This window comes from Komagataeibacter rhaeticus (assembly GCF_003207855.1).
In the GTDB taxonomy this organism is placed as follows: Bacteria; Pseudomonadota; Alphaproteobacteria; order Acetobacterales; family Acetobacteraceae; genus Komagataeibacter; species Komagataeibacter rhaeticus.
Window position 1 is genome coordinate 1 of sequence record NZ_NKTZ01000007.1, and the last position, 56,830, is coordinate 56,830.

General features: G+C 64.8%; 56 protein-coding genes (1 of these 56 cut by a window edge). 25 read left to right on the top strand and 31 right to left on the bottom strand.

Annotation, left to right across the window (positions count from 1 at the left end; genetic code table 11):
- The 5 genes from CFR78_RS16430 to spt all read left to right on the top strand — a co-directional run.
- Positions 1-203 (top strand): hypothetical protein (locus CFR78_RS16430; protein WP_220032402.1); only part of this gene is annotated, 203 nt, incomplete at its 5' end.
- Positions 204-522: 319 nt separating this feature from the next.
- Positions 523-1,656 (top strand): hypothetical protein, encoded by a 1,134-nt coding sequence (locus CFR78_RS08825; protein ID WP_034932502.1) that lies wholly within the window; start codon positions 523-525, stop codon positions 1,654-1,656.
- Between the two features lie 53 nt (positions 1,657-1,709).
- Positions 1,710-3,449 carry a fatty acyl-AMP ligase gene (locus CFR78_RS08830; protein WP_181417515.1) on the top strand — a complete coding sequence of 580 codons (1,740 nt, stop codon included), beginning with the start codon at positions 1,710-1,712 and terminating at the stop codon, positions 3,447-3,449.
- Between the two features lie 186 nt (positions 3,450-3,635).
- Positions 3,636-3,887 carry an acyl carrier protein gene (locus CFR78_RS08835; protein ID WP_007400085.1) on the top strand — a complete coding sequence of 84 codons (252 nt, stop codon included), beginning with the start codon at positions 3,636-3,638 and terminating at the stop codon, positions 3,885-3,887.
- 6 nt (positions 3,888-3,893) lie between these two features.
- On the top strand, positions 3,894-5,096 hold the full coding sequence (gene spt / locus CFR78_RS08840) for a serine palmitoyltransferase (protein ID WP_007400084.1): 1,203 nt from the start codon (positions 3,894-3,896) through the stop codon (positions 5,094-5,096).
- Here spt and CFR78_RS08845 read toward each other — a convergent pair.
- Both CFR78_RS08845 and CFR78_RS08850 read right to left on the bottom strand, forming a co-directional pair.
- The gene (locus CFR78_RS08845) at positions 5,080-6,054 is read right to left on the bottom strand and encodes a protein-tyrosine phosphatase family protein (RefSeq protein ID WP_007400083.1); all 975 of its coding nucleotides are present in this window, start codon (positions 6,052-6,054) and stop codon (positions 5,080-5,082) included. The two genes, spt and CFR78_RS08845, sit on opposite strands and share 17 nt — an antisense overlap.
- Positions 6,055-6,061: 7 nt before the next feature.
- The gene (locus CFR78_RS08850; protein WP_007400082.1) at positions 6,062-7,042 is read right to left on the bottom strand and encodes a diacylglycerol/lipid kinase family protein; all 981 of its coding nucleotides are present in this window, start codon (positions 7,040-7,042) and stop codon (positions 6,062-6,064) included.
- Between the two features lie 159 nt (positions 7,043-7,201).
- Here CFR78_RS08850 and CFR78_RS08855 point away from each other — a divergent pair, with 159 nt between their 5' ends.
- The 8 genes from CFR78_RS08855 (at position 7,202) to CFR78_RS08890 (ending at position 14,290) form a co-directional block, all read left to right on the top strand.
- Positions 7,202-8,119 (top strand): metallophosphoesterase family protein, encoded by a 918-nt coding sequence (locus CFR78_RS08855; RefSeq protein WP_034932498.1) that lies wholly within the window; start codon positions 7,202-7,204, stop codon positions 8,117-8,119.
- 50 nt (positions 8,120-8,169) lie between these two features.
- The gene (locus CFR78_RS08860; protein ID WP_050800799.1) at positions 8,170-9,348 is read left to right on the top strand and encodes an LptF/LptG family permease; all 1,179 of its coding nucleotides are present in this window, start codon (positions 8,170-8,172) and stop codon (positions 9,346-9,348) included.
- Positions 9,345-10,454 (top strand): LptF/LptG family permease, encoded by a 1,110-nt coding sequence (locus tag CFR78_RS08865; protein ID WP_034932497.1) that lies wholly within the window; start codon positions 9,345-9,347, stop codon positions 10,452-10,454. Before CFR78_RS08860 ends, CFR78_RS08865 begins: the two co-directional genes overlap by 4 nt.
- Positions 10,451-11,233, top strand: coding sequence for a sterol desaturase family protein (locus CFR78_RS08870; RefSeq protein ID WP_007400078.1), 783 nt, complete (start codon positions 10,451-10,453; stop codon positions 11,231-11,233). Before CFR78_RS08865 ends, CFR78_RS08870 begins: the two co-directional genes overlap by 4 nt.
- Before the next feature lie 2 nt (positions 11,234-11,235).
- Complete coding sequence (locus CFR78_RS08875) at positions 11,236-12,003, top strand: nucleotidyltransferase family protein (RefSeq protein WP_084149775.1); 768 nt, start codon at positions 11,236-11,238, stop codon at positions 12,001-12,003.
- A gap of 19 nt (positions 12,004-12,022) precedes the next feature.
- A complete protein-coding gene (locus CFR78_RS08880) occupies positions 12,023-12,526 on the top strand; it encodes an MmcB family DNA repair protein (protein WP_034932492.1) in 504 nt (167 codons plus the stop codon).
- A gap of 27 nt (positions 12,527-12,553) precedes the next feature.
- Positions 12,554-13,342 carry an inositol monophosphatase family protein gene (locus CFR78_RS08885; RefSeq protein WP_034932490.1) on the top strand — a complete coding sequence of 263 codons (789 nt, stop codon included), beginning with the start codon at positions 12,554-12,556 and terminating at the stop codon, positions 13,340-13,342.
- Positions 13,343-13,522: 180 nt separating this feature from the next.
- Complete coding sequence (locus CFR78_RS08890) at positions 13,523-14,290, top strand: lipid-binding SYLF domain-containing protein (RefSeq protein WP_051672152.1); 768 nt, start codon at positions 13,523-13,525, stop codon at positions 14,288-14,290.
- 25 nt (positions 14,291-14,315) lie between these two features.
- Here the strand turns inward: CFR78_RS08890 and mltG are convergent, their stop codons facing one another.
- The 10 genes from mltG to CFR78_RS08940 all read right to left on the bottom strand — a co-directional run bounded on the left by mltG (position 14,316) and on the right by CFR78_RS08940 (position 23,235).
- A complete protein-coding gene (gene mltG / locus CFR78_RS08895) occupies positions 14,316-15,320 on the bottom strand; it encodes an endolytic transglycosylase MltG (RefSeq protein WP_034932486.1) in 1,005 nt (334 codons plus the stop codon).
- Between the two features lie 57 nt (positions 15,321-15,377).
- Entirely contained in the window at positions 15,378-16,661 is a 1,284-nt protein-coding gene (gene fabF / locus CFR78_RS08900) for a beta-ketoacyl-ACP synthase II (protein ID WP_084149773.1), read from the bottom strand.
- Positions 16,662-16,733: 72 nt separating this feature from the next.
- Positions 16,734-16,973, bottom strand: coding sequence for an acyl carrier protein (locus CFR78_RS08905; protein ID WP_003618476.1), 240 nt, complete (start codon positions 16,971-16,973; stop codon positions 16,734-16,736).
- Positions 16,974-17,231: 258 nt separating this feature from the next.
- Complete coding sequence (gene fabG, locus CFR78_RS08910; protein ID WP_034932522.1) at positions 17,232-17,987, bottom strand: 3-oxoacyl-[acyl-carrier-protein] reductase; 756 nt, start codon at positions 17,985-17,987, stop codon at positions 17,232-17,234.
- A 64-nt stretch (positions 17,988-18,051) separates the two neighbouring features.
- A complete protein-coding gene (fabD, locus tag CFR78_RS08915) occupies positions 18,052-19,038 on the bottom strand; it encodes an ACP S-malonyltransferase (protein ID WP_181417516.1) in 987 nt (328 codons plus the stop codon).
- Positions 19,039-19,094: 56 nt separating this feature from the next.
- Positions 19,095-19,610: a YdcF family protein gene (locus CFR78_RS08920; RefSeq protein WP_034932521.1), complete on the bottom strand. Its 516-nt coding sequence runs from the start codon at positions 19,608-19,610 to the stop codon at positions 19,095-19,097.
- 23 nt (positions 19,611-19,633) lie between these two features.
- Positions 19,634-20,908, bottom strand: a complete 1,275-nt coding sequence (locus tag CFR78_RS08925) for a class I SAM-dependent methyltransferase (RefSeq protein ID WP_034932480.1) — start codon at positions 20,906-20,908, stop codon at positions 19,634-19,636.
- 9 nt (positions 20,909-20,917) lie between these two features.
- A complete protein-coding gene (locus tag CFR78_RS08930) occupies positions 20,918-21,676 on the bottom strand; it encodes a glycine betaine ABC transporter substrate-binding protein (protein WP_034932478.1) in 759 nt (252 codons plus the stop codon).
- 35 nt (positions 21,677-21,711) lie between these two features.
- A complete protein-coding gene (locus tag CFR78_RS08935) occupies positions 21,712-22,329 on the bottom strand; it encodes a Dabb family protein (RefSeq protein WP_034932520.1) in 618 nt (205 codons plus the stop codon).
- 81 nt (positions 22,330-22,410) lie between these two features.
- Positions 22,411-23,235 carry an acyl-ACP desaturase gene (locus CFR78_RS08940; protein WP_034932518.1) on the bottom strand — a complete coding sequence of 275 codons (825 nt, stop codon included), beginning with the start codon at positions 23,233-23,235 and terminating at the stop codon, positions 22,411-22,413.
- 185 nt (positions 23,236-23,420) lie between these two features.
- On the opposite strand from CFR78_RS08940, the gene sucC reads away from it, so the two are divergent.
- The 7 genes from sucC to CFR78_RS08975 all read left to right on the top strand — a co-directional run bounded on the left by sucC (position 23,421) and on the right by CFR78_RS08975 (position 30,121).
- Positions 23,421-24,620 (top strand): ADP-forming succinate--CoA ligase subunit beta, encoded by a 1,200-nt coding sequence (gene sucC, locus CFR78_RS08945; RefSeq protein ID WP_034932477.1) that lies wholly within the window; start codon positions 23,421-23,423, stop codon positions 24,618-24,620.
- 4 nt (positions 24,621-24,624) lie between these two features.
- The gene (gene sucD, locus CFR78_RS08950) at positions 24,625-25,497 is read left to right on the top strand and encodes a succinate--CoA ligase subunit alpha (RefSeq protein ID WP_007400062.1); all 873 of its coding nucleotides are present in this window, start codon (positions 24,625-24,627) and stop codon (positions 25,495-25,497) included.
- Positions 25,498-25,623: 126 nt separating this feature from the next.
- Entirely contained in the window at positions 25,624-26,640 is a 1,017-nt protein-coding gene (gene bioB / locus CFR78_RS08955) for a biotin synthase BioB (protein ID WP_034932475.1), read from the top strand.
- A gap of 85 nt (positions 26,641-26,725) precedes the next feature.
- Positions 26,726-27,361: a 7-carboxy-7-deazaguanine synthase gene (gene queE, locus CFR78_RS08960; protein WP_034932474.1), complete on the top strand. Its 636-nt coding sequence runs from the start codon at positions 26,726-26,728 to the stop codon at positions 27,359-27,361.
- A gap of 1 nt (position 27,362) precedes the next feature.
- Entirely contained in the window at positions 27,363-28,100 is a 738-nt protein-coding gene (gene queC, locus CFR78_RS08965) for a 7-cyano-7-deazaguanine synthase QueC (protein ID WP_034932472.1), read from the top strand.
- The gene (locus tag CFR78_RS08970; protein ID WP_034932471.1) at positions 28,093-28,629 is read left to right on the top strand and encodes a 6-pyruvoyl trahydropterin synthase family protein; all 537 of its coding nucleotides are present in this window, start codon (positions 28,093-28,095) and stop codon (positions 28,627-28,629) included. Before queC ends, CFR78_RS08970 begins: the two co-directional genes overlap by 8 nt.
- A 31-nt stretch (positions 28,630-28,660) precedes the next feature.
- Positions 28,661-30,121: a SulP family inorganic anion transporter gene (locus CFR78_RS08975; RefSeq protein ID WP_034932469.1), complete on the top strand. Its 1,461-nt coding sequence runs from the start codon at positions 28,661-28,663 to the stop codon at positions 30,119-30,121.
- A 189-nt stretch (positions 30,122-30,310) separates the two neighbouring features.
- Here CFR78_RS08975 and CFR78_RS08980 read toward each other — a convergent pair whose 3' ends face one another.
- From CFR78_RS08980 to CFR78_RS09020, 9 genes are all read right to left on the bottom strand, one after another.
- Positions 30,311-31,195 carry a hypothetical protein gene (locus CFR78_RS08980; protein WP_034932468.1) on the bottom strand — a complete coding sequence of 295 codons (885 nt, stop codon included), beginning with the start codon at positions 31,193-31,195 and terminating at the stop codon, positions 30,311-30,313.
- Positions 31,192-32,142 (bottom strand): MlaD family protein, encoded by a 951-nt coding sequence (locus tag CFR78_RS08985; RefSeq protein ID WP_007400054.1) that lies wholly within the window; start codon positions 32,140-32,142, stop codon positions 31,192-31,194. The genes CFR78_RS08980 and CFR78_RS08985 overlap by 4 nt, the downstream gene beginning before the upstream one ends.
- Entirely contained in the window at positions 32,142-32,837 is a 696-nt protein-coding gene (locus tag CFR78_RS08990) for a hypothetical protein (protein ID WP_007400053.1), read from the bottom strand. The genes CFR78_RS08985 and CFR78_RS08990 overlap by 1 nt, the downstream gene beginning before the upstream one ends.
- Before the next feature lie 2 nt (positions 32,838-32,839).
- Positions 32,840-33,742, bottom strand: a complete 903-nt coding sequence (locus tag CFR78_RS08995; protein WP_034932466.1) for an MlaE family ABC transporter permease — start codon at positions 33,740-33,742, stop codon at positions 32,840-32,842.
- Positions 33,739-36,108, bottom strand: coding sequence for an adenylate/guanylate cyclase domain-containing protein (locus CFR78_RS09000; protein WP_258366031.1), 2,370 nt, complete (start codon positions 36,106-36,108; stop codon positions 33,739-33,741). Before CFR78_RS09000 ends, CFR78_RS08995 begins: the two co-directional genes overlap by 4 nt.
- 70 nt (positions 36,109-36,178) lie before the next feature.
- Positions 36,179-36,859, bottom strand: a complete 681-nt coding sequence (gene dnaQ, locus CFR78_RS09005; protein ID WP_007400050.1) for a DNA polymerase III subunit epsilon — start codon at positions 36,857-36,859, stop codon at positions 36,179-36,181.
- The gene (coaE, locus tag CFR78_RS09010; protein ID WP_034932463.1) at positions 36,856-37,485 is read right to left on the bottom strand and encodes a dephospho-CoA kinase; all 630 of its coding nucleotides are present in this window, start codon (positions 37,483-37,485) and stop codon (positions 36,856-36,858) included. Before coaE ends, dnaQ begins: the two co-directional genes overlap by 4 nt.
- A 2-nt stretch (positions 37,486-37,487) precedes the next feature.
- Positions 37,488-38,390, bottom strand: a complete 903-nt coding sequence (locus CFR78_RS09015) for a shikimate dehydrogenase (protein WP_371440465.1) — start codon at positions 38,388-38,390, stop codon at positions 37,488-37,490.
- Positions 38,369-39,241 (bottom strand): N-formylglutamate amidohydrolase, encoded by an 873-nt coding sequence (locus tag CFR78_RS09020; RefSeq protein ID WP_051672150.1) that lies wholly within the window; start codon positions 39,239-39,241, stop codon positions 38,369-38,371. Before CFR78_RS09020 ends, CFR78_RS09015 begins: the two co-directional genes overlap by 22 nt.
- A 231-nt stretch (positions 39,242-39,472) precedes the next feature.
- Here CFR78_RS09020 and argH point away from each other — a divergent pair, with 231 nt between their 5' ends.
- Complete coding sequence (gene argH, locus CFR78_RS09025; protein ID WP_034932461.1) at positions 39,473-40,900, top strand: argininosuccinate lyase; 1,428 nt, start codon at positions 39,473-39,475, stop codon at positions 40,898-40,900.
- Positions 40,897-41,070, top strand: coding sequence for a hypothetical protein (locus CFR78_RS16245; RefSeq protein WP_167331805.1), 174 nt, complete (start codon positions 40,897-40,899; stop codon positions 41,068-41,070). The genes argH and CFR78_RS16245 overlap by 4 nt, the downstream gene beginning before the upstream one ends.
- A gap of 118 nt (positions 41,071-41,188) precedes the next feature.
- Here CFR78_RS16245 and CFR78_RS09030 read toward each other — a convergent pair whose 3' ends face one another.
- Positions 41,189-41,587 (bottom strand): cytidine deaminase, encoded by a 399-nt coding sequence (locus CFR78_RS09030; protein ID WP_034932459.1) that lies wholly within the window; start codon positions 41,585-41,587, stop codon positions 41,189-41,191.
- Between the two features lie 78 nt (positions 41,588-41,665).
- On the opposite strand from CFR78_RS09030, the gene lysA reads away from it, so the two are divergent.
- Both lysA and CFR78_RS09040 read left to right on the top strand, forming a co-directional pair.
- The gene (gene lysA / locus CFR78_RS09035; RefSeq protein ID WP_034932513.1) at positions 41,666-43,036 is read left to right on the top strand and encodes a diaminopimelate decarboxylase; all 1,371 of its coding nucleotides are present in this window, start codon (positions 41,666-41,668) and stop codon (positions 43,034-43,036) included.
- Positions 43,033-45,756, top strand: a complete 2,724-nt coding sequence (locus CFR78_RS09040; protein ID WP_034932457.1) for a DUF4175 domain-containing protein — start codon at positions 43,033-43,035, stop codon at positions 45,754-45,756. Before lysA ends, CFR78_RS09040 begins: the two co-directional genes overlap by 4 nt.
- Before the next feature lie 37 nt (positions 45,757-45,793).
- Here CFR78_RS09040 and CFR78_RS16250 read toward each other — a convergent pair whose 3' ends face one another.
- The 8 genes from CFR78_RS16250 to glmU form a co-directional block, all read right to left on the bottom strand.
- Positions 45,794-45,964 carry a hypothetical protein gene (locus CFR78_RS16250; protein WP_156953902.1) on the bottom strand — a complete coding sequence of 57 codons (171 nt, stop codon included), beginning with the start codon at positions 45,962-45,964 and terminating at the stop codon, positions 45,794-45,796.
- Between the two features lie 23 nt (positions 45,965-45,987).
- On the bottom strand, positions 45,988-48,612 hold the full coding sequence (locus CFR78_RS09050) for a cation:proton antiporter (protein ID WP_007400040.1): 2,625 nt from the start codon (positions 48,610-48,612) through the stop codon (positions 45,988-45,990).
- A 225-nt stretch (positions 48,613-48,837) separates the two neighbouring features.
- On the bottom strand, positions 48,838-49,458 hold the full coding sequence (locus CFR78_RS09055) for a thiamine phosphate synthase (RefSeq protein ID WP_007400039.1): 621 nt from the start codon (positions 49,456-49,458) through the stop codon (positions 48,838-48,840).
- Entirely contained in the window at positions 49,455-50,225 is a 771-nt protein-coding gene (locus CFR78_RS09060) for a thiazole synthase (protein WP_007400038.1), read from the bottom strand. The genes CFR78_RS09055 and CFR78_RS09060 overlap by 4 nt, the downstream gene beginning before the upstream one ends.
- 4 nt (positions 50,226-50,229) lie before the next feature.
- Positions 50,230-50,430: a sulfur carrier protein ThiS gene (thiS, locus tag CFR78_RS09065; protein WP_034932454.1), complete on the bottom strand. Its 201-nt coding sequence runs from the start codon at positions 50,428-50,430 to the stop codon at positions 50,230-50,232.
- Between the two features lie 28 nt (positions 50,431-50,458).
- Positions 50,459-51,451: an FAD-dependent oxidoreductase gene (locus tag CFR78_RS09070; protein ID WP_034932453.1), complete on the bottom strand. Its 993-nt coding sequence runs from the start codon at positions 51,449-51,451 to the stop codon at positions 50,459-50,461.
- A gap of 65 nt (positions 51,452-51,516) precedes the next feature.
- Positions 51,517-53,340 (bottom strand): glutamine--fructose-6-phosphate transaminase (isomerizing), encoded by a 1,824-nt coding sequence (glmS, locus tag CFR78_RS09075; RefSeq protein WP_007400035.1) that lies wholly within the window; start codon positions 53,338-53,340, stop codon positions 51,517-51,519.
- Positions 53,340-54,707: a bifunctional UDP-N-acetylglucosamine diphosphorylase/glucosamine-1-phosphate N-acetyltransferase GlmU gene (glmU, locus tag CFR78_RS09080; protein ID WP_034932451.1), complete on the bottom strand. Its 1,368-nt coding sequence runs from the start codon at positions 54,705-54,707 to the stop codon at positions 53,340-53,342. Before glmU ends, glmS begins: the two co-directional genes overlap by 1 nt.
- A gap of 115 nt (positions 54,708-54,822) precedes the next feature.
- Here glmU and gph point away from each other — a divergent pair, with 115 nt between their 5' ends.
- Entirely contained in the window at positions 54,823-55,503 is a 681-nt protein-coding gene (gene gph / locus CFR78_RS09085; RefSeq protein WP_034932450.1) for a phosphoglycolate phosphatase, read from the top strand.
- 6 nt (positions 55,504-55,509) lie between these two features.
- Here gph and gyrB read toward each other — a convergent pair whose 3' ends face one another.
- Positions 55,510-56,830, bottom strand: partial view of a DNA topoisomerase (ATP-hydrolyzing) subunit B gene (gyrB, locus tag CFR78_RS09090; protein WP_408884603.1) — the 3' portion only. Its footprint extends 1,148 nt past the window's final position; the window shows 1,321 of its 2,469 coding nt (coding positions 1,149-2,469); its start codon lies beyond the right edge, outside the window — the gene reads right to left on this strand; it ends in the stop codon at positions 55,510-55,512.

The following is a 56,830-nucleotide window of genomic DNA, read 5'->3' on the forward strand; positions in this document are numbered from 1 at the left end:
CACCCAGTCCAGGCCGCCAATCATCACCCCCTAAAGAGCAACAACCGCGCCGCCAGCATATCCCTTCCAGATACTCTCTCTATTCTCTTGTCAAAGACCCGCCGGAGCAGCAGCGCCGTCCGGTGAAGGGGCTTTTACGGATATTGGCCCACCCTGTCAACGCTACCCCCAAAACACAGGAAAACAACGGAAATCCGCCATAAACCCCACTTAACATTCACAATGCGAACCAAAAAAACGAAGAAAAAAAGATATTTATGTGAAAAAAGGAGGGGCAGGCCCCTCCCTGTCTCCTGTCGCTGGTTTCCCTGCCCTGCTTCGGCCGCAAATGGATGCCGGGATGGCAATCCATCCGGGGCGCGGATCAGGGTCTGCATGCGCTGGGCAGCCTATATGAAATGTCGGCCGCCCCGCATGACCGATATGATATGTTACTCTTGGTTAGTTCATCTCATGAAATCATTCGGGCTAAACTGTTGCGGCTGTCTTCCTTTTAAGGTTTGCGTCAGGTTTATTATCTAAGTGTCACATATCCTGTTCCCCTATCTTGCCCAGCCACATCAGGAATTCCACTCGCTTCCCATCGCGCTGGAAATGGCCCGGCTTGATCCAGACGTCACGATCCATATTGCCAGCCTGACAGCCGAGCGCGATTCCCGCATCCGCAATCTGTCCAGACTCTATCCTGATGCGCGGGTTGTCTTTGATATCCTGAAGATGCCGGACTGGCTCCGCCGACATGTCCAGCGCCATGGCCCGACCCCGCTGGGCAAGATAGCGGTGCTTTTTCTGAACAGAAATTATTTCAACAGATTTCAGGCAATCGTGGTGCCGGAACGTACATCCCTCCTGCTCCGCAAGATGGGCGTACATCATCCCCGGCTGATCTGGACCCGGCATGGCGCGGGCGACAGGGCCATAGGCTTTGCGCATGATGCGGCGAAATTCGATTACATCCTGATGGCAGGCCACAAGGTGGAAGCCCGCCTGCTTGAAAGCGGCGCCCTGCGGCCAGGGCACTATACATCAGGAGTCTACGCCAAATTCGACATGGTGCGCCGCCTGCATGCCAGGAATGCTCCCCTGTTCCCCAACGGGCGGCCGACCATACTCTATAACCCGCATTTCAGCCTGGGCCTGTCGTCATGGCCACGATTTGGCATGGATATCCTGCGGTATTTCGCCCGACAGACAAAATACAATCTGGTGTTCGCCCCCCATTACCGACTGTTCGACACAAACCGTGCCAGAGCCATGAAAATGCTGGCCCCCTTTACCGACCAGCCTCACATGATTATTGATCCGGGCAGCGACAGAAGTGTCGATATGACCTATACCATGGGTTCAGACCTGTATCTGGGCGACGTAAGCAGCCAGGTCAGTGAATTCCTGATAAAACCAAGACCCTGCCTGTTCCTGAACGCCCATCATACCCGGTGGCGGGACGATCCCAATTACCAGAGCTGGACCCTGGGGGACGTGCTGGACAGCGTGGATGACCTGGGCCCTGCCCTTGACAGTGCTTTCCTGTCGCATGCAAATTTCCTTGATCGACAAAAAGAGTATATATGGGAGACCTTCGGGTTTGCGGCGCCACAGGATACGGCAGCCAAGGGCGCGAAATCGATCATTGACTTTTTGAGGGTAATTGGTTGAACACCGCCCATTCGCCGTTTCAAGTTACGTCTGTGGAAGTCACATTACCGGAAATGATAAGCCTCCCGACCCCCTCCGATTCTGGTCTGCCGCGTCGTTACGGCAATTTCCCGACGTTCCCGGCTGCGCTGGATTATGCCGCACAGGGCAAGAGCGGTTTCAACATCTACTCTGGCAAGGGTGTACTGCTTGAGGCACTGCCCTACAGCACCCTGCGCGAGCAGGCGATCGAGACCGGCAGGCGCCTGCTCTCCCTGGGGCTTGAGCCGGGTGAGCGCGTGGCCATCGTGGCCGAAAGCGATGGCGATTTTGCACGCATCTTCTTTGGCTGCCAGTACGCTGGGCTTGTGCCCGCCCCGCTGCCGCTGCCCGTGGCCTTTGGTGGGCGTGAGGGTTATGTCGCCACATTGCGGGGCATGATCGAGGGTGCTGCCGCTTCCGCCGTGGTCATTGCCGAGATCATTGCCGGCTGGACAGATGAAATCACGAATGGCCTTGACCTGAAGTTCTCCGGCACGCCCGCCCGGCTGCTGGAAATGCCCATTACCGTCGAGACCCTGCCAGCCGTCCGGCCAGATGACCTGTCCTACCTGCAGTTCTCATCGGGCAGCACGCGCTTCCCCATGGGCATTGCGGTCACGCAGCGTTCGGGCGTGGCGAATGCCCATGCCATCGCCCTGAACGGGCTGAAGGTACGGGAAACAGGAGACCGCTGTGTTTCCTGGCTGCCGCTTTACCATGACATGGGACTCGTGGGATTCTTCCTGACCCCCATGACCTGTCAGCTCAGCGTGGACATGCTGCCCACGCGTGAGTTCGCGCGCCGCCCCCATGTGTGGCTGGACCTGATCAGCCGCAACCGCGGTACGATTTCATACAGCCCGTCCTTCGGTTACGAGCTGTGCGCCCGACGTGCCACATCGATCGAACTGGATCTCTCGACATGGCGCGTCGCGGGTATCGGCGGGGACATGATCCGCTACCATATCCTGGAAGATTTCGCGCAGCGCTTCGCATCCGCCGGTTTTGACAGCCGGGCGTTCACCGCCAGCTACGGCATGGCGGAAGCAACGCTGGCCATAAGCTTCGCGCCACTGGGGTCGGGCATCCGTACGGATACGATCGACCTGCGTGCCCTTGAGACACGCGGTGAGGCCGTACCATCCAACGACCCGGCACGCGCGCTGCGCACCTTTGTCATCTGCGGTGCGGTCCTGCCCCAGCACGAGCTGGAAGTCCGTGACAGCGAAGGCCGCGTGCTGTCGGACCGCAAGGTCGGCACCGTATTCGTACGCGGGCCCAGCCTCATGCAGGGCTATTTCCGCCGCCCGCAGGAAACCGCGCGCGTGGTGGACGCGGAAGGCTGGCTCAACACCGGTGACCTGGGCTACATGCTGGATGGGCAGGTTGTCGTGACCGGGCGCGCCAAGGACCTGATCATCATCAATGGCCGCAACATCTGGCCGCAGGATCTGGAATGGTCGGCCGAGACGGAAATCAGTACCCTGCGCAGCCGCGACGTGGCTGTATTCTCGGTCGATGAAAATGAAGGCGAAAAGATCGTGGCCCTGGTGCAGTGCCGCGCCTCCTCCCCCGAAGCCCGCGAAACGCTGAAAACCGAGACGGCCAACCTGTTCCGTCGCCAGCATGGGGTGGATGTGTCCATCATCCTGGTACCGCCCCACACCCTGCCCCAGACATCATCGGGCAAGCTGACGCGGGCACGGGCAAAGGCAATGCTGCTGGCGGGCGCTTTCCAGCCACTGGAAGCCTCGTCCGTATCGGTCGTCTGACGTCAGGGGGCGCCATGCCTCCGGTGTCCGCGCAAAGCGGGACTGGTCAAAAACCAGTTTTTCGCCCATAAGACTTCCGATCAGGGGGCGAATACAGTCCCCACCCCCGGTTTATGGATCGTGGGCAGGTCATTCATGCTGTTCCCCTGCCCGTGTGCAGGCTGGACGTGCCATAAGGATGTAGGAATGAGTGAAACGGTAGCGAGCGTCTCCGCGCTGATCGTGAAGACGCTGCTGGCGAACCCAAAGGTTCCCCGTGATATCAATGGCAGCAGCAAGATCGTTGAAGATCTGGCCTTTGATTCACTGGCCGTCATGAATTTTGTCATGGAAATCGAGGATACCCTCGATGTGTCCGTGCCGCTTGACCGGCTGGCTGATATCCGCACCATCGATGATCTGGCGGCCTGCATCGTCTCCCTCAAGCAGGCGTCCTGACGCATCATGTCAATTTTCTCGAAATATGAAGGGCTGGCATCAGCCCTGGCCGCTGTCACCGCCGGCGGTGGCCGCAACCCCTTCAACGTGGTTATCGAAAAACCCATTTCGTCGACGGTCGGGCTGATCGAAGGGCGCGAGACCCTGCTGTTCGGGACCAACAACTATCTGGGTCTCAGCCAGTCACCTGCCGCGATCGACGCTGCGGTAAAGGCCGCCCGGGCATATGGGGTGGGCACCACGGGTTCGCGCATTGCCAACGGCACGCAGGGACTCCACCGCCAGCTGGAGGAACGTCTGTGCGCGTTCTTCAGGCGTCAGCACTGCATGGTGTTCTCCACCGGCTACCAGGCCAATCTGGGTACGATCTCGGCACTGGCGGGCAAGGATGATTACCTGCTGCTGGATGCGGACAGCCATGCCAGCATCTATGATGGCAGCCGCCTTGGCCATGCGCAGGTGATCCGCTTCCGCCACAATGATGCCGATGACCTGCACAAGCGCCTGCGCCGCCTGGATGGCACGCCGGGTGCGAAGCTGGTTGTTGTTGAAGGCATCTATTCCATGATGGGTGACGTGGTGCCCATGGCGGAATTCGCGGCCGTCAAGCGTGAGACCGGCGCATGGCTGCTGGCTGACGAAGCCCATTCCGTGGGCGTGATGGGCGAACATGGCCGGGGCGTGGCGGAAGCCGATGGCGTGGAAGCGGATGTGGACTTTGTTGTCGGCACCTTCTCCAAAAGCCTTGGCACGGTGGGGGGATACTGCGTGTCCAACCATGCGGGACTGGACCTGATCCGCCTGTGCTCGCGCCCCTACATGTTCACCGCGTCCCTTCCGCCGGAAGTGATTGCCGCGACCATGGCCGCGCTGGATGAGCTGGAAAACCGGCCGGAACTGCGGGTCCGCCTTATGGACAACGCCCGCAGGCTGCATGCGGGGCTTCAGGCCGCCGGCCTGCGCACGGGCCCGCAGGCCAGCCCTGTCGTGTCCGTCATTCTGGACGAAGTCCCGACGGCGGTCGCCTTCTGGAACCGGCTGCTTGACCTGGGGGTTTACGTCAATCTCAGCCTGCCACCCGCAACGCCTGACCAGCACCCGCTCCTGCGGACATCGGTCATGGCGACGCATACGCCGGAGCAGATTGACCGGGCAGTGGAAATTTTTGCCACGGTGGCAGGCGAGATGGGGATCAACCGCGCCGCCTGAAAAAACCGGCCTGCCGTAGCTTCCACAACAGATACGGCAGGCAGATCAGTGGGTGCCGTTCGGAAAACGGGCCAAGCGGCAGAACGATGCCGGAATGGCGCTGTATTTTCCATGCGATGTAGCGCGCGCCCCCTTCAAACGTGAAGGCCCCCTTGGCCAGCCTGCCGATGTTCAGCACACGCCCCAGCCGCCCGCGCAGCCACCAGCCTTCGCGCATCCTGCGGCGCAGGCCCGGCGTAAGGCGGGGGGCAAGCACATCCCCGCTGCGTTCAAAGGGCAGGCCGTCGGCCAGCCATATATCCGGCAGCAGGGTCCTGTAACGCTGCTCATGCCCCTCCAGCAGGGTCCGGGGCCTGCGCCCGTTCTCCACCCGCAGCTCCGCGGCATAGGTATGGCTGAACAGGGCCAGCCAGAAATCATCCGCCGTGCCTGACGCAGGCCCCAGCGCCGCCGCCCAGCGTCCCGCCTGCGCCACCGCGCGCACGATGCAGGCCAGGATGGCATCCGCCGCCTCCGGCCCGCGCACCCATACCAGACGTACCGGCTGACAGAAACGCGCCCACACCGTGGTATCCAGCGATGCCCGCCCCGTCATGCGCCGGAACTGCGCTATGGACAGGATGGCAACCTTGGCGCGGATGATGCGCCCGTCCACGGGAATTTCATGATATTCGACATTGGGGGGCAGCAGCCGGTTGGCCTCGCGTGCCAGGGGGCGCGATCCCCAGTCTTCCAGCCGCTCAACGATGACATAAAAGTCCAGGATACCGTCAGGGTCCGATGCACGCAGGATCGAACCGTAAAAGATCACGCCCAGGGGCTGCGCCCCGCCGACAAGCTGCGCCACGAACGCCGTAACAGACGGAGCAACCGGCTGGACCAGTTCACCGGCCAGCAGGTGCGCGATCCGGCCAGCGGCAGCCAGGCGGCCTGTCGGTGCGGGCTGGGGCATGGTCATCGCTCCTTCAGGCATGGATGAAATCTATGGGGGCGGTGGCGGACAGGATGATGCGCCCGGCCGCACCGGGGGAAAAGACCTCTCCGTCCAGCACGAAGTCGGAATGCAGCAGCATTTCGATCCGGTCCTCGCAGCCGCTGCTGTAATCGGGGCTATGGCGCAGCCATGCGGGCTGCCGTCCACGCAGCAGCGCCCATGCCGCAGCCGCCAGCCGGACCGGATGGCCTGCCACATGCAGGAAATTGATGGCATCGTCACGCATGCCGCGCCCCGTCCAGAACGGCCATATGCGATAGGGCAGCCGCTGGAGGGTGGTGGACAGGAACAGGAAGCAGTTGCCATCCAGCCGTGCCGTCTGCCCGGGCAGGACCGTCATGGGGTCCCCCTGCATCCATTCCTGCCGGGAACGGCGCGTGAGCAGGCGCGCAACGGATGACAGGAAGGAGACGATCACCGCCATCTCATGGGAATAGTTGTTCAGGATTGCGGGCTGGTGGGCCAGTTCTATGCCGCGCGTGAAGGCCGCCGCCCCGTGAAACATGCCCACGACCGGGGGCCGGCCATCGCTATCGGGCCATTGCACCACCAGCCCGCAGCGCCTGCGCACGTTGCGCCGCAGCCGGTCGGACAGGGCAAGCTGCTGCAGCCGTTCCAGTGCCGGGGTGCCACGCAGGCCAAAGCCCACATCCCCCGCAATCAGGTTGGTATTGCCCGAAGGCAGGACGGCAATGGCCGGCAGGCGGTCAGGGGCGTAATGGCGATGCACGGCGCTCAGCACATCGCTTACCGTTCCGTCCCCGCCATCTATGACAATACAGTCCATGGCGCATGCGGCCAGTTCGGCAACATGGGCATCCAGACGGGAACGATCAGCCGGATCGATGAAACTGCTTCCCAGCAGTGCCCGGGCCGTCTGGGCATAGGTACTCGTGTCGCCCATATTCCGCCGGCTGCGCGGGTTGTAAACAAGCGCAAAACGTCCGGTCACTGATTATCCCATCCCTGTCTGAAATTTGACTTACAGGCCATAAGCAACCATCTGCCTTCTATTGCAAGGCACGAAAAGATGGTGTCCCCCCTGTGGTGGTCTGGCACAACACGGACCCGTGCCCGGCCCGGCGGGCATGATGCAAGGAAAGAGGCGAGCTTGAACCCGATCACCATCGCACATCTGTCAGACCCCCATCTGCCAACGGAAATGGCGCCGCCCCGCCTTGCAGACCGCCTTAACAAACGCATATTCAGCCATATTTCATGGCGGCGGCATCGCCGTTTCATCCATCGCCCCGAAATCCTGGCGCGGGTCATGGCCGATATGGCCGCCACGCCTGTCGACATGATTGCCGTAACCGGGGACCTGACCAACATGGGCCTGCCGGGGGAATGCCGCAACGCCCTGCGCTGGCTGGAACGCATGCCCGCCCCCTGCACAGTCATACCCGGCAATCATGACACCCTTGTGCATGCCGACTGGCAGCAAACCGTGGGCCTGTGGCAGCCGTGGATGGGGGCGCTGCCCTTTCCCTTCGTGCGGCGGGTCGGGTCAGTTGCGCTGATCGGGGTCAGTTCGGCCGTGCCGACGCCGTGGTTCAGGGCGACCGGCACCCTGGGGGTGCGGCAGGCGGCACGGCTGCGCACCCTGCTGCACGAGACCGGGCGGCAGGGGCTGTGCCGCATCGTCATGATCCATCACCCGCCGGTCGCCGGGCTGGCCGTTGCCCGCAAGGCCCTCCGCGACCCGGATAATTTCGCTGCCTGTATTGCGCACGAAGGGGCGGAGATGGTACTGCATGGCCATATTCATACCTCAAGCATATCGTCCCTCCCCGGACCTCAGGGGGCCGTGCCGGTTCTGGGGATTGCCTCGGCTTCCGCCCGCTCGGCGGATCCCCTGCGCGCGGCAGGGTGGAATCGCATCACGGTCCACAGGGGAGACACGGGTTACGCACTGGGTGTCACACGGCGCTGCTTCCCCGACGGGGGGCAGGCTGTTACCAGCCAGGAAACTGTCTTCACGCCCCTTTCGCCTTCCCGTTCCTTTCCGGGTATAAGCATATCTTCATGAACCGCATGTCGTTCCATTCCCGGATATTGGAGAAGCTGGCGCCAACCACCATGGACCGGTATCTGCTGCGCCAGGTCGTGCCACCGTTCTCGATCGCGCTGGGCGTTGTCATGGCGGCGCTGCTTCTGGAACGCCTTCTGGTACTGTTCAACCTGCTGGCTGCCAATGGCAGCTCGATGAAAACCTTCTTCGCGCTGCTGAGCGACCTGATCCCGCATTATCTGGGCCTGGCCCTGCCCGCCGCGATGTGCGTCAGCGTGTTTTCCGTCATCCGGCGGATGAGCGCCAATCATGAAATCGATGCGCTGATGGCAAGCGGGGTTTCGATTTTCCGCATCTGCCAGCCCTTTGTACTGACAGGGGCGATATTCGGCTTCCTGGCTTTCTCGCTTTACGGCTTCATACAGCCCTATGCGCGCTATGATTACCGTTCGGCCTTCTACTTCGCCAGCCATGCGGGCTGGACGCCGCACCTGCAATCCAAGATGTTCGCCCTGTCGGATGATATCGTCCTGACAGCGGAAAACGTCGACCATGCCGGCTCGCGGATGTGGAATGTCTTCATCCGTGACGGGACGGACAAGGCGCATGTCCGCTTTATTTCCGCGCAGAAGGGCTATCTCTTCAATCCGGCGGATGGGTCGAACATACGCCTTGACCTGGTTGATGGCACCGTCATCACCGACAGCCAGGACAAGCCACCCACCATCACCAGCTTCAGCCGGACCACGCGCATGATCTCGACCAAGGGCAAGCTGGATACCGAAGCCTACCGCAAGCGGGGTGAGACCGAACGCGAACTGACCGTGCCGGAACTGTATTACGGCATAAGATACGGCAACCCCACCATCAGCCATTCGTACATGATCGCGGAGCTGAATTTCCGTCTGGCCCGCACGGCGGCCATTCCCTTCATTCCCATCCTGGCCTGTGCCCTGGCGGGTGTACGCAAACGGCAGAAGAACAATCCGGGCCTGGCCATTGCCGCCATCACGCTGGTCGGCTTCGACCATACGCTGCAGATGGGCATGAGCTTCGTCGCCAACATGCATATGTCACCGCTGCTGGTGATCTGGCTGCCCACCCTGGTTTTCAGCCTGATCTGCGTGGGCGTGCTGATCCGTCAGGCAGGCGGCCTGCGCATCCTGCTTGAACAGGGGCCAGCCCTGCCCCCCCGGCAGCTTTCCGCCGATGGCCTGCCGCGCCGCATGATGGAACACCAGGCATGAAGCACCGGCTGCGCCTGGCCAGCGGTACGGTCCTGCTGGGCTACCTGTCACGCGAGATGATGGGCAAGGTATTCGCCACCGCCGTCATCGTGGTCTCGCTCATGGAAATCCTGTCCCTGCTGGAACAGGTGACGGAGATCATGCACCGTCATCTGGGCCTGACGGGGGTGCTGTATTACGCGGTCATGCGGCTGCCGCTGCTGTTCTGCAATGCCATGCCGATCGCCGTGCTGATCGGCGCCCTGCTGGCGCTGGTGCAGATGACCACGTCAAACGAGATCGCGATCATGCGGGCGGCGGGCCTGTCCACACCGGGGCTGATCAAGCTGTTCCTGCCCACAACCATCGCGCTAGGCATATTGTGCGGGCTTGTGAATGACCAGGTCACCCCGCGTACCGAACAGGCCCTGGCCCAGTGGTGGAATGTCACCACGCCCGGCGCCATTGCCGAGGCGCACAACTACTGGGTCCGTTCGGGCAATGACCTGATCAGCATCCATTTCCTGGGCAGTGGCGCCAGTGTCCTCGGGGACGTGACGGTCTACCACCGCGACCGCCAGAGCCTGCTGCAGAAGGTGACCACGCTGGACACGGCGCGCTATGTGCATGGCCACTGGTATGGCACGCCCACACGCGTGCTCAGCGTCATCAGTCCCACCCGCATCGACCTGCTGGATGTGCCGCCCGGACAGAGCATCCGGCTTGACTGGCCCGATACGCTGACCCCGGGCTACATCACCCAGCTGACCATAAGTTTCACCCAGTCCATCAGCACGATGCTGGACGAGGAGGCCGGCCGGCTGCCTTCCAGCCAGTCCCCTTCGTTCTTCCTGACGGAAATACTGGGACGCATCATGTTACCCTTAACCTTCACGGTAATGCTGTTACTGGCGGTGCCGGTGGTCTATATCCCCCCGCGGGCTGGCATCCGCAGCTGGCTGCCGGTATGGTGCCTGGGCGCCGGCCTGCTGTTTGTCGTATTCCAGGGGCTGCTGCGCGCGCTGGGAAATGCGGGAACGCTGCCCTCGCTTATGGCGATATTCGTCGGGATTCTTATTTTCATCCTTGGCGTCATCACCGTGCTACTGAGGATTGAAGAGCGATGATTACCAAGACACTGAAAAACAGTTCAATCCGCACGGGCCGGAGCTTCGACCTGGGCAAGATGAACCTGTCACAGCTCTGGATTGCCTACCTCACCTATCCCACCATCCTGCTCTATTTTGCCCTGGTTGCGTGCAGCTTTACCGTCATGGCGTATACCTGGACCACCCTCGCGCCGGTTGCGGTCAGCATCGGGGCGGTCATGCTGGTCTACCCGCTGGTCTGGTACGCCATCCACCGCTTCATCCTGCACGGGCGCTTCCTCTATCGCATGAAATGGAGCGCATCGCTGTGGAAACGCATCCATTTCGACCATCATCAGGACCCGCACCTGCTGGATGTGCTGTTCGGCTCGCCGCTCAACACCATTCCCACCATCGCCATCGTGACCATTCCCATCGGCTATGCCATTGGTGGCATGCCCGCGGCGGCGGCGGCCTTTGGCGCCGGGCTGACCATTACCTGCATCTATGAATTCTTTCACTGCATCCAGCACCTCAACTACAAGCCACGCATGAGCTGGATCCAGCGCATGAAGCAGCGCCACGTCCTGCATCACTTCCACAACGAGAACGGCAATTACGGCATCACCAGCTTCGTGGCCGACCGTCTGTTCCGCAGCTATTACCGTGACGCACGCGGCTGCCCGCGCAGCCCCACGGTGTTCAACCTTGGCTACGACGTCAAGGAAGCCCAGCAGTACCCCTGGGTGATGGAAGAGACCGGCGCCCCCCCGCGTGACCGGCCCGATGGCGCCAACCCCACACGCAACGCGGCATGAGCATGGGGCTTAATGTCCTTATCCTTGCCGGAAGCCGGGCCGGACGGGTTGACCCGATGGCACAGGCTGCCGGCCTTTCGCACAAGGCGCTGCTGCCGGTCTGCGGCACCCCCATGATCAGCCGGGTCGTCACCGCACTGAAATCGGTCGAGACAATTGGCCGGATCGCCATCTGTATCGAACAGCCGGACGTGCTGGATGGCGTCGTGCCCGATGACGTGACCTTCATCCCGCCCGCCGCCGGACCCAGCGCCAGCGTCATGAACGCGCTTGACACGCTGGGCACGCCGCTTCTGGTCACCACGGCGGACCATGCCCTGCTCCAGCCGGGCTGGGTGCGCAGCTTCGTGCAGGCGGCACAGGAAAGCGGGTGTGACGTCGCCGCCGCAATCGCCATGGAACAGTCGATCCTGCGCGATGTGCCAGGCACGAAACGTACCATGATCCGGCTGGCCGATGGCGCGTTTTCGGGCTGCAACATGTTCCTGTTCCGCACGCCTGCCGCGGCCGGGGTGATCCGGCTGTGGCAGAAGCTGGAGGCGGATCGCAAGCATCCATTGAAAATGGCGCGCATTCTGGGGCCGGGCATCCTGCTGCGCTTCGTATTCCGGTGCCTGACACGCGCGGATGTCTGCCGCCGCATCGGCCGGCTTTCCCACGCGCGCGTGGCCCTGATCCCGCTGGCTGATGGCCGGGCCGCGGTGGATGTGGACAAGCCGGCCGATCTGGAACTGGTCACCCATCTGCTTTCCACGGCATCCGCCACCTGAACCGGCCCGGCATTACCCGATGTCAGGCCCCCTGCCTGCCCCCCATATCCAGACGGCGATACGCATGGGCGCAAGCCAGATGTGCAGGCTGCATGGCTGGGCGGTCCTGCATGAATTCGGCCTGCCTGACCGCAGGCGCGCCGATATCATGGCCCTGACGCCGCAGGGCCATCTGGTATGTATCGAAATCAAGTCGGGCCTGCCCGATTTCCGGGCCGACCATAAATGGCCCGATTACCTGCCGTGGTGTGACCAGCTCTATTTCGCGGTCAACCAGGATTTTCCCCACACGGTCCTGCCCGACACCGCCGGCCTGATCGTTGCCGCCACCGGCAGGGGCGCCGATGACAGGCCGACCTGCGTGGATTGCGCACTCATCCGCCCCGCGCCCCATACCCCACTGGCCCCGGCACGCAGGCGCAGCCTGACCCTGCGGTTTGCCATGCAGGCCGCCGAACGGCTGGGCCGGACAGAGATGCCGCAACTGGACCAGACACTCAGAACGGCATTACGTGTGGAATAGCATTTCCATCCCATGAAAGGTGACCCGATGACCCAAGCCATCCTGACCCGCTTTGAAGCCGCGCGCTCCGTCGTGCGTGATGCCGCCGCCCTGGCGATGAAGATGCGACCCGCCCCCGGCGGCCCGCAGGGCACCCAGAAAAGCGCGCAGGACTGGCTGACGGAAGCCGATGGCGCGGTCGAGGCGTTCATATCGGAGCGAATCGGCACGCTGTTCCCCGAAGACGGATTTCAGGGCGAGGAAGAAGGACGCACCCGCACCGGTGCCCTGCGCTGGGTGGTGGACCCCATTGATGGTACGTCAAACTATGCCCGAGGCCGCAACCGCTGGTGTGTCTCGCTCGGCCTGATGGAGGGCGATACCCCGGTTGCCGGTATTATCGAGGCCCCGGCCCTGGGCGAGACCTATACGGCGGTGCGGGGCCATGGCGCCTTCCTCAACGGCCAGCGCATCATGGCCTCCCCCGTGACGGATACGGCGTCCTCCCTGATCGAGATGGGGTGGAGCAACCGCGTGCCGCCCGGCGTGTTCCAGCAGAAGATTGATGCGATCCTGAACCTTGGCGCCATGCCGCGCTCGGGCGGTTCGGGGGCCATCGCGCTGGCCGAGGTCGCCTGCGGGCGACAGGATGGCTATCTGGAAATCCGCATCAACCTGTGGGACGTGGCGGCCGCCCTCGTGCTGCTGGAAGAAGCGGGGGCCTGCGTTTCCCCCTTCCTGCGCGATGGTGGCCTGACCGATGGCATCAGCATCCTTGCCGCTGCTCCCGGCATTGCCGATGCGTTTTCCCGCGCTGTCGGGGTTTCCCTTAAATAACGGCAATATATGGCGGCGGGCCGCCTGGCGGGCTTGCCTTGCGGGCCATGATTCGGCCATGAAAACAGACCACTCCATGGCACGGGCCGTTTTGGTGGATCTGCCGTTACGAATCGGAAGGGGAGCACGGTTTTGCGCACATCTCATTTCATCAGGACATCACTTGCCACCCTAACCCTGATGATGCCGCTCCACGGTGCCCTTGCGGCCAGCATGGAGGAAGAACAGAGCCTGGTCGACCGTGCCACCCTGACCGTGCGGGACATGTTTTCCACCGCCACGGCGAACAGCAAGGTCACCCGCTATCTGGCGCAGTCGCGCGGCGTGATTGTCTGCCCCTCTGTCTTTCGCATGTCCATTGCCTTTGGCGGCGGCGGCGGCGGCTGTGTGTTCCTGACACGTGATGCCCATGGCTCATGGTCGGACCCGGCGTTCTACCGCATGTCCTCGGCCAATTTCGGGCTACAGCTTGGCATGCAGGATGTGGAGGTCATGCTGTTCGTCATGACGGACCAGGGCGTGCAGTCCCTGCTGGACAGCCAGTTCAAGCTGAGTGCGGATGTCGGCACATCCTTTGCCTCATCCGGCTCGGGGCTGGAAAGCGGCACGGCGGGTGAGCACAACACCAGCATCAAGGGCGTGCAGAAATCCAAGGGACTGTTTGCCGGTGCCGCGCTGGGTGGGTCCAAGATGCGGGTGAATAGTGCCGCCAATCACGCCTATTACAACCAGATCGTGGGGCCGGAAGATATCGTGGTGTCCATGCGGGTCAACAATTCCGGTGCGGACCCGCTGCGCTCGGCCCTGACCGAAGTGCTGACCACGGCCCAGAGCCGCCCGGACAAGAACGGGCAGGCCACCGGCACGACAGCGGCCCCGGTGGCGCAGGAGCCTACGGCCGTGGCGCCGTCCGGCTCGGTCAGCAGCCAGAGCCTGCCGCCCCAGTAACATCAGGCAGGGCGCGGCATGGCCCCTATTTTTCCCCGGCTACGGGCTGCTGCCCCCGCCTTGTCGCGCGGAAGACCGAGACATTGCGGTTATGATCACCCAGCGTGGTTGCAAAGTCATGACCGCCATGGCCATTCGCCACAAAATAGAGCTGATCCCCCGATGCGGGATGGGCCGCCGCCTCCAGTGCCGCCACGCCGGGCGAGCAGATCGGGCCGGGCGGCAGGCCGGTTATGACATATGTATTATAGGCCGTGGGCTGAAGCAGGTCGGCACGGGTCAGGGCATGGCCCAGTGGCCCGACACCTTTGTTTAGGCCATACACCACGGTCGGGTCGGATTGCAGGCGCATGCCCTGATGCAGGCGGTTGAGAAAGACACGCGCCACCATCGGCCGCTCATCCGCGCTGCCCGTCTCGCGTTCGATCATGGACGCCAGCACCAGCAGGTCATGGCGGTCCATGATGGCGGGATCGGCCACCCGTCCTTCCCATGCACGATCCAGCGCGCGGCCCATGGCATGCTGCATGCGCGCCAGCATCTGCGCGCGCGGCATGCCCCATTCGTAATCATAGGTCAGCGGCATGACCGACCCTTCATCGGGGAAGGGAAAGCTGCCGTCCATATAGGGCGCCTGTTCCAGCAGGGCCGCGATCTGGATGGCGGACAGCCCTTCGGGGATGGTCAGCCTGTGTATGACCGGCCTGCCATGGCGCAGGACCTGCAGCACCTGATGGATGGAAGCATGGGCGGGAAAAACCAGTTCCGCCGCATGGAAGGCCCCGTCCACCCGTGTCAGGGCGGTTGCGATCTCAAAGACTTTCCGCGTGGTCCAGTCACGTTCCAGCACGCCCGTATCCTGCAGTGTGACCAGCACCTGCGCCACTCCGCCATGCGGAATCACCACCGTATGCTGGTCGGCCAGCGGGCCGGGGGCATCATAGTGCCGCACCCCCAGGAACGCGATGCCGAGACCTGACAGGACAAGCAGCAGAAAGGCCCCTGCCAGTACCGCCAGAATCCTGCGCACGCCATCCCCTTGTTCGTCTTGCCAAAAATGGAAAGGGCGCCCGCAGGCGCCCCGGTCTCATACGCCGCGCAGGATCACGCTGGCATTGGTCCCGCCAAAGCCGAAGCTGTTGGACAGGATCGTATCGATCTTGCGTTCCTGCGCCGTATGGGCCACCCGGTCGATCACGCTCTCCCGCGACGGGTTGTCCAGATTGAGCGTGGGCGGCGCCACGTTATCGCGGATGGCCAGAATGGAATAGATCGCTTCCACAGCGCCTGCCGCCCCCAGCAGATGGCCCGTGGCCGATTTGGTGGAGGACATGGCCAGCCTGCGCGCATCATCGCCAAACAGGCGTTCGACGGCTTCCAGCTCCAGGTCATCGGCCATGGTCGAGGTACCATGCGCGTTGACGTACTGGATATCCGCCGTGGTCAGGCCCGCGCTGCGCACGGCGTTCTGCATGGCGCGGAAAGCCCCTTCATGCCCGGGGGCAGGTGCGGTGATGTGATGCGCATCACCCGACATGCCGTAGCCAATCACCTCGGCATAGATCTTGGCGCCACGGGCCTTGGCGTGCTCGTATTCTTCCAGCACGACGATACCGGCACCCTCACCCATTACGAAACCGTCGCGGTCGCGGTCCCACGGGCGGGATGCCTTCTCCGGCGTGTCATTGAAATGGGTGGACAGCGCCTTGGCCGAGCAGAACCCCGCGATGCCCAGCGGACACACGGCGGCTTCCGCCCCGCCAGCCACCATGACATCGGCATCACCCAGCATGATCATGCGGGCGGCGTCACCTATGGCATGCACGCCGGTGGCGCAGGCCGTAACCACCGAATGGTTCGGCCCCTTGAATCCGTATTTGATCGAGACATGGCCCGAGACCAGGTTGATCAGGGCGGACGGGATGAAGAAAGGCGAAAGCCTGCGCGCCCGTCCTTCCTTTACCGTCACCGATGCCTCGTAGATGGTCTGGAGTCCGCCGATACCGGCACCGATCATGACGCCGGTGCGGCAGCGGTCTTCCTCGGACTCCGGCTTCCAGCCGGAATCCTCGACCGCCTCGGTCGCGGCCACAAGACCAAGATGGATGAAGCGATCCATCTTTTTCTGGTCCTTGACCGGTATCCAGTCCGAAAGGGTCAGGCCGCCACTTTCCGTCGGCCCCGCGGGGACTTCGCCCGCAACCTGTGCCGGCAGGTCGGATGCGTCGAACGAGGAAATGCGGCCAAAGCCGTTTTCCCCGGCCAAAAGGCGTGACCAGTTACGCTCCACACCCAGTCCGAGAGGGCTGACAATGCCCATACCGGTCACGACAACGCGCCGCTGTCCAGACGTCAATCCGGTAGACTGCATCAACCCGTCCTGCTCCTGAAAGTAACGATACCTGACTGAATTCGTAAAAACATGATCGGAAAAAGGGACCGATCAGGCAGCTTTCTGCTTCTCGATGTAGTCGATCGCGTCCTTCACGGTCGTGATCTTTTCAGCCGCGTCCTCGGGGATCTCGACACTGAACGCTTCCTCGAAAGCCATGACCAGCTCAACCGTGTCGAGGCTGTCCGCACCCAGATCGTCGATGAACGAGGCATCGGGGGTAACCTTGCTTTCGTCCACACCAAGGTGCTCGACTACGATCTTCTTAACCTTATCAGCGATTTCGCTCATCTGTCTCTGCTTCCTGTCTGCCCCTGAATGAAACGGGCGGTTCGAAACGTGTTCGTCCTGTACGTCCCTGCAAACCGGCGTTGCGTACCGGCCCGCTTCGGACGAAGCTGCGGGCGATTAGCACGGTTTTGATGTGATCGCCAAGGCGGCGATTGCATTTCCTGTCCGCGCGCCCTGCAATCAGGGACAGCCGGGGCCTGATGGCCCCTTCTTTTTCTGTCACCTGCAAGTCTGCTGTCGGGCAGAATATCACATCTGTCAGGGCATCGCCATGCCACCATTGACATGAATTGTCGCCCCCGTGATCCAGCCCGCCTCGTCCGATGCAAGGTAGACCACGGCGGGTGCGATATCCTGCGGCTGGCCCATGCGGCCCAGCGGGATGGCGCCCACCAGCTTTTCCTTCTGCGCATCAGGCAGGACATCGGTCATGGCGGTCTGGACAAAGCCCGGCGCCACGGTGTTTACGGTAACACCCCGGCTGCCCGCTTCCTGCGCCAGCGACTTGCCCATGCCGATCATGCCGGCCTTAGCGGCGGCATAATTGGCCTGTCCGGCATTGCCCGTCACCCCCACCACGGAAGCGATGTTGACGATCCGCCCCGCCCTGCGGCGCAGCATGCCCTTCAGGGCGGCGCGGCACAGGCGGAAGGGGGCGGCAAGGTCCACGTCCAGCACGCGGCTCCAGTCCTCGTCCTTCATGCGAATCGCAAGCGTGTCGCGCGTCAGGCCAGCATTGTTGACCAGAATGGCCAGTGGCGCCCCCGCCTTTTCCTCGGCCGCCGCCACCAGGGCTTCGGCCGCCGCCGGATCGGACAGGTCGGCCGCACAGACATGCACCCGTTCAGCTCCGCCCTGCGCGCCAATTTCGGCCGCCACGTCCTCCAGCACGCCCTGACGGGTGCCCGACAGCACGACACCCGCCCCCTGCGCATGCAGCGCACGGGCGATCTCGCGCCCGATTCCCCCCGATGCGCCGGTTACCAGTGCTATTTTTCCATCCAGCCTGAACATGACCTGTCCGTTTCCTTCGGTATCCATCAATGAAACATGCCCCGTGACGCGGGCATGGGCTTTTTCAGCGTGCGGCCAGATAGGCCTCGATATCGGCAGGCGTGCCGACCGAGCGGGTCGCCACGTCGCCGTTGATGCGGCGCACCAGCCCCGCCAGGACCTTGCCCGAACCGATCTCGACAAAGCTGTCGATCCCCATGCCCACCATGGCGTCAACGCTTTCGCGCCAGCGTACCGTGCCGGTGACCTGGCGGACCAGCAGGTCACGGATCCTGGCCGGGTCCGTGACCTTGGCCGCCGTGACATTCGCCACCAGCGGCACAGCCGGGGCTACGATGTCCGTATCGGCAAGGGCCGCGCGCATCGCGTCCGCCGCGGGTGCCATCATGGAGCAGTGGAAGGGGGCCGAGACCGGCAGCTTGAGCGCCCGCTTGACGCACTGCGCCCTGGCCAGGGCAATCACGCGGTCAATCGCCGCCATCTGGCCCGCCACGACCACCTGGCCACCGCCATTGTCGTTGGCGACCTCCAGCACCTCCGTGTGGGTTTTGCCGGCTTCGTCAGTAAAGGTCGCGGCTTCGGCGCACAGGCTGGCGGCACGGTCCATGTCCATGTCCGCGCCGATCAGGGCCGCCATGCCACCCTCGCCGGGGGGAACGGCTGCCTGCATCGCATTGCCGCGCAGGCGCAGCAGGCGGGCGGTCCGGGCAATGCCCAGCGCCCCGGCCGCGGCCAGGGCGGAATATTCGCCCAGCGAATGCCCCGCCACCAGGGCCACATCGCGCTTCAGGTCCAGCCCGCCTTCGCGTTCCAGCACCCGCAGCACGGCCAGCGAGACGGCCATCAGCGCCGGCTGGGCATTGTCGGTGCGGGTCAGCTCCTCCATCGGCCCTTCGAACATGAGCGTGGAGAGATGCTGCTCCAGTGCATCATCGACTTCCTGAAACACCTCGCGCGCGGGGGCAAAGGCTTCGGCCAGATCGCGACCCATTCCAACTGACTGGCTTCCCTGACCGGGGAAAACAAAGGCTTGCACAGGCATGACTTCCATCCACACTCATGTTGTTTTTCGTGTCCCCCGCGTGATGCGGGCTTGGGCGGACGGTGTCAATCACCATCACGCCCGGCCCGCAGCCGCCACAGGACAAGCAGCAGCACATCCCACGGCAGGGCCGCCCCTTCCCGCAGGCGCCAGAACCAGCGCCTGCCCCACCGGCGCGCGGCGGGCACCGGGGGCGGCGGCACGCGCCGTACCCGCCAGCCCATCATCCGCATGAGTACAAGGCAGCGTGGCAGATGATAGGCACTGCTGGCCACCGCCACCGGCCCCGCATGCCCGGTCGCCCGCAAAAGCCGCGTGCAGGCGATGACGGAGGCCAGCGTGTCCGGCGCCGTATCTTCCACCAGCACGCTGCCCGGCGCGGCACCGGCATCAAGAAGCAGGCGGGCCATCACGCTGGCCTCCGTCAGGCCCGATGGCCATGAAGGGCCGCCAGTGGGCATGTACACGACCGGGCCGTGCTGGCGACCAAAGGCGTGGGCGGCTTCCACCCTGCACCGCAATGTGCGGGCCGCCGTGCCATCGGGCCGCAGTTTCGCGCCGAATATGACAACCGGCAGCACGCCGCCCCCCTGCCGCACGCCTGTCAGCGCGGCGCGCGCAGCAGCACCCGGTTAAGCGATTCCAGCGTGGTGAACATCTGTTCCCACACCCGGGCGAACCGGCTGGCGGATACGCCACGCGTTTCCATGATCGCGGCGATGTCGCCCACCGTGCGTTCCCCATCGATCAGCGGCAGGATGCCGCGCGCCTGCGGCGGCAGCGCAACGGCGACCTGCAGGGTGCCAAAGGCGAAGGGCAGCCGGTCATCCGGCCCCATCATGCGGGCCAGTTCAAGGCCGGGGATCTCGCGCATGACCGGCACGGCACCGGGCGCCAGCGCATCCGCGCGCTTCACGGGTTCACACGCACGGCGGACATAGGCGACGTGCGTCGCCATGTTCCCCGCCACATCCTCGGCCACGGCCTGACGCGCCCGTTCGGGCAGGCCGGCAATGCGTTCACGCAGGCGCGGGTCGGGCAGCAGCAGGGCGGGATCGTAGCGGGCGGGTTCCATCAGGCAGGCCGCCGCCAGCCCCGCGCGGTCCAGCAGCGCGTGGAAGGCGGTGATGTCATACGCCCGGTCACGCGGGTTGAGCAGCAGGTCATACAGCCCGGCATCCCCCCCGCTCAGATGGTCGCCAAAATTGACGTTCTGCCGCAACCATGCGGTAGCGGGCAGGTGGCGCATGACCCGGCGCGCAACGTCCAGCCTGCGCGCGGGGGCGTCATCCACCGGGGCCAGACGTTCCAGCGCGTCCTGCAGCATGTACACGCCGGTGCGCCCGTAAGGGGCATAGACCATGAGGCCCATCCCCCCACCGGGCGCCAGCACGCCTTCCAGCGCCGCCAGCCCGGCATCGGGGTCCGGCAGGTGATGCAGCACGCCGCAGCAGTCGATATAGTCGAACGGCCCCGGCGCCACCGTGGCAAGGCTGGACAGGTCACCGCGCACGAAGCGCATGTTGCCCAGCCCACGTATTTCCGCCCGGCCGCGCGCGATCTCCAGCGCCCTGGGTGAGCGGTCAAGGCAGAGCACCTCCCCCCCGCGCCCCGCACGCGCCATGTGGGTGGCCAGCATGATCGCACCATCGCCCGTGCCACAGCCCGCCACAAGCACCCGCAACGGGGTGGATTGCGGACGCATGGCGCCAAAAACCCAGTAATCGATTTCCCGCAGGTGACTGGGGCTGCCAATCAGCAGCCTGTCCTTTTCCTCCCGCGGGTCACGGGCGGGATAGGGATACTGCTCGTACTGGGCCTGCAGCCCCGCATCCCGCGCATCATGGGCGGGGGACCCGTCACCTTCATGCATGGTCATGGCGGGGCCTCAGCGCGGCAGCAGCTTGCCGCGCTGCCACGCCTCGGCCGCGTCCTCGGCGCTCATGCCCTCGGTGCGCATGGCGTGGTCCAGCGCACTGACAACCTTGTTGCCCAGTGTCAGTTCATCCAGCTCGTCCAGCAGGTCCTGGTCTATTTCCGCACGGATGGCGGAGCGGAGCAGGATACGCGCGTCCTGTTCCGGTCCGCAGGCCCCCTTGGGGTCTTCCAGCTGGACCACGCGCTGGCCGTAATGGACGAAGGAGGGCTGCCAGACGGGAATGATCTCGGGCAGGCTGTTTTCCAGCACCTGGGCTGCATGATCGCAGGCTTCCGCATCGGGGCGGACGGCGATGGTGTAGCCCGCTTCGGTCAGGTTGTAGGCCGCGACGATCTGGCGCACCAGATCGATGACCGAGGCCGGGGCCACGATCTCACGCCCCACCGGGCAGTCGGCGGCGGCCAGTTCGGCAATGGAGGTGATGCCGGTGGCGGCCGCTTCGGGCACGCACCAGCCAAAGGCCGGGCGGTAGAGCTGCCCGAAGGCTTCCATGCCCAGCCCCTCCGCCAGGAAACCCGCATCGACATCGGGGAGCCATGCGGAGACGAACAGGTCCACATCCCCCTGGCGCATGTGCGCTTCCATCCCGGCGCGGGAAGCCGCCACGTATTCGACCTCAAGGTCATAGGCCTCCAGCACACGGGCCACGGCGGCGGCACTGGCCTGCTGCACGGTATTGTCCAGATGCCCGAGGGTCACGGTTGTCATGATGGTGTCACTCCTTGAAGGGGATATCCGGTCCGTCAGCCCTGCTGCCGGGGAACCTGCGCGCCACCGGTGCGGACCGGCACGGCGTGCTGGGGATGGGGGGTGGGAAGGGCATAGTCGAACACGACGGCGGAGACGATATAGGGGGCCGCGAATTTCTTGAATGCTTCATGCGCGGGATCGAAATAGGCGGGATCGGTCACCACGGGGCGGCCGACATAGTAGTTGCGGTCCCCTTCGGAGCGGAAGGTCACGACAAAGGCCTGCTGCAGCCCTTCATCCGCCCCCTCGCCGCTGATCTGGGCGCCCGTCTCGATGGCGGAAATGACGGGGGAGCCGTCCTCGCGCCGTGAAACCTGACCCAGCGCCATGAAACGCCGCACCACTTCGGCACGCTGCGCGTCGGTAATGGTGGGCAGGAAACGCAACAGCACGATATGGCGCACCCTGCCCGGATGGAACCCGGCGGCGGTAAAATTGCGCAGCCCGATCTGCGATGCCATGAGCCGCTCGGCGCGCGTGGCGTCGCTGATCCGGGCTTCAGGCGCTGAATCCACCCCGGCGGGAGCCGGCGTGGCCGGCACGTCCGCCCGCGCGGCCCCCGCCAGCATCAGGCAGCCCGCGGCCAGAAGGGCGGCGCCGCGCGTTTTCATGCCCTGAACCATCATACCGTCTATCTTCATTCCTGTCCTATCTTCATTCCTGTCAGTGCCGTTGTAGCGGGACGCAACCGGTCAGGCCGTGGCCAGGACGCGGGCAAAGCGGCGCTGGCGCATCATCAGCAGCCGGTACAGCCCGCGGGCGATCAGCGCATGCAGGCGGCCATGGGGCGTCCAGCCTATGGTCTTGAGAATCATGCCCGTCACCCTGACGGCGTGCCGTGGCTGGTAGAAACGCAGCGCGCGCGACATGTAGGCCGCGATGCAGCGCCGGTGGTCATAGGGCAGGCCCGCCGGTTCGTTGGTGGTGTGGTAGGCGGAGGCCAGTTCATCATCCTCGCTTTCCGTCACCCGCCCGAGCGCGATACGGGTGCGCTGCCATACGCCCAGCCGCTCCCGGCGCAGGTAACGGTTCATATGGTCATAGAACAGCTTGAAATGACGGTATTCATCCGCCGCGATCTGCCGGCATATCGCCCTGAGCACCGGCTCGTCCGTTGCATCGGCCAGGGCGGTATAGAAGGATGACGTACCCGTTTCCACCATGCAGCGCGCGATCAGTTCCCCCGTGCGCGACCCGCGGATGGAGGCATCCACATCCAGATCCAGCCGGTAGGACTGCCGGTAACGCTCGAACGCGGCCATGTAGTCCCATGCCGGATCAGCCAGCATGGCCCACCGGCCCAGCGCATCGCCGTGCTGGACTTCCTCTTCCGCCCAGTTGTCCGCCGCCTGCCGGAAAGCGGGATCATCGGCAAAGACGTTCTTGAGATAACGGGCATAATCCAGCCCGTTACGCTCCACCACCGATGCGGCCTTCACCAGCGGGACAATGTCAGGGTCCACCCGCTGCGGGTCGAAACGTTCCCAGTTCATCTGTTCAATGCGCCAGTGTTTCATCGCAACCTGTTCTTCTGCATTTTCTCCATCACGGCGCGCCGCGCGTGCCACTGCCTGCGACGACATGACACATGTTTCATGTTTACGCCAATTCTGCCTGTATCCCACCCCTGTCATTGCGGGGCCAAATCGTGCTAGGGGCGTAGCCCGACACCGCCAATAAGAACGACAGATTGGGTCGCCAAATGAATATTCACGAATATCAGGCAAAGGCGCTGCTGCGCTCCTACGGCATGCCCGTGCCTGAAGGACGTGCCGCCACCACCGCAGCCGAAGCCCTGGAAGCCGCGCGCGGCCTTGCCGCGCCCGTGACCGTGGTCAAGGCACAGATCCATGCGGGCGGACGCGGCGCGGGGCATTTTGCCGGCAGGCCCGAAGGCAAGGGCGGCGTACGCCTGGCCCGCAGCCTGGACGAGGTCGATGCCGCAGCCCGCTCCATGCTGGGTGAGGTACTGGTCACCAGGCAGACGGGACCCGCAGGCCGGAAGGTGCGCACGCTGTATATCGAGTCCGGGTGCGACATCGCACGCGAACTGTATTTCTCCATGCTGGTGGACCGGGTCAGTGGCCGTATCGTGATCGTGGCCTCCCCCGATGGCGGCATGGAAATCGAGGAGGTGGCCGCCCGCACCCCCGAGCGTATCCTGAAGGAGTATGTCGACCCGGCAAAGGGACTGTGCGATTACCAGTCCCGCGATCTGGCGGTGCGGCTGGGCCTGACGGGCCGTGCAATCCGCGCGTTCCAGAACGTGGTGCGCGCGGCCTACACCGCCTTTACCGGCCTTGATGCCGCGATTGTGGAAATCAACCCGCTGGTGGTGACGGGCAGTGGTGACCTGCTGGCGCTGGACGCCAAGATGTCGTTTGACGAGAACGCCCTGTTCCGCCACCCCGAACTGGCCAGGCTGCGTGACGAGCACGAGGAAGACCCGCGTGAGCGTGAGGCCGCCGGCTACGGCCTGGCCTATGTGGGGCTGGACGGCAACATCGGCTGCATGGTCAACGGCGCGGGCCTGGCCATGGCGACGATGGACATCATCAAGATGGAAGGCGAGGAACCGGCCAACTTCCTTGATGTCGGCGGCGGCGCCTCGAAGGAACGCGTGGCGGCGGCTTTCCGCATCCTTGTCAGCGACCCCAAGGTGCGCGGCATCCTGGTCAACATCTTCGGTGGCATCATGCGCTGTGACGTGATTGCCGAGGCCATCATCGCCGCCTCGCACGAAACCGGGCTGAACGTGCCGCTGGTCGTGCGCCTGGCGGGCACGAATGTGGAACGCGGCAAGGCGCTGCTGGCTGAATCCGGCCTGACCATCATCCCTGCCGATGATCTGGGCGATGCCGCCCGCAAGATCGTGGCCGCCGTCCGTAACGCGGGAGCCTGAGTGAATGTCCATTCTTGTCAACAAGTCCACCAAGGTCATTACCCAGGGCTTTACCGGCGCGCAGGGTACCTTCCATACTGAACAGGCCATCGCCTATGGCACCCGCATGGTTGGCGGGGTCACGCCGGGCAAGGGCGGCAGCGAGCACCTTGGCCTGCCCGTGTTCGATACGGTCTGCCAGGCGCGTGAGGCCACGGGGGCCGATGCCTCCGTCATCTACGTGCCACCCGCGGGGGCCGCGGATGCGATACTGGAGGCGATCGCCGCCGAAATCCCGCTGATCGTCTGCATTACCGAAGGCATTCCGGTGCAGGACATGGTGCGCGTGCGCGCCGCACTGGAGCGCTCGGGCAGCCTGCTGATCGGCCCCAACTGCCCCGGCATCATCACCCCCGATGAATGCAAGATCGGCATCATGCCCGGTCCCATCCACCGCCGCGGGCATGTGGGCATCGTCTCGCGCTCGGGCACCCTGACCTATGAGGCCGTGGCCCAGACATCGGCCATTGGCCAGGGACAGAGCACCTGCGTCGGCATTGGTGGCGACCCGGTCAAGGGCATGGACTTTACCGATGTGCTCGAACGCATGATCGCGGACCCCGACACCCATTCCATCGTCATGATCGGTGAGATTGGCGGCACGTCCGAGATCGAGGGCGCGGAACTGATCCGCGCCAGCGGCACGCGCAAGCCGGTGGTGGGCTTCATCGCGGGCGCCACCGCGCCGCCGGGCCGCCGCATGGGCCATGCGGGGGCGGTCATTACCGGCGGGCACGAAACCGCCAGCGCCAAGATCGAGGCGATGCGCGAAGCGGGCATCCATATCTCGCACAGCCCGGCGGAACTGGGTGTGACACTGGCCCGCGTGCTGGGCTGATCCCCCCGTCGCTGATCCCCTGTCCCGGCAATGACCCCATAACGATAAAAAAGTGGTCATTGCCGGTTTTCTGTGGCACAGCCAGTGCCGTTTTCCACCTTCATCATCGCCACAGGAGCCAGACCGATGCCCGATGGGAGCAGCCCGGACACCCTGCCGCATGCCGGCCCCACCAGCCTGCCCCCCGTCAGGACGGACTGGACGCGCGATAAGGTGGCGGCCCTTATGGCCCTGCCCTTTCCCGACCTGATCTACCGTGCGCAGACGGTCCACCGCGCCCGCTTCGACCCCACGGAAATGCAGATTTCCACCCTGCTCTCCATCAAGACCGGCGGCTGCCCCGAGGACTGCGCCTACTGCCCGCAGAGTGCGATGCACGAGGATGGCGGCGTAAAGGCCAGCCGCCTGATGGCGGTGGAGGACGTGCTGAAGGAAGCCCGCGCGGCAAAGGCCGCCGGGGCCGCGCGCTTCTGCATGGGAGCGGCATGGCGCAGCCCGAAGGAACATGACCTGGAAACCGTGTGCGCCATGGTGGAAGGGGTCAAGGCGCTGGGGCTGGAAAGCTGTGTCACGCTGGGCATGCTGGACAATGCCCAGGCGCACCGGCTGAAGGATGCCGGGCTGGACTACTACAACCACAACATCGATACCTCGCCCGAATATTATGGCGACATCATCTCCACCCGTACCTTCCAGGACCGGCTTGATACGCTGGAAAACGTGCGGGACGCGGGCATCAATGTCTGCTGTGGCGGCATTGTGGGCATGGGCGAGGACAGCACCGACCGCGCGGGCATGATCGCAACACTCGCCAGCCTGCCCCGCCACCCCGAGAGCGTGCCGATCAACATGCTCGTGCGCGTGGAAGGTACCCCCCTTGCCAGCCGGACGGAAGAGGCGGTCGATCCGATCGAATTCGTGCGCACCATTGCCGCCGCCCGCATTACCATGCCCGCCAGCCGGGTGCGTCTTGCCGCAGGGCGTGAGGACATGACGGATGAAGCACAGACGCTGTGCTTCCTTGCCGGTGCCAATTCCATTTTCTATGGCGAGCGCCTGCTGACCACCCCCAATCCCGCCGCCCTGCGCGACCGGCAGTTGCTGGACCGGCTGGGCATGCATACGTCCCACAAACAGGGCTGAACCCGACGCAGCCGGGCGCGGGACCGGCCGGGGCATTTTCCCACGCTGGCCTGCGGCCTGCCGCGTTCAGTATGAAATCCGGAACATGTCCTATACCGTAAAGGAAATATTCCCCACCCTGCAGGGTGAGGGCGCGCATGCGGGCCGCACGGCGGTATTCTGCCGCTTTACGGGGTGCAACCTGTGGTCGGGGCTGGAGCGCGACCGGGCACGGGCGACCTGCCGGTTCTGTGACACGGATTTCATCGGCACCGATGGCGCTGGCGGCGGCCGCTTCGCCAGTGCCGGCCTGCTGGCCGACGCCATCGCCGCCCACTGGCCCACCCCGGACAGGAAGGCCGCCTTCGTGGTCTTTACCGGCGGCGAGCCCCTGCTCCAGCTTGATGACGCACTGATCACCGCCGTGCATGCCCGTGGGTTCGAGATTGCCGTGGAAACCAACGGCACGCTCCGCGCGCCCGGCGGGATTGACTGGATCTGTGTCAGCCCCAAGGCGGGTGCGCCACTGGTGCAGACCAGCGGCCATGAACTCAAGCTGGTCTATCCCCAGCCGGATCTGCTGCCCGGACAGGTGGCGGGACTGGACTTCAGCCAGTTCTGGCTGCAACCCATGGACAATGCCGCGCGCGATCACAATACGCGTGCCGCGGTTGACTATTGCCTGCATCATCCGCAATGGCGTCTGTCATTACAGACCCACAAGCTGATCGGGATACCCTGACATGAGCGTCTCCCCCCCTCCCTCCACGCCCGCGCGCGAAGCGGCACTGGTCCTGTTCTCCGGCGGTCAGGATTCGGCAACCTGCCTGGCATGGGCGCTGGCCCGGTTTGGACGGGTGGAAACGCTGGGCTTCGATTACGGGCAACGCCACGCGGTGGAACTGGAATGCCGCGCCACCCTGCGCGAAGGCATGGCGACCGAAAACCCGCAATGGGCCGCACGGCTGGGAGCGGACCATACGCTGGATCTCGCGGTTCTTGGCACCCTGTCGGATACGGCCCTGACGCGTGAGGCCGAGATCACGCTGAACGAGAACGGTCTGCCCAACACCTTCGTGCCCGGCCGCAACCTGCTGTTCCTGACCTTTGCGGCGGCACTGGCGGCGCGGCGTAATATCCGCCACATCATAACCGGCGTGTGCGAGACGGATTATTCCGGCTACCCCGACTGCCGGGATGATACGATCAAATCCCTGCAGGTGACCCTGAACCTGGGCATGGCCAGCCATTACGTGCTGCACACGCCGCTCATGTGGCTGGACAAGGCCCGGACATGGGAACTGGCCCGCACGCTGGGGGGTGACGCGCTGGTCGGTCTGATCAACCGCGAAAGCCACAGCTGCTACCTGGGCACACGCGGCACGCTGCACCCCTGGGGCCATGGTTGCGGGACGTGCCCGGCCTGCCAGTTGCGCAAGGCAGGGTGGGAGCGCTTCCTCGCGGAATGTTCCCATGTTTGAACTGGTCTTTACCCGCCGTTTTTCCATGGCGCACCGCCTGCTTGCGGGCGGGAGCGAGCGTTGCGCCCTGCCCCACGGCCACAACGAATATGTCCGTGTCAGCCTGCGCGCCACGGCCCCCACGGCCCTTGACGGGCATGCGAACATGGTCCTGCCCTTCCAGCGTGCAAAGGGCATCTGGCACCAGTTCATCGACAATCATGTCGATCATGCCCTGCAGCTGGCGCAGGATGACCCCCTGCTGGGCTGGTTTGCCCAACATGAACCCCAACGCGCCCAGCGCATCCTGGTCACGCCGGGAGACCCGACCACGGAACTTCTGGCCTGCCTGCTCATGGCCAAGCTCAATGCCTTCCTGGCCGCCGATGGGGGTATTCTGTCCTGCGCCAGCATAGAAATTGACGAGACCCCAACCAACACGATCCGCTACAGCGGCGACCCGCTTGCGGTGCTGCCACAGCCGCGTCCCGCCGCGCAGTGCTGGTGGCGCCGGGCGGACATGACCATCGCCGATACCGGCCTATCCTGACCAACCCGCCCTGAAAGGTTCCGCCCCGCCCATGTCAGCTCTTACCCGCTATCGCCAGGAATGGTTCGGCAACATCACACGCGACACATTGGCCGGCATGGTCGGGACCTTTGCACTGATCCCCGAAGTGATCGCCTTTTCCTTCGTGGCGGGCGTGGACCCGGCGGTGGGGCTTTACGCATCCTTCGTCATCAGCGTGGTGATCGCGCTGACCGGCGGCAGGCCGGGCATGATATCGGGGGCGGCGGGATCGGTGGCGCTGGTGGCGGCCGCCCTGGTGCGCGGCCATGGCGTGCAGTACCTGCTGGCGGCCACCCTGCTGTGCGGGCTGCTGCAGGTGGTGTTTGGCATATTGCGGCTGCATGTCCTCATGCGCTACGTCTCGCGTCCGGTGCGCACGGGGTTCGTCAACGCGCTGGCCATCCTGATCTTTTCTGCACAGCTGCCGCATATGCTGCATGTAACGTGGCATACCTACGCCATGATCGCGCTGGGGCTGGTGATCATCTATTCCGTGCCGCGTGTCTTCTCGGCCATCCCCTCGCCACTGATCTGCATCGTGGTACTGACGGTGATTGCCGTCCTTTATCCGATGCCGCTGCATACGGTGGCCGACCTTGGCCGCCTGCCCGACAGCCTGCCGCATCTGGTCTGGCCTGACGTGCCCTTTTCACTCGATACCCTTGGCATCATCGCCCCCTATGCGCTGGCCATGGCGAGCGTGGGCGTGCTGGAATCCATGATGACCGCCCGCGTGGTGGATGACCTGACCGAAACCCACAGCAGCAAGCAGCGCGAATGCCTGGGCCTTGGCGTAGCCAATATCGCGGTCGGCCTGTTTGGCGGCATTGCGGGCTGCGGCATGATTGGCCAGACGGTTGGCAACCTGCGCTATGGCGGGCGGGGACGGCTGTCCACCTTTGTGGCGGGTGCCTTCCTGCTGCTGCTCATGGTCCTGCTGCGCCCATGGGTGGCCCAGGTGCCGGTGGCGGCGCTGGTGGCCATCATGATCATGGTCTCGGCCAGCACGTTCTCATGGTCGTCGCTGCGGGACCTTGTGCATCATCCGCGCACCACCAGCGTCATCATGCTGGCCACGGTTGCGGTGGTCGTGGGCACGCATGACCTTGCGGCGGGTGTTGCGGTGGGCGTGCTGCTCAACGGGCTGTTCTTCGCCTTCCAGGTCTCGAACATGCTGACGGTCGACAGCACGCTTTCGGCCGATGGAACCGGCCGGACCTATGTGGTCGACGGGCAGGTTTTCTTTGCCTCATCCGACAGCTTTGCCGATGCTTTCGACCTGCATGATACCGCCCGTCACATCACCATCGACCTGACCCGCGCCCATCTGTGGGACATGACAGCGGCAGGAATGCTGGAAGAACTGGTGGGAAAGATGAAGGCACAGGGCATGCAGGTCCACCTGGTCGGCCTGAACAGCGCCACCACCGCCCTGCTAAGCCGCCATACCGGGCTGGAGAACCTTGCCTGATCACCGGCCCGGCCCCTGCTCCGCCGCGCTGAAAACAGTGTACTGATAAAAAACAGGGCGGTTCCGGATGTCGCCTTTTTTCAAAAAGACGACATCCCCCGCAGCTTTTTTGAAAAAAGCTTCCCCTAACACTTCCTTATAATGTGCAGGCTGTCTTCAAAAACCGACTTTTCAGACAGTCTGTTCAGCCTACTTCCCGCGCGCGGGCGGTGCGGGGTCCACAAAGGGATCGGCCGCCACGGCGGACCCGGCCTGCCTTGCCCACTGGTCGGCCGCAGCCGTATCACCGGCCTGCCGCGCGCTCTGGCTGGCGCGGGCATAAAGCTGGGCCGCCGCCTGCGCATTGCCCGAACGGTCCGCCGCACGGGCCGCGACACCCAGCGTGCGTGCCATGTCACGGTAATCCACCTGTGTCTGGTGAAGTGTGGCCGCCTGCATGGCATCCTGCCATGCCGTCTGGCTGCTGCCAGCGGTGGCCAGCAGGTTGCGGGCTGCGATCTCCCGTGCATCCGCGGTCCAGCTATCGGGCACCTTGCCGGTCAGGGTGGCGAAATAGGCCGCCACCGAAGCCAGGGTGACATGGTCCCCGCTATCATCGGCAATCAGGCCGCGGATAAGCTGGGCCTTTTCCGTAATATCCGCATCCTGGCCCGAGGCCGCGCGTGCGGCAGCGCCAGCCGCTTCCGTCTCGCGGCCCAGCCGGTGCAGCGCACCGGCCTGTACCAGATCCAGCCCGGCGTCATCCGCCGTCTGCCCGCGCAGCGAAAGGGCTGACCGGGTCGCGGCCAGCGTGGACAGCGCATCCGCCGGCCTGTTCTGGTCCAGCTGCACGGTCGCCAGATTGTAACCCGCATCGCCTATGGCCGTCACGTCGTCACGCGCCAGTGCCCGCTTGCCTGCGGCGCGGTACTGCTGTTCCGCGACCGCCAGCCGGTCCAGCCCCACGGCGTCATGCGCGCTGTCCATATCCTGTGACAGCGTGCTGTCGACAGGGGAGACAGCCTTCCCCCCCCCACCACATCCGGCCAGTGCAAGGGCAAGCCCCAGGGCCAGGTAATCTTTCCTCATCTTCATGGCTGCACCTTCTGCGGTGACAGGCGTGCGTGCCTGGCTGTTGTCTTGCTGCCACTGCCACCCAGTATCCACAGGCCCCGCATCTGGTCGACCAGCTTCTGCAGGCTGGCCGCCGTTGTCTGGGCCTGTACCAGAAGCACGGGAAGCTGCTGGCTGGCATCCTTCAGGTTCCGGGTAATGGCAGGGGTTGCATCACTCAGGTCACCCGTCGCCTTCTGCACATTGGTCATGCTGGCATTGGCCCGCTCCATCACGGTGCCAAGCTGTTTTTCAATGGGTGTAAGCTGGCTGACCGTGGCGTTCAGGCTGGTGATCATCTGCTCGGCCTGACGGATCAGGTCATCATTGGTCATGAGCCGCCCGATCGATCCCTTGCCCGCATGCATGTCGGTAATGGTGGCATCCAGCGTTGCCATCATGTGCTGGGCATTGTCCAGAACCGGGATGACACGGTCACGGATGTCACTGAAGGTCTGGGTAATGGTATCGGCCGGGTTCGGGGCATTGGTGGCGCTGAGCACCGCATAGCTCCAGTCCAGCTTGTCCCCCACCCCGCGTGAGATATCGATGTAGCTGGCCCCGGCCACAACAAAGCGCCTGCGGATGATGGCCGTGCTGTCCCGGCGGATATAGGGTTCGATATCCGGATCGATTTCGGCAATGGCATACATGCCGCCCGCGGGGTTGATGCGCACCCGGCGCACGGTGCCGGCATGGATGCCCATGACCTCCAGGTCATCGCCAACGGACAGGCCGCTGACCCCGTTTTCGGGCAGCACGATCCGCAGCCTGCCCGCGGGCGTCAGCCAGTCACGCAGCACACCCGCCTCGATCACCGCGCCAAGCAGGATGACAAGTGCCAGCAGGACAAGAATGCCCACCCATTCATCGGCATAACGGACCCGCACGAGCTGCCGGATACCATCTGACTGTTGTTTCTGGACCATTACACCACCCGCATGGAAAAAAGACCTTCATCAAGAAGGCGCATGTGGATATTCACCGCCTTGCGATAATCATGCCAGGCCGCCCCCGAACGGACGAGCCACAGGACCCCGCACCCCCGGTCACGGGCGGCGGTCAGCATTTCAAGGAACGGCAGCACCGTCTCTTCGGGCAGCATGTCGGATATGTCCTCCAGCACCAGCAGGGCCGGCCGCCCCATGAAGGCCCGCACGCAGGCCGCGCGCGCCAGATCCGCCGCCGAAAGCCGGTCCGGGGCCGAGATGGGCAGGCCGGGCAGGCCGAATTTGTGCCCAAGCTCCGTGGCATGCAGCACGACATGATCAAACGGCTCGGATGTATGGTACAGGTGCGGCAGCATGATGTTGAGATGCGTGCCGAACATGTCCAGCCAGCCACCATGACGTGAAATACGGCCAATGCGCCCGCGCAGTGCATTGAGCTGCCGGTCACGCAGCACGCTCCAGTCCAGCCCCATGAATTTGATGCTGCCCTGCGTGAGCGAGATCATGCCCGTGCACAGATCGGCGAACAGTGCCGCGCGCTCGACATCGCGACAGTCTATCACCGCGCATTCGCCGGGCATGATCCGCAGGTTGTAGGGCGCGGGCATGAGCCCGCTTTCCTCGAACGACGGGACGGCATCACGCAGTTCCAGCAGGGGCGCGTTTGCTGCCATGATCAGAAATCCAGCATGAAGAGAATGTTGACCACCAGCACCAGCATGATCCCGCGCGCGAAGCCGCGCGGCATGATGGTGGCCATCGTATCGGTGCTGCTTACCGTCAGGCCGGAAATACACGCACCCAGCCCCACGAAAAAGCCGACCAGCACGAATTTGAGCGGGATGATCAGGTAATCCCACGTGGTCATGGCCGCAAGGACATTGAAGAAGAAGGTCCAGACCGAAGACGTGATGGCCCCGCTGGCATGCGCCACGACAAAACCCATGAGCAGCGAGACCACGGCAAAGATCATACCCAGCGTGAAGCCCCCCAGCGTGAAGGCAAAAGTACGTGGCATGACCAGCGCCAGGAACGGGTCGATGCCCCGGGCCTGCAGCCCCCGCACTTCGCCCCCCAGCACCATCATCCCGATTTCGGTCAGCGACAGCATGCCGCTGCGCCCCATAAGGATAATGCCCACCAGGATGGGCGAGATTTCACGCACCAGTACCGATACCAGAATGGACCCCGTCATCTGGGCCATGCCGGCATAGCCCAGCCAGTAAGCCGCCTGGGACACCACCATGAGACCCGCAAGGGTGGCCGTGATCACGATGCTGAGGAACCCGCCACTGACCACCTGCCGCAGGGTGGCGCGGAATTCATACTTGACCGGCCTGCGCCACGAATTGGGCCGCAGGCTTTCACGCAGCGTGCCCCACCCGGCGCCGATCAGCAGCAGCGTGAAACGGACCTGATGGCGCGTCAGCCGCCCGATGGCCGCAAGCCACGGCGCAAAACGGCCCAGCAGCGCGATCAGGCGCCCCCTGTTTTCGGGTTCAGGCTGCGCGGATGGAAGGGCCATGCCACCGGGCCGCGCCGTGCCCTGCCCTGTTGTGTCGGGCGGGGTTCCGGTCATCGGCGGCCAGCCAGCACGTAGGTGCGGGTCAGCCCCGCACCCGGTATGAAGAAGCGCCCGCGCTCACGGAACAGGAAATACTGCCGCAGGTCGAGATAGACATCCTCCGACACCTGGATCGTACCCACGTCCGGTGCCCCCTGCGCCATCATTTCCGCCATGCCCATGGCATCGCCCCACAGGTTGAATGCCTGGGGGTCCTTGCCCAGCATGCCGCCATAGACCGGTCCCACATCGATGCCGATGCGGAAGACCGGGTCGAGATCGGCCTGAGACAGGGCGGCCAGCGTGCTCTCGCGCATCATGAGCGCGGCATTGGCAATGCGGTAGGCCGCCCCCTTGTCCGGCGTGCGGGACCATCCCGCCACGCACACCACGCGATGGCCCAGCATGCGGATGGAATACAGGCCGCACTGATGGGCGATATCCTGCAGCATGCCCGCCATGGAATCGAGCAGCTTGATATTGGACGTGGGGTCGTTCTGGGCCGTCATCACCACATCGGACAGGCTGATCACCATGATGGCCACGGCGGGATAGAATCCCTCGATACTGGCCGGATCGGGCGCGCCTGCCCCCCCATGCATGGACAATGCACCGGGCCGGAGCAGGAACCCCTGGCTGGGATCGCGCTGCATGTCTTCCGTCGAGGGTTCGGACTCCAGTTCTTCCTTCGCCGCGGCAACGGCGGTGTAATGCTGGGCCGAGAAACGGGCGGCGGTGACCCCTGCGATCATGTCCACGAAATGCGAGACCATTGCCGCGCGCGGCGCATCTTCCAGCGTGATCACCCCCACCGGGCCGGTGCTGCCCTGGATCGGGCTGCAGAACAGCGCCGTGCTGCCGAAACTGCGCATGTACACACGGTAGAAGGCCACCGAGCGCTCATCCTTTGAGGCATCCTGCGCCACCAGCGCGTCACCATGCGAGACGGAATCGAAAAAGCTTTTCAGGTCGGTGGTGGACATTTCAAACCCACCGGAATGCACGTCCTGCTGGCGGTCATAGGAATCGATGCACATCAGGGTGTGCCCGTCATGCAGGATGCGCCATATTGCCGCACGGCGGGCATGCGACTGGTCGGCCAGCGTCTCGGTCAGGACAAGCGCGTTGTCCTCGGGGTTGAACAGGTCGGGATAGCTTGCCACGGACTGCAGGGCATGGCTTTCGTAATTGGCCACGGCGCGGGACTGCGCGATCTGGCCGCGCATGCGGTCGGCCCGCCGGGCCTGCAGGAACAAAAGCAGCCCGAACGCCAGGGCCATCAGCACGACCAGCACGAAGAACACCAGGTTCTGCCGACCATCCGCCATGGCAAAGCGGGAGAAGTCATCCTCCGGTGCCACCAGCAGCAGGACCCAGCTGTCCTTGCCCACCGGCAGCTGGGCCGTAATGGTGACGTATTTCTTGTTCTTGACCGTGACCGTGCGCGCGCCATACCCATGCACGCGGTACTGGTCGAACGCCTTGGTCATGACCGGGAAACGGGCGGGGTCCAGGGTCATCCGGTCCGCATCGCCATGCGCCCTGGCCTGCGCTTCCGCCATGCCATGCCCGGCCACGACGTGCCCTTCCTGATCCATCAGGATTGCCGTGCCGCTCTCGCCAATCCTGAGGGAGTTCAGGAAATTGTTGAGGTGGTTGAGCGACATGTTGATGGCATAGACATAGGTCTTGTCATTCGTGCCCTTGTACGGCACGGCCGCGGTAATGGTGATCTGCTTGGTAACTTCCACCACATAGGGATGGGTCCAGGCCAGCTGCCCGGCCTTGACCGTGTCGGCAAACCAGGCATGGCCACGCGGGTCATACGTACCCGCCGGCGTCTCCCACTTCTTGAGTACCTTGCCGGTGGGGTCTCGCAGTTCGTGGGTGAAACCCGCCTTGGGCGTGTCCTGATCGTGCAGGGTGGTTATGGCGACATCCTGACTGTTGTCACCATGTTCAAGCGTGCTGAAATTGCCGTCGCTATCGGCAATATAGAAGGACTGGATCTGCTGCACGTTGCGCAGCATCGTGCTGCTGTAGGCGGTGAATATCTTCTGTTCCACCTCCGGCGCGCCATGTTCGAGCATGTCGCGCGCGACAATGGCACCAGCGGAGGCCGGCATGAGAAAGGAGCTGACTTCCTTGGCAATATAGTCCTGCTGGCTGACCAGCAGGTCATGCGTAAGGGTAAGGGCGCCGGTACGCACCGTGCGGTAGGAATGCCACCCCACGGCCGCGATGATGCCAATGGTCGAGACGACAGCGGCTACCGGAATGCCGATATGGAACAGGAAGCGCCTGACCTGATCAGAAGGGGCAATCGTGGGATCGACAATCTCGTCCGTGGACAATGCTCTCTTCCTGTTCAAGACATCCATTATTCCGAATGTGATCCAGTGTACCCGAAACGGGCCACCGCGACCACCGTCTTTGTTACATGGCGCCCATTCAGTCGTTCCACAGCGGGCTGGACAGCCTTGCCACAAAGGTTTCGTGGGCCGCGATTTCAGCCGCGTCGGGCGTTACGCGCACCACCGCGTGGCCTGCCGGGCGGACATAGTCATAAGTGGCGATGCCGCCCCCGCCGTCCTCGACCGCCAGGCTCAGGCCACGCTGGCGCCCTCCGGTCAGTTCCAGGTAGACCGCGGCCAGCAGCCGGCAGTCCAGCAGGGCGTTATGGGTGGTCCGTTCCGACAGGTCGATCGAAAAACGGCGGCACAGCGCATCCAGGCTGTTGGGCATGCCCGGAAAACGTTCGCGTGCCATGTCCAGCGTATCGACCATGCGCCCCATGTCCAGAACGGGCTGGCCCGCCCGCGCCAGTTCCGCGTTGAGGAAGCCGAAATCGAAGCGCGCGTTATGCGCGATCAGCGGATCATCGCCCACGAATTCCAGGAAGCCGGAAGCCACTTCGGCAAATTTCGGCTTTCCCTCCAGATCGGCGCGGGTAAAGCCATGCACGCGCGAGGCTTCCTCGGGCACATCGCGTTCAGGATCGATCAGCACATGGAAATTACGCCCCGTGGGCAGATCCCCCACCAGCTCAAGGGCCGCGATTTCAATCACCCGATCCCCCTTGAGCGGATCAAGCCCCGTGGTTTCGGTATCGAACAGGATGGTCCGTTTCATGCCCGCTTTCCCCTTGCCGCGGCCCATGCGGCGGGGCCTCCCTCACGCATCGCCTGCAGCAGACGCCGCACCTGCCTTACTGTTTCATGCCGTGACAGGCCGGTCCTGATCACGGCATCCGCCCGTCGCCGCCGCAGGGCATCGGGCATCTGCCGGGCCAGAACGGCATCGATCTGCCCCGATGTCATGGTACCCCGGCGCATGACGCGCGCACGCTGGATGGCGGCTGGCGCGCTGACCACGGCCACGCGGTCACACTGCCGCTGGGCGCCCGTTTCAAACAGGAGCGGGATATCCAGCACGACCCACCGGCACCCGTCACGCCGCGCGCGGGCAAGAAAACGCTGCCTTGCCCTGCGTACCAACGGGTGCATGATCGCCTCCAGCCCGCGCATGACCGCGGGGTCCGCCAGTGCGGCCGCCCGCAGGGCCACACGGTCCAGAACCCCGCCCCGCACGCAGCCGGGCACAAGCCGGTCAATGGCGGGAAGGGCGGCCCCATGCGGGGCCTGCAGGGCGCGGACCACGGCATCGGCATCGAATATCCTGACCCCCGCCCGCCTCAGCAGGCGGGCCGTGGTGGACTTGCCCATGCCGATCCCGCCCGTCAGTCCCAGCACCCGCATGCTCAGCCCGCGTCCCGTGCCCGCGGGTGGCGCAGGTCGGCATCCAGCAGGGCTTCGACCGCCGGCCCGATATCCGGTTTCGCGCCGAACCATTTCTCGAACCCCAGCCCGGCCTGATGGATCAGCATGCCCAGCCCGTCAACCGTACGCAGCCCATGCCCGGCCGCCCATTCCAGCAGTCCGGTCCGGCGGGGCACATAAACGATGTCACAGACCACAAGCGCCGGATCGGCCTGTGCCAGATCAAGCGGAAACTGTGCCTGCGCGCCCCCTTCCATCCCGATCGAGGTGGTGTTGACCAGCATGGCGCAGCCGGGCAGGACACTGCCTGCCTGCGCCCAGTCCACCACCACGACCCCTTCAAGCGACGCGGCAAGGGCATCGGCACGGGCACGCGTGCGGTTGGCCACCAGCACTTCCATCCCCCGGTCCAGCAGGCTGGCGGCAATGGCGCGCGCGGCACCGCCCGCCCCCAGCAGCAGGGCGCGGCCGCCGTTCACGGCAATGCCATGCGCCTCCACATTGGCGACAAAGCCGTCACCATCGGTGGAATAGCCCTCGATTTTGCCATCACTGTCAAAGACCAGCGTATTGACCGAACCCGAACGCCGGGCGGACCGGTGCAGGCGGTCCACGATCCGGTAGGCGGATTCCTTGTGCGGAATGGTGACATTCACCCCACGGAATCCCGCCGCAAGCAGGCCCCGCACCGCCGTCTCGAACTGACCGGGCGCCACGGGCAGCGGCACGTAGGCGCCATTGATCCCGCCCTGCCGCAGCCACCAGTTATGCATGAGCGGCGAGCGCGAATGGGCCACCGGCCACCCGATTACCCCGGCCAGCAGCGTGTGCCCGTCAATCCGGATGTTCCCTGCGTCGGGCATCATGTCCCCTGTCTTTTCCATCGTGCCTTTCCCTGCGTGGACGGGCCTGAAGTCTGGTGACTGAACTCCTGCCAGGCCTGCGGCAGGATACGGGCCAGACGGGCGGCCCATTCCGCCCGCCCCTGCGGGGTCGCGATCAGGTCCTGGCGTATCTCGATTTCAAGATAGGGCAACCCGCGCCCTTCCGCATGCACCGGCACGGTATAGTCGCTGCTGTCGGTCAGGGCATAGGGTTCGTTACTGCCCACCACCAGCCCGTCCTCGGCCGCCAGCAGGTCCCGCACCCGCAGGCCGAAGGCGGGGTTGCGGTTATGCAGCACGCCGGTATGCCACGGGCGGTCGGCGCCGTTCATACGGTCGGTAAAACTGTGCAGCGAGACCAGCACCACCGGCAGCCCCGCTTCCAGCCTGGTCGTGATCTCGTCACTGATCTGCCGGTGGTAGGGCAGGAATATCTCTTCCACCCGGCAGCCTTCCTGTGCGGCGGTGATGCCGGTATTGGCGGGCACGGCCGTGCCGTCGCTGTGCCGCACGATCGATGTGGGATGGCCGGGCGCGCGGTTGCAGTCAATCACGAGGCGGGAATAGGCCTGCTCGATCAGGATGCAGTCCAGGTGCTGCGCCAGCAGGCGCCCGGTCTCCGCCATGCCCAGGTCACAGGCGATATGGCGCGCGCGGTCCTGCGCGCTGACCCCCATGTCCCCCAGTGCCGCGGGAACGGCGCGGCCCGCATGGTCGCTGACCAGCACGAAGGGCAGGCCGGGCGGCGGCTGGGTACCTTCCATGACCGATGTGCCGAACTGGATGACAGGAGCCGGGTCATCACACGTCAGCAGGCGTGACGGTTCCTGCGCAAGGGCTGCATGTTGCATCGTAGCGGCGCGTCCTCTGGCCATGGGCGGGTTGGATGGCCGACCCTACAGGCCCGGCCACGGGAACGAAAGACCCCTGTCCACGCACCCTGCCCCGCCCGCCACGCCGCGCGGCATGGGCAGGGTGATTGTATCTGGCGCTTCACCCCGGTAGTGTGCGCCACGCCGTGGCCTGATGCCATGACAGGCACGACATGATCATTTTCACACTTTGGGTAGCTGGAATACACGATGCCGGGGAACGCAAAAACGCCGACGGATCAGGACGCGCACAAGGCCAATGCACAGTGGGGCGGCCGGTTTGCCGGCGGGCCTGCCGCCATCATGCAGGACATCAACGCCTCCATCGGGTTTGACAGGGCATTGTGGCGACAGGACATCGCCGGTTCAAAAGCCCATGCCGCCATGCTGGCGAAAACCGGCATCATTTCCGCAGACGATGCCCGGGCCATTACCGAAGGGCTGGATCAGATCGGCGGCGAGATTGCGGCGGGGACCTTTGAATTCAGCACGGCGCTGGAAGATATTCACATGAATATCGAAGCCCGCCTGTCCGAACGGATCGGGGAGGCAGGCAAGCGCCTGCACACCGCGCGCTCGCGCAATGACCAGGTGGCCACCGATTTCCGCCTGTGGGTGCGCGATGCGATTGACGGGCTGGAACACCAGACGGCCTCGCTCCAGCGCGCCCTGGCGCGCCGGGCACTGGAACACGCGGCCACCCCCATGCCCGGCTTCACCCACCTGCAGACCGCCCAGCCCGTGACCTTCGGCCATCACCTGATGGCCTATGTGGAAATGCTGGCCCGCGACCGGGGCCGGCTTGCCGACGCGCGGCGCAGGCTCAATGAATCCCCTCTGGGGTCGGCCGCCCTTGCGGGCACGTCCTTCCCCATCGACCGGGAGATGACGGCCCGCGCGCTGGGCTTCGACCGCCCGACCGCCAATTCGCTCGATGCCGTGTCGGACCGGGACTTCGCACTGGAATACCTCTCCGCCCTGTCCATCATGGCGATGCACCTGTCACGGCTGGCGGAAGAGATCGTGATCTGGTGCTCGGCCCCCTTCTCCTTCATCCGCCTGTCCGATGCGTTCACCACCGGTTCTTCCATCATGCCGCAGAAGCGCAACCCGGATGCCGCCGAACTGGTCCGCGCCAAGGGCGGGCGCATTACTGGCGCGCTGATGGGCCTGCTTACGGTCATGAAGGGCCTGCCGCTGGCCTATGCCAAGGACATGCAGGAAGACAAGGAACCCGTCTTTGCCGCGACCGATGCCGCCAGCCTCAGCCTGGCCGCGATGGACGGCATGATCCGTGACCTGAGCGTGAACACGGAGCAGATGCGCGCCTATGCCGGGTCGGGATTTTCCACCGCCACCGATCTGGCCGACTGGCTGGTGCGCGTGCTCAGGGTGCCGTTCCGCACCGCGCACCACGTAACCGGACGGCTTGTGGGCAGGGCGGAGGCAAGGGGGGTTGGCCTGTCCGACCTGACACTGGAGGAAATGCAGGCGGAAGAGCCGGGCATCACCGCCGATATCTTCTCGGTGCTGACGGTCGATTCCTCCATCGCCTCACGGACCAGCTACGGCGGCACGGCGGCAGGCAATGTGCGCGCGCAGGCCACGCGCTGGCTTGATGCACTGGAGACGGCATGATGCGCAGGCCTTCCCCGACACGTCCCCGCTTCATGCCCGCCTTCAGGCTGGTCACGCTTGGCATGCTGGTCCTGGCAACCACGCTTGGCGCGTGCGGGCGCATCGGGCCGCCGCACCAGCCGGCGGGCACGCGTGATTACTACCGGACCTACCCCAGCCCGGACCGTTAAAAGGCTATTTCAAAAAAAACTCCGGCTACCGCCTTTTTTTCGGAAAGGCGGCATTACCCGGGATTTCTGAAAAAAGCTTCATCCGGAACGTATCCGGCCCTGCCGCCACGCCCCCTGTTCAGCGCAGGTTGTCCGGCCCGAAACTGTCCGGCAGCAGTTCCGCAAGCGTGCGCACCAGACGCACCGTCCCGCTGGGGGAAACCATCGTAACCGGCGTTTGGGGCGCCCCGAATTCACGGATCTTCTGCCTGCACCCGCCACATGGCGTGCAGGCGGCATCCCCCCCGCCGCACACCACGACACGACGGATATGCCGCCCGCCCGCCATCACCATGGCCGCTATGGCACCGGCTTCGGCGCAGGTGCCTTCGGGGTAGGCCGCGTTCTCCACATTGCAGCCGGCGAATATACGGCCATCATCCGTCTCCACCGCCGCCCCCACCTGAAAGCGGGAATAGGGCGCATAGGCGCGCCCGTATGCGTCAACTGCCGACTGCACAAGGGGCTTGATATCCATAACCGGTTGTCCTTCTCGTTCTTTCCTGCGCCAGACACCTTGGAAGGGAGGGGGCAAGGCGGTATCGTGCATTCCATCATGGCTGAAGCTTCCCCCCCCTGTCCCGGACAGGACCCCTCCGTTGCCGCTCTTCTGGCCGTCCGCCCGGCGCTGTCCATGCATGCCATGGACGGGCTTGTGCTGGAAGAGGTGCCCCTCAACACCATTGCCGACGCGCTTGGCACGCCCACATGGGTCATGAGTGCCGGCACCCTGCGCGCCCGCTACCAGCGCCTTGCCACGGCATTCAGGGCAACGGGGCGGCCGGTTTCCATTCACTTCGCTGTCAAGGCCAATGACCATCTGGCCGTACTGCGCGTGCTGGCGGCACAGGGGGCCGGGGCGGATGTGGTCAGCGGGGGCGAACTGCAACGCGCCTTGATGGCGGGCATACCGGCGGCGCGCATCGTCTTTTCCGGCGTGGGCAAGACCATGCCCGAGATGCAGGCCGCCCTGCGCGCGGGCATTGCCCAGATCAACGTGGAAAGTGCGGAAGAGCTTGAACTGCTGTCCACCGTGGCGCAGGCCGAAGGGCTGGAAGCCCCGGTCGCCCTGCGCATCAACCCCGATGTGGACGCGGGCACCCACGCCAAGATCACCACCGGCCTTGCCACCAACAAATTCGGCATTCCCTACAACCGCGCGGTCGATCTGTACGCCCATGCCGCCACCCTGCCCGGCATCCGCCCCGTGGGCCTGGCCATGCATATCGGCAGCCAGATCGTGCGCATGCAGCCCTACCGCACAGCCTATGCCCGGCTGGCCGATCTGGTCCGCGCCATCCGGGCGCGGGGCCTGCACATTGAGGCCCTGGACTGTGGCGGAGGGCTGGGCATTTCCTACCGAGATGAAACCGAGGGGGCGCCCGAGGCGCTGGCGGCCGCCATCCACGGCGAACTGGGCGGGCTGGGCACGCGACTGGCCATCGAGCCGGGGCGCTGGCTGGCCGGTCCCGCCGGCCTGCTGCTGAGCACGGTCATCCTGCGCAAGCGTGGCTATGAGGGCATGCCGCCCTTTCTGGTGCTGGATGCGGCCATGAACGATCTCATGCGCCCCAGCCTGTATGATGCGTGGCATGGCATCATTCCCCTGTCGGCCAGGGACGCCGTCGCCCCTGCCGAGCAGGTGCATGTTGTCGGCCCCGTCTGTGAAAGCGGCGACACCTTCGGCCATGACCGCACCCTGCCGCACATGGACGCCGGCGCCCGGCTGGCCCTGCTGGATTGCGGCGCGTACGGCATGGTGATGAGTTCAACCTACAACGCCCGCCCGCTGGCGGCACAGGTCATGGTTGATGGCGGCCACTGGGCCGTGATCCGTGAACGGCAGGCAATCACGGAACTCTGGGCCGCCGACAGCATTCCCCCATGGGTGGATGAAACCCTTCTCCCATCTGGCGGAGGCCTATGACAGCCGGGCAGGACAGCCCCCAGACCAGCGGCGGCCTGCCGCAACGCCTGGCCCGTGCCCGCCGGCAGGCCCGCCGCGCCCTGTGGGCGGAGCGGCTGTGGCCGCTCATGCTGCCTGCGGCGGATACGGCCATGGGCATTGCCCTGCTGGGCCTGACCCGCCTGCCCCAGCACCTGCCCGACAGCCTGCATGCCATCCTGCTGGCCGGCTGTATCACGGGAGTGGGCCATGCCACATGGCGGCAATGGCGCGGGATACGCCGCCCCACCCCGGCCGAGACCGACCGGCGGGTGGAGCAGGCATCCGGCCTGAGCGGCCAGCCGCTGCGCACCCTGCAGGACCGCCCCGCTTCCCCCCCCACACCGGAAACCGGCTATCTGTGGCAGCTTCACCTGAACCGTATCATGGCAGGCATGGGGCCGCTGCGCGGGGGGTGGCCACGGCCGCGCCTGCGGGGCGCACGATGGTGGGCCGCGACGCCGGTCCTGGCCGTACTGCTGGCCGGTGGGCTGGCGTGGAACGGCAGCCATGCCCCCAGCCGGATCATGGCCGCCTTCCTGCCCGGCGTGGATGACAGCGACACCCCCGTCCCCCAGATCAATGCATGGATCACGCTGCCCGATTATGCCCCCGGCGCCCCGGTCTTCCTTGATGCCGCGCATGACAGCGCGGACGTGCCCGCGGGCGCACAGCTGAGTGTAACCCTGAACGGGCTGGACGGCCGGCCCGTCCTGCGCGCACGGGCCAGCATGGGGCCACATGGCTTTCACGCACTGGGCAATGGCAGCTGGACCATGCAGGCCACCATACAGGCCAGTGGCCGCCTGACCCTGCGCGGCCGGGGCCGGACGCTGGCGCGGTGGACCCTGCACGTCACCCCCAATCCCGCCCCCGACATTGCATGGGGCAAGGACCCTGGCAGCCGGGAGGGGGAATGGCGCACCCGCCTGCCCTATCACGCAGCCCAGCCCTATGGCATCGCGTCCATCCATGCCGAACTGGTCATGCCCGACAGCCCGCATGATGTGCTGGACGTGCCCATTCCACTCAATGGCCATCCGCGCGTGGCCGATGGTGTCGCCACACCCGACCTGTCCCAGAACCCGTGGGCGGGAGAGGACGTGACCGCACGGCTGGTTGCCACCAGTAACAGCGGCACACACGCCACATCCGCCCCCGTGCGGCTGCGCATCGGGGCACGCCCCTTCGTCAATCCGCTGGCCAAGGCCATACTGGACATACGCAAGCGCGTGGCCCTGCACCGTGAAAACCGCGTGCAGGCCGGGCGTGAACTGCTGGCACTGGCGCAGGCCGATACCATGCTGACCCACCATGCCGGGCTGATGGTGGCGCTGACCAGTGTCGCCGCCGTGCTGGGCAGCGACGACGTGACGGATGACTACGCCATAGCCCAGGCCACCGGACGGCTGTGGTTCCTGGCGCTGGATATCGAGCATGGCCGGCGCGACATGGACAACGCACAGGCCGATTTTGGCGTACAGGCCGCGCAGGAAGCGGTGCGCGAGCAGCTTGAGCACATGCGTGAAATGGGGGCGAAGGGACAGGGGCCGGACCAGCAGGCGGAACTCCAGCACCGCATGCAGGCGCTCAGGGACGCCATTTCACGCAAGATGCAGGCCCTGGCCCAGCAGGCCATGCGCGACCATGCCGCCATGCCCGCCATTCCAGAAATGACATCGCGGGGGGAACAGAACCTCTCGCAGATGATGCAGCAGCTGCAGGATGACGCGGCAGGCGGCCATAATGCCGATGCCATGCAGAAACTCCAGCAGATGGAGGACATGGCCGAGGGCATGCGCAACGCCACCCCGCAGGACATGGTCGCCCTGGCCCGGCAGCTGCAGGCCCGCCAGCAGGCAATGGAACTGCGCCGTGACCTGCGTGATCTGGTCAGCCGCCAGTCACAGTTGCTGGACCACGCCCAGCTGCGCATGGATCAGGACCAGCGCCAGCGCGATCAGGAAGCGGCCAGCCACCAGACCGACATGGATGAGGACGGGGGCGACCTGTCCACCATGTCCACGGCCGACCTGCTGCGGCAGCTGGGTGTCACCCCGCCGGGTGCTACCCCGCAGCCGCAGCCCGCAACGCCCACACCCGCCAGCATGACACCGGAGGCCCGCGCCACCCAGCAGCATGCCGACCGTGCGGTGCAGCATGCCCTGGCCCGCGCCCTGCATGAACTGCAACGCGAGTTCAGGCAGCTTGGCGGCAAGGACATGCCCGCGCTGGACAAGGCACAGGCGGACATGAAAGCCGTGCGCGCGGCACTGGGCGCGGGCAAGGACCCCGATGCCGCCAGCGCCGAGAAAAAGGTACTGGCCGACCTGCAGCAGGGTAGCCAGCAGATGCGCCAGTCCATGCGCAGCCAGAGCGCACAGGGGGCGATGACCGTTTTCCTGCCCATGCTGTCACAGGAGAACGGCAGGGGCAGTCATGGCAGTGGGGGCGATCATCCCGCCAGTGAGGATGACGAGGACGATACGGACCAGCAGGCCGGGGGCAGCGGAGACCGCGACCCGCTTGGCCGCAAGACCGGCGGCACCCATGCGGGCATGGATAACGACACCCATGTGCCAGACAAGGCCAGCCGTGAGCGCGCGCGTGAAATCGAACAGGAACTGCGCCGCCGCGATGCCGACCGCACCCGGCCGCCGGAAGAACTGGAATATCTCGACCGGCTGCTGCGCGCTTTCTGACCCGTGGGCGGGACTGGTCGTCCGCTCCGCCATGCGGTCATAAACCAACTCCTTTCCACAAAGCTTCATGGAACGCCGCCTTTTTGAAAAAAGACGGCACCCAAAAACTTTTATTCTTTATCAACAAGTTATTTTGTGGCGGCCATTCACGCCCCGTTGTCCATGCAAAAAACGCCCGCAGCCACGCCAGGGCCAACGGGCGTTCCATGGAGACCGGCTCCCCTCATGGGATCAGGCGTCGGTTGCCTCGCTGTCATGATTGATCGGAATGGCGCGTGTGACCGGGGCCGTGGCCAGGTCAATGGCATCATAGGACGGCGGGCTTTCCGGCGCATCTTTCCCGGCCTGTGGCAGAAGCTGGGCATCGGGCAGTTCACCCTTGCTGCGCGCCTGCACCAGACGTTCAAGGTTTTCACCGATACGGGGATAGTCTTCCACCAGCTTGCGGAAATCGCGTGCGCTCATGGTCATGAAATGGCCGAACTGCAACGACCGGCTGGTTGCGGTTACCCGTTCGTCGCGCAGCGCTTCCTCCGCCCCCAGTACGGCGCCCGCGCCAAAACGGACATCGTGCTTGGGGTAATGGGTCTCTGCCAGTCCCGCGCTGATGAAATAGACCGTGCGCACCTTCTGCCCCTTGCGGTACAGCCGCTCACCGGGGGAGGAAAAGTGGATGGACATCTTCATCGCCACGTCATGCAGCACGCCATCGGCAACCCCTTCGAACAGGGGGAAGTTGTGGATGCGGCTTTCAATCCCGGCGCGGATGTTGAACTTCAGGCGGAAATCAAGCTGTTCACGCCGATGTTCCACATCCTTGTGCAGTTCGCGGTGCAGTTCCTCGCTCAAAAGCGAGTCGGCCATCAGGGTATCGTATTTTTCCTCTTCCAGCCTGAGCGCGATCTGGCGCAGCATCCGGTTTTCCAAGGCTTCGGAATAACCGTGATAATGCAGCCGCAGGGTCTGCAGGGCTTCATCCAGCAGCTTGCACTGGCGGCCCAGCACCTCTCCCACGATTTCACTGATACGCGTACCAAGCGTGGGCTCCATGCGCTGGCGCATGAAACGTGTAAGCGAAAGCGAGACGAAATAGCCGATCATCAGCATCTCGAACCGCTCCATCATGCAGTACATGAGCGGCGTATCGAAATTGAAGCGGTGATGGATGACCTGCGCCACACGGAAACGCAGCGAGGGCCGCAGCCGGCGCCGCAGGGCGCGGACATAGCCGAAACGCCCTTCCAGCCGCGCGCCATCCACCATCGCCTCGGCCGAACGGAGCAGCGTCTCCATCACCCGGCGCGACAGCCCCTGTATGCGGAACAGGTCCAGCAGGATGGAACGCTCCCGGTTGGCAATGACAATCAGCGCCAGTGTCACACGCTGCCGGTCCCCCAGGGCAGTGTCAAAGGTATTGGCCTGCTCTTCCGAATGGACGCGGCGGTCCAGCACATCGACCACGGTAGTGGTGACATTGGGCGAGAAACCCAGCTCCCCCGCCACTTCGCGCGTCTGGTCACGTACCTCCCCCAGCCCGATGGCCAGGATCTGGTGGCGCAGCGCCTGATCGATCAGCGGAAGCTGGTCCAGCTTGAGAAACAGCACGAGATAGCGCAGCGACAGGCCGTTGACGAACAGCGTGATCAGCACGAAGCCCGTGGCGATGATGCCGATGAAATGGGCAACACTGCTGGAAACATGTTCGTTCTCGGTCACCGCCAGCGCCAGCGCCAGTGTGATCGCACCGCGCAGCCCCCCCCACACCATGGTCACCTTGAACGGCGTTGGCACCGGCGGCGACAGCTTGGTGGCGGCAAGAACGGGCAGCATGCCAAACACCACCGCCCCGCGGGCCAGAAGCCCGGCACCTGCGGCCAGCAGGATCAGCACGCAGTCCCATCTGGTCATGCCCACCAGCAGGCGCGGCACCAGCATGGACGCCAGCACGAACACCAGCGACCCCGCCCAGAACACAAGCTGCTGCCACAGCTCGTTCAGGAACCGCCATGTCTGGGGCCGGAAGGTGGACGGGCCATAGATGGAGATGGTCAGCCCAGATGCCGCCGTGGCCACGACACCGGAAAATCCCAGGAATTCATCACAGACGATATAGGCCAGGTAGGGCAGCGCCACGGTCAGCGTGACTTCGGCCGCCGGGGCCGCCCCCAGCGCCGGAATGAGCATGAGCGTCAGCCGCCCGAACACCACGCCGATGATGAGCGCGCCGATGAAGGAGACGAGGAATTCCAGCATCGCCCCGCCCAGCATGATCTTGTGATGCGAGGTGATGGAGCCGAGCAGGATGGTGAAGATGGAAATGGCGGCGGCATCATTGAGCAGCGCCTCGCCTTCCACCAGGCGGGTCAGGCGGCTTGCGGCACCGATTTCCTTGAAGATGCCCGCCACCGCCGACGGATCGGTCGTGGCCACGATAGAGCCCAGCAGCAGGCACACCGCCAGCGGCATGCCGGCAAAGGGATAGAGCGCGAAGCCGATCGCCGCCGTGGACACGGCCACCGCCACCACGGCCAGAAGCAGCACGGTCGCGGTTTCATGCGCAAGCCTGCGCACGTCAATGCCCAGTGCCCCCTGGAACACCAGTATGGGCAGGAAGATCAGCAGGAAGGCTTCGCTATTGAGCGGGAAGTCCAGCAACGTCTGCGCCGCGCCACTGAAAATTTCCATATGGGAATTGCGCAGTACCAGATCGGCCGCGCCACCAATCACGATGCCCACAATGGCCAGCAGGACGGTTTCGGACAGTTCCAGGCGGCGGGCAAGCGGCTGCACCGCACTGACCACGACAAGCAGTACGGCAATTGCCATCAGGATTGCTGCCAGACCCGCTATCTCCATTCAAAATCCCCGATTCATGGCCATGCGACGACTATAGTCCAATCCTAGTGACCGACCATGAACAGATTATGTTCATTACATTGCAGATCAGCGAAACGGGACCTGAGACGACCGGTATCCGGTGGCATGGAAGCACGGCCACATGGATTGCCCGGTCAAGTATCAATAATGCCACAGGCCCGTTGCAGGAACAACACAGGCCAGATCACTTTATGTTCCAGTCCTTCACATCCCCGCCGGGACGGCCGTTGCCGCCAGCCATGCCTTTACCTGCGCCTGCGGGTCGGGCATGCGGATGAAGTCGGATACGGCGGAAACACAGTCCGCCCCGGCCGCCAGGCACAGCGGCGCGCGTTCAAGCGTAATCCCGCCAATGGCAACCAGCGGGATGGTGCCGATGCGCTGCTTCCACCGGGTCAGCTTGCCCGTTCCCTGCGGAGCCCAGGGCATTTTCTTGAGTTTTGTGGGCCAGACCGGACCCAGCGCAACGTAATCGGGTGCAACCGACAGGGCGCGCTCCAGCTCCGAATCGCTATGCGTGCTGACGCCCAGCCGGATGCCCGCGGCACGGATGGCGGACAGGTCCGCCGTATCCAGATCCTCCTGCCCCAGATGGATGTAGTCCACCCCTTCCGCTATCGCGATCCGCCAGTAATCATTCAGCACCAGCGTCACGCCATGCGCCCGTGCCTGACGGATTCCTTCGCGGATTTCATGGTGCAGGGCCTCATCCGCCATGTCCTTCAGGCGCAGCTGTATCAGCCTTGCACCCGCCTGCCCCAACCGGGCAACCCACTGCGCGGTATCGACAACCGGATAGATGCGCGAGGGCAGCGGGGTGTTCATAGTACCGCCTGCCCGATGACGGGGGTGGAGGGCACGGCCATGTCGCGCTCTTCCATCGGGTCGGCCACATAGGCCATGCGCCCGGCCTCGACCGCCAGGGCAAAGGCACGCGCCATTTCCGCCGGGTTGCCGGCCTTGGCCACCGCCGTATTGATCAGCACCGCGTCATAGCCCAGTTCCATGGCCTGCGCCGCATGCGAGGGCACGCCGATCCCGGCATCCACCACCATCGGCACATCGGGGAAATGGGCCCGCAGCGCGCGCAGGCCGAACAGGTTGTTCAGCCCCTTGCCCGAACCGATGGGCGCGCCCCAGGGCATCAGGACCTCACACCCCGCGCGCAGCAGGCGTTCGGCGCCGACCAGGTCCTCCGTCATGTAAGGAAAGACCCTGAAGCCATCTTCCACAAGAATCCGCGCGGCCTCGACCAGTGCGAACATGTCGGGCTGCAGGGTATCGGATTCGCCAATCACTTCGAGCTTGATCCAGTCGGTGCCAAACACCTCACGCGCCATCTGCGCCGTGGTCACGGCTTCGCGCACGGTATGGCAGCCCGCCGTATTGGGCAGCACGGGCACGTCCAGTTCCCGGATCAGGTTCCAGAACGCTTCCCCCGCGCGCGATCCCGCCGCCTCGCGCCGCAGCGATACCGTCACCACCCCGGCACCGGCACGCCGTACCGCGTCACTCAGGATTTCGGGCGAGGGATACTGGGCCGTGCCCAGCATCAGGCGTGACGTCAGCGCCGTGCCATAGAAAAGGGTCATGCCGTCATCCTCCCTGCATGGGGGCCAGAATCTCCACCCGCGCGCCTTCGCGCAGGGGCTGGGCAGCACGCCTGCCCGCCGGTACGAAGGCACCTTCCACGGCCGTGGCAATGCGGGCCTTCGCGTCATAGCCCAGTTCTTCAAGCAGGGCCGCGAGTGTGGTGGCCGTTACGTCGTGGTGGTTGTCGTTCACCATAATCTGCATGTCCAACTCCTGTGCGGGAGGGTCCGGTTCACGCGCCGAACACGATATCTGCCGCCTCCGCCGCCCTGACGGGGGAAAGCAGGAAGCCATGGCGGTACATGCCATTGATGTGGATGTGCCGCCCGTCGCGCCGGACGGCGGGCATGTTGTCGGGATAGGACGGACGCAGGCCGGTACCGGTCTCCAGTATCTCGGCCTCGCCAAAGGCCGGGTGCAGGGCATAGACCGCGCCCAGCATCTCCACCATGGAGCGCAGGGTCATGGGACCTGCGTTTTCACTTTCAATCATGGTCGCGCCCACCATGTACACATGGTCGGCACGCGGCACGATATAGATGGGAATGCGCGGATGCAGCATGCGCACGGGCCGGCGCAGCCCCACATCGGGACAGCGCAGCAGCAGCATCTCGCCCCGCACCCCGCGCATGTCCGCCATCTGGCTGCGTGCCGCAATGCCCGTGCAGTCCAGCACCCAGTCATGACCGTCCATGGCCTGACCGGCGGGAACGTTGAAACTGATTTTTCCACCCAGGGCCACCAGCCTGTCCGCCAGCGCCACCAGCGCCCGGCGCGGATCGACATGGCCTTCGCCGGCAAAGAACAGCGCACGCGAAAAACGGTCCGCCAGATCGGGTTCAAGGGCCGCGATCTCGCCCTCGCCTATGGTAGTGAAATGCGCAGTCCGGCGGCCGAAACGCGCGATCTCGCCCACATCGCGCGCGGGGGCAAGGACCAGAGTGCCATTGCGCACGACACCGGGCACATGCGCATCCCACCAGTCGAGGGAGGAAAGGGACTGCCCGGTCACCTCCGGTGTTGCGGACTCCGCCTCGCACCACGGGGCCAGCATGCCCCCCGCCTTCCATGAAGCCCCCGAACCGACCCGTGGCCCGCTTTCATGCACATGGACCCGCGCCCCCCGTTCGGCCAGCGTCACGGCAGCCGTCAGGCCGGAAACGCCCGCCCCCCGTACAAGGACGGATGGCCCCGATCCGGTAGGTAAAGCCGTTTGTGCTGCCATGCGCTGCGTCCCCCTGCTGTTGTCGCGACGACCCGCGATGATTGTGCCGACCCGCTCCCGCCTGTCTATTCAACAGTAACGGACTTGGCGAGGTTGCGGGGCTGGTCCACATCCGTACCCTTGAGCAGGGCCACTTCATAGGCCAGGATCTGCACCGGAATGGTCTGGAGAATGGGGGCCACGAATTCATCCACCGTGGGAATGGCCACGACGCATTCCGCGATTTCACGCAGGCGCGGCGCCCCGGCCATATCGGTAAACACCAGCAGCCGCCCCCCGCGCGCACGGGCTTCCTGCAGGTTGGACAGGGTCTTCTCGAACAGGGGCCCCGAGGGCACGGTCGCCACCACCGGCACGCTGCTGTCGATCAGCGAGATCGGCCCGTGCTTCATTTCCCCCGCCGCATAAGCCTCGGCATGGATATAGGTGATTTCCTTGAGCTTGAGTGCCCCTTCCAGCGCCACGGGAAACATCGCCCCGCGCCCCAGATAGAGGACATCGCGCGCATCCGCCACAATGGCGGCCATGCGGCGGATCTCGTCATGGCGTTCGAATACTTCCGTCGCCTTGCTGGGCAGGTCAAGCAGGGCGGTGACCATCGCCTCTTCCGTGGCGCCATCCAGCAGCCCCCGCGCCCGGCCAAGGGCAATGGTCAGGCACGCCAGCACCGAAAGCTGGGCGGTGAACGCCTTGGTACTGGCCACCGATATTTCCGGTCCCGCCACCGTGCCCAGCACCGCATCGCTTTCGCGCGCCATGGTGCTCTGTTCCACATTGAGCACCGAGACGATATGCTGCCCCGCCGCCCGCATGCCGCGCAGGGCGGCCAGCGTGTCCGCCGTCTCGCCCGACTGGGAAATCAGCAGCCCCAGCCCCCCCTGCGCCAGCGGCGGGTTGCGGTAGCGCATCTCGCTCGCCACATCGATATCGACCGGCAGGCGGGCATACTGCTCGATCCAGTAACGCCCGATCATACCGGCGTAAAAGGCTGAACCGCAGGCGGTCAGCACGGCACGGGGAATGGTGGCCAGGTCAAAGGGCAGTTCAGGCATCACCACGCGGCGGGTGGCCGGGTCGATCAGGCGCTGCAGGGTCTGGCCGATCACCACCGGATGCTCGTGCAGTTCCTTTTCCATGTAATGGCGGTACCCATCCTTGCCTACGGATGCCGCGATCAGCGCGGTCAGACGCACCGGACGGTCAACCGGATTGCCCGCCATGTCAAAGAACTCCGCGCCCTGTGGGGTGATCACGCTCCAGTCCCCGTCATCAAGATAGGCGATGCGGCGGGTCAGCGGCGCAAGGGCCAGACTGTCGGAACCGAAGAACATCTCGTTGTCCCCGAACCCCACCACCAGCGGCGCGCCATGCCGCGCGCCGATGACCATGCCGTCATGCCCGGCAAAGATCATGGCCAGCGCGTAAGCACCCTCCAGCCGCTTGAGGCACTCATGCGCCGCCTCCCGCGGGGAAAGGCCACGCTGGAGGTGATAATCCACCAGCTGGGCAATGGTCTCGCTATCCGTATCGGTCGAGAACACCTGCCCTGCCGCCTCCAGTTCGTGGCGCAGTTGCTCGAAATTCTCGATAATGCCGTTATGCACGACCGAAACCCGCTCCGTCCCATGCGGATGGGCATTGTTTTCGGTGGGCGCGCCATGGGTGGCCCAGCGTGTATGGCCAATCCCGGTAACACCCGGCAGCGGCAGGCGCGCCAGCAGGCTGGCCAGATGATCCAGCTTGCCTGCCGCGCGGCGGCGCTCGACCTGCCCCTGCTCAAGCGTTGCGATACCGGCGGAGTCATAGCCGCGATATTCCAGCCGGCGCAGCGCGTCCAGAATGACTGGCGTGGCCTGATTGCTTCCTACAACCCCAACAATGCCGCACATCAGCCCTGTTCCTTCTTTTTCTTCAGCCGGTCCCGAAACGTGTCGGCATAACCTGCCCTGTTGGCCTGCCGGGCACGCCCCAGGGCCATGGCGCCATCGGGCACATCATGGGTGATCACGCTGCCTGCCGCCGTCAGCGCCCGCGCGCCCACCCGCACGGGCGCCACCAGTACCGAATCCGAACCGATGAAGCTGTCCGCCCCGATTTCGGTGGCATGCTTGAACACCCCGTCGTAATTACACGTAATGGTGCCCGCGCCAATATTGGCCCCGCCACCCACCGTGGCATTGCCAAGATAGGTCAGGTGGCTGGCCTTGGCCCCCGCGCCAAGGGTGGTGGCCTTCAGTTCAACAAAATTGCCCACGCGCGCCTGCGCGCCAACGTCCGTTCCGGGACGCAGGCGGGCATAGGGGCCGATCTGGGCATCGGGACCGACCACGGCGCCTTCCACATGTGAGAAGGCGTGGATTTCCGTGCCCCGCCTGACATGCACGCCCGGCCCGAACACCACATGGGGATGCACCACCGTATCGGGTTCCAGCACGGTATCGGCGCACAGGAACACCGTATCGGGCGCAACCAGCGTCGTGCCACCCGCCATGGCCGCCTGCCGCAGGCGGGCCTGCACGCAGGCTTCGGCCTGCGCCAGTTCGGCACGGGAATTGATGCCACGCAGTTCGTCCTCTGGCGCGACCACGGCACGCACATGCCGCCCATCCGCCACGGCACGGGCCACCACGTCGCCCAGATAATACTCACCCTGCGCGTTGTCGTTGCTGATCCCATCCAGCCAGCGGCGGAAATCGGCCGCATCGGCACACAGCACGCCCGCATTGCACAGCCCGATCGCGCGCTCGGCCGGCGTGGCGTCCGCCCATTCCACAATGCGCGCGACCTGCCCGTCGCGCGTCACGACACGGCCATATTTCGCCGGGTCCGCCGGCTCCATGGCCAGCAGGGCAAGTCCCGTATCATCGCAACGCCGCTGGGCCAGCAGCGCGCGCATGGTGCCGGGCGTGATCAGCGGATTATCACCATACAGGACCGCCACATCACCATCGCCAAAGACACTTTCGGCCTGGCGGGCGGCATGGCCGGTGCCAAGGCGGTCGTGCTGCACCACCACCGCATGCGGGGCGGCCAGTGCCGCCACATCGTCCATGCCGGGTCCGATCACCACCACGATCCGGTCAAACACCTGCGCTGCGTTATCCAGCAGGTAACGCAGCATGGGCCGGCCCGCCAGCGGATGCATGACCTTGGGCCGCTCCGACTTCATGCGGGTGCCCCGCCCCGCTGCCAGAATGACAGCGGTCGACAGGCGGGCGGGGGGAGAGGATAGTGCGGGATCGGTCTTGGTATTCATGGCAGTGTGCGGGTACTCCGCCCCCGCGCACCCTGTCAAACCCTTATGCATGCCCGAGACCATCACTTAGAATTTCCGATTGCTACTTTCCCGCCCGGATCATCACGAGGAGTTCATGATGACAGTTTCCCTGCCCCGCCTGGCCGTTTTTGACATGGACGGCACGCTGATCGACAGCCTGCCCGACCTTGCCGCCTGCGCCAGCCGGCTGCTTGAGCATTACGGCCTGCCCCCGATCACCCCCGATCTTGTACGTCCCATGGTTGGCGATGGCGTGGCGATGCTTGTCCGCCGCCTGCTGGCCCATGCCGGACCGGCTGCCGCGGCAATTGACCCGACCGAGGCCACGACCCGCTACATGGCCGATTATACCCCGCATTCAACCGACCTGTCCCGCCCCTTTCCCGGCACGGAGACCATGCTGGCCCGCCTGCGGGCGGACGGATGGCACATGGCTGTCTGCACCAACAAGCCCGTTGCCGCCGCGCGCCATATCCTGAAGGGCCTGGGACTGGAGGACTGGTTTGTCGCGGTTGGCGGGGGCGACAGTTTCGCCGCCCGCAAGCCCGACCCGTGCCCCCTGCTGGGCACCATAGAACTGGCGGGCGGCGACCCGCGCCGCGCCATCATGACCGGGGACCATCATAACGACGTGGCCTGCGCCCTTGGCGCGCATGTCCCCGCCATATTCGCCCGCTGGGGTTACGGGCGACCGGACATGGAAGCCGGTGCCACGGTTGGCGCCGATTCCATTGCCGAAATTGCCCGCCTGGCAGGCGAACTGATCCCGGCCTGACGGCTGCTAGACGTCGAGATTGGCAACCTTGAGCGCGTTGCCCACAATGAAGTCGCGGCGGGGTTCGACCACATCGCCCATCAGGGTGGAGAAGACCTGCGCCGCATTCTCGATGTCACCCACCTTGACCTGCAGCAGCGTGCGCATGGCGGGGTCCAGCGTGGTTTCCCACAGCTGCTCGTCATTCATCTCGCCCAGGCCCTTGAAGCGGTTGATGGACAGGCCCTTGCGGCCCTGCGCCAGAATCCGTTCATACAGCGATGCCGGACCATTGAAGGACTGGGGCGCGCCATCCAGCAGCAGGGTGATCGGCTGCGTGAAATCGGCCACAAGCCGCGCATGGCGTTCAGCCAGCCAGCGCACTTCCGCACTCCGCAGGGCCGTGGCCTCCAGCCGGTAAACTTCCCCGACACCGCGCACGCTGCGCGCCATTTCAAGCCCGCTGTTACTGACCGCGACCTTCCACCCACGCTCGGCCGGGGGGGAAACCGCATCCAGCCTTGCCTGCAGGTCCACGATCCGCTCCGGCATGGCCTGCAGGTCGGGACGCAGCACGCCCGCGATGGCCGCCTGTTCCAGTACCCATACCGGCACCCGCGCCGACAGGCGCGACAGGGCACGCGTCACGTCACGGATGAACAGGACTTCGGCACGCATGGCCTCGCCCGTGAGTTCACGCCCATCGGCATAACGCAGCGCCGCATTGGCCAGCGCCTTGTCCAGCAGGTAGGTTTCAAGGGCGGCATCATCCTTCAGGTACCGCTCGTCATTGCCCCGCTTGGCGCGGTACAGCGGCGGCTGGGCGATATACAGGTACCCCTTCTCAATCAGTTCGGGCATCTGGCGGAAGAAGAAGGTCAGCAGCAGCGTGCGGATGTGCGAGCCATCCACGTCGGCATCGGTCATGATGACAATGCGGTGGTAGCGCAGTTTCTCGATGGAAAAGCCGCCATGTTCCACGTCACCCCGGCCGATGCCGGTGCCCAGCGCCGTGATCAGCGTGCCGATTTCAGCCGAGCCGAGCATACGGTCGAAACGCGCGCGCTCCACATTGAGGATCTTGCCCTTGAGCGGCAGGATCGCCTGAAAGCGCCGGTCCCGCCCCTGCTTGGCGGTGCCGCCCGCCGAATCCCCCTCAACCAGGAACAGTTCACATTTGGAAGGGTCACGCTCCTGACAGTCCGCCAGCTTGCCCGGCAGGGAGGAAATGTCCAGCACCCCCTTGCGCCGCGTCAGTTCCCGCGCACGGCGCGCGGCCTCACGGGCGGCTGCGGCATCCATCACCTTGGCCACGATGTGGCGGGCTTCCTTGGGGTGGGTCTCGAAC

What these genes read in the sequence shown, in the direction of transcription:
- CFR78_RS08830 (WP_181417515.1), top strand. Translation starts at nt 1,710, where the DNA reads ATGATAAGCCTCCCGACCCCCTCCGATTCTGGTCTGCCGCGTCGTTAC.
- CFR78_RS08835 (WP_007400085.1), top strand. Translation starts at nt 3,636, where the DNA reads ATGAGTGAAACGGTAGCGAGCGTCTCCGCGCTGATCGTGAAGACGCTG.
- spt (WP_007400084.1), top strand. Translation starts at nt 3,894, where the DNA reads ATGTCAATTTTCTCGAAATATGAAGGGCTGGCATCAGCCCTGGCCGCT.
- CFR78_RS08845 (WP_007400083.1), bottom strand. Translation starts at nt 6,054, where the DNA reads ATGACCATGCCCCAGCCCGCACCGACAGGCCGCCTGGCTGCCGCTGGC.
- CFR78_RS08860 (WP_050800799.1), top strand. Translation starts at nt 8,170, where the DNA reads ATGGACCGGTATCTGCTGCGCCAGGTCGTGCCACCGTTCTCGATCGCG.
- CFR78_RS08865 (WP_034932497.1), top strand. Translation starts at nt 9,345, where the DNA reads ATGAAGCACCGGCTGCGCCTGGCCAGCGGTACGGTCCTGCTGGGCTAC.
- CFR78_RS08870 (WP_007400078.1), top strand. Translation starts at nt 10,451, where the DNA reads ATGATTACCAAGACACTGAAAAACAGTTCAATCCGCACGGGCCGGAGC.
- CFR78_RS08875 (WP_084149775.1), top strand. Translation starts at nt 11,236, where the DNA reads ATGGGGCTTAATGTCCTTATCCTTGCCGGAAGCCGGGCCGGACGGGTT.
- CFR78_RS08880 (WP_034932492.1), top strand. Translation starts at nt 12,023, where the DNA reads ATGTCAGGCCCCCTGCCTGCCCCCCATATCCAGACGGCGATACGCATG.
- CFR78_RS08885 (WP_034932490.1), top strand. Translation starts at nt 12,554, where the DNA reads ATGACCCAAGCCATCCTGACCCGCTTTGAAGCCGCGCGCTCCGTCGTG.
- CFR78_RS08890 (WP_051672152.1), top strand. Translation starts at nt 13,523, where the DNA reads ATGATGCCGCTCCACGGTGCCCTTGCGGCCAGCATGGAGGAAGAACAG.
- fabF (WP_084149773.1), bottom strand. Translation starts at nt 16,661, where the DNA reads ATGCAGTCTACCGGATTGACGTCTGGACAGCGGCGCGTTGTCGTGACC.
- CFR78_RS08905 (WP_003618476.1), bottom strand. Translation starts at nt 16,973, where the DNA reads ATGAGCGAAATCGCTGATAAGGTTAAGAAGATCGTAGTCGAGCACCTT.
- fabG (WP_034932522.1), bottom strand. Translation starts at nt 17,987, where the DNA reads ATGTTCAGGCTGGATGGAAAAATAGCACTGGTAACCGGCGCATCGGGG.
- fabD (WP_181417516.1), bottom strand. Translation starts at nt 19,038, where the DNA reads ATGGAAGTCATGCCTGTGCAAGCCTTTGTTTTCCCCGGTCAGGGAAGC.
- CFR78_RS08925 (WP_034932480.1), bottom strand. Translation starts at nt 20,908, where the DNA reads ATGACCATGCATGAAGGTGACGGGTCCCCCGCCCATGATGCGCGGGAT.
- CFR78_RS08930 (WP_034932478.1), bottom strand. Translation starts at nt 21,676, where the DNA reads ATGACAACCGTGACCCTCGGGCATCTGGACAATACCGTGCAGCAGGCC.
- CFR78_RS08935 (WP_034932520.1), bottom strand. Translation starts at nt 22,329, where the DNA reads ATGAAAACGCGCGGCGCCGCCCTTCTGGCCGCGGGCTGCCTGATGCTG.
- CFR78_RS08940 (WP_034932518.1), bottom strand. Translation starts at nt 23,235, where the DNA reads ATGAAACACTGGCGCATTGAACAGATGAACTGGGAACGTTTCGACCCG.
- sucC (WP_034932477.1), top strand. Translation starts at nt 23,421, where the DNA reads ATGAATATTCACGAATATCAGGCAAAGGCGCTGCTGCGCTCCTACGGC.
- sucD (WP_007400062.1), top strand. Translation starts at nt 24,625, where the DNA reads ATGTCCATTCTTGTCAACAAGTCCACCAAGGTCATTACCCAGGGCTTT.
- bioB (WP_034932475.1), top strand. Translation starts at nt 25,624, where the DNA reads ATGCCCGATGGGAGCAGCCCGGACACCCTGCCGCATGCCGGCCCCACC.
- queE (WP_034932474.1), top strand. Translation starts at nt 26,726, where the DNA reads ATGTCCTATACCGTAAAGGAAATATTCCCCACCCTGCAGGGTGAGGGC.
- queC (WP_034932472.1), top strand. Translation starts at nt 27,363, where the DNA reads ATGAGCGTCTCCCCCCCTCCCTCCACGCCCGCGCGCGAAGCGGCACTG.
- CFR78_RS08970 (WP_034932471.1), top strand. Translation starts at nt 28,093, where the DNA reads ATGTTTGAACTGGTCTTTACCCGCCGTTTTTCCATGGCGCACCGCCTG.
- CFR78_RS08975 (WP_034932469.1), top strand. Translation starts at nt 28,661, where the DNA reads ATGTCAGCTCTTACCCGCTATCGCCAGGAATGGTTCGGCAACATCACA.
- CFR78_RS08980 (WP_034932468.1), bottom strand. Translation starts at nt 31,195, where the DNA reads ATGAAGATGAGGAAAGATTACCTGGCCCTGGGGCTTGCCCTTGCACTG.
- CFR78_RS08985 (WP_007400054.1), bottom strand. Translation starts at nt 32,142, where the DNA reads ATGGTCCAGAAACAACAGTCAGATGGTATCCGGCAGCTCGTGCGGGTC.
- CFR78_RS08990 (WP_007400053.1), bottom strand. Translation starts at nt 32,837, where the DNA reads ATGGCAGCAAACGCGCCCCTGCTGGAACTGCGTGATGCCGTCCCGTCG.
- CFR78_RS08995 (WP_034932466.1), bottom strand. Translation starts at nt 33,742, where the DNA reads ATGACCGGAACCCCGCCCGACACAACAGGGCAGGGCACGGCGCGGCCC.
- CFR78_RS09000 (WP_258366031.1), bottom strand. Translation starts at nt 36,108, where the DNA reads ATGGATGTCTTGAACAGGAAGAGAGCATTGTCCACGGACGAGATTGTC.
- dnaQ (WP_007400050.1), bottom strand. Translation starts at nt 36,859, where the DNA reads ATGAAACGGACCATCCTGTTCGATACCGAAACCACGGGGCTTGATCCG.
- coaE (WP_034932463.1), bottom strand. Translation starts at nt 37,485, where the DNA reads ATGCGGGTGCTGGGACTGACGGGCGGGATCGGCATGGGCAAGTCCACC.
- CFR78_RS09015 (WP_371440465.1), bottom strand. Translation starts at nt 38,390, where the DNA reads ATGGAAAAGACAGGGGACATGATGCCCGACGCAGGGAACATCCGGATT.
- CFR78_RS09020 (WP_051672150.1), bottom strand. Translation starts at nt 39,241, where the DNA reads ATGCAACATGCAGCCCTTGCGCAGGAACCGTCACGCCTGCTGACGTGT.
- argH (WP_034932461.1), top strand. Translation starts at nt 39,473, where the DNA reads ATGCCGGGGAACGCAAAAACGCCGACGGATCAGGACGCGCACAAGGCC.
- CFR78_RS16245 (WP_167331805.1), top strand. Translation starts at nt 40,897, where the DNA reads ATGATGCGCAGGCCTTCCCCGACACGTCCCCGCTTCATGCCCGCCTTC.
- CFR78_RS09030 (WP_034932459.1), bottom strand. Translation starts at nt 41,587, where the DNA reads ATGGATATCAAGCCCCTTGTGCAGTCGGCAGTTGACGCATACGGGCGC.
- lysA (WP_034932513.1), top strand. Translation starts at nt 41,666, where the DNA reads ATGGCTGAAGCTTCCCCCCCCTGTCCCGGACAGGACCCCTCCGTTGCC.
- CFR78_RS09040 (WP_034932457.1), top strand. Translation starts at nt 43,033, where the DNA reads ATGACAGCCGGGCAGGACAGCCCCCAGACCAGCGGCGGCCTGCCGCAA.
- CFR78_RS16250 (WP_156953902.1), bottom strand. Translation starts at nt 45,964, where the DNA reads ATGGAACGCCCGTTGGCCCTGGCGTGGCTGCGGGCGTTTTTTGCATGG.
- CFR78_RS09050 (WP_007400040.1), bottom strand. Translation starts at nt 48,612, where the DNA reads ATGGAGATAGCGGGTCTGGCAGCAATCCTGATGGCAATTGCCGTACTG.
- CFR78_RS09055 (WP_007400039.1), bottom strand. Translation starts at nt 49,458, where the DNA reads ATGAACACCCCGCTGCCCTCGCGCATCTATCCGGTTGTCGATACCGCG.
- CFR78_RS09060 (WP_007400038.1), bottom strand. Translation starts at nt 50,225, where the DNA reads ATGACCCTTTTCTATGGCACGGCGCTGACGTCACGCCTGATGCTGGGC.
- thiS (WP_034932454.1), bottom strand. Translation starts at nt 50,430, where the DNA reads ATGCAGATTATGGTGAACGACAACCACCACGACGTAACGGCCACCACA.
- CFR78_RS09070 (WP_034932453.1), bottom strand. Translation starts at nt 51,451, where the DNA reads ATGGCAGCACAAACGGCTTTACCTACCGGATCGGGGCCATCCGTCCTT.
- glmS (WP_007400035.1), bottom strand. Translation starts at nt 53,340, where the DNA reads ATGTGCGGCATTGTTGGGGTTGTAGGAAGCAATCAGGCCACGCCAGTC.
- glmU (WP_034932451.1), bottom strand. Translation starts at nt 54,707, where the DNA reads ATGAATACCAAGACCGATCCCGCACTATCCTCTCCCCCCGCCCGCCTG.
- gph (WP_034932450.1), top strand. Translation starts at nt 54,823, where the DNA reads ATGATGACAGTTTCCCTGCCCCGCCTGGCCGTTTTTGACATGGACGGC.